This is a genomic window from Pseudomonas sp. AOB-7 (assembly GCF_003696305.1).
Taxonomy (GTDB): Bacteria; Pseudomonadota; Gammaproteobacteria; order Pseudomonadales; family Pseudomonadaceae; genus Aquipseudomonas.
The window spans coordinates 112,745-168,734 of sequence record NZ_RFFK01000008.1 but is presented as its reverse complement, the minus strand read 5'-3'; the positions used below and the strand labels follow the sequence as shown (position 1 = coordinate 168,734).

Sequence of the window (55,990 nt, the reverse complement as noted above, 5' to 3'; positions counted from 1 at the left end):
GTGCAGCAGCGGCGGGGTCAGCCCCGGCAGCTCGGTGTAGGGGCTGATGCGCGCGCCGGTGTAGTCGATGCCGAAGGTCGCCAGCGGCCAGCCGTAGTTGCGCCCGGGCTCGATCAGGTTGAGCTCGTCGCCGCCGCGCGGGCCGTGTTCGTGGCTGTACAGGCGGCCGCTCTCGGCATCGAAGACGATGCCCTGCACGTTGCGGTGGCCGAGGCTGTAGATCTCCGCCGCGGCGCCGGCCTGCCCCACCAGCGGGTTGTCCTGCGGCACGCTGCCGTCGCGGTTCAGGCGCACGATCTTGCCCAGGTGGTTGGCCGGGTTCTGCGCCTGTTCGCGCCAGTCGAAACCGTCGCCCAGGGTCAGCACCAGGCTCTGGTCGGCGAGAAAGGCGATGCGCCCGCCGTAGTGGGCGGCACCGGCCTTGAGCGGCGCGGCGGTGAACAGCACCTCGAAGTCGTGCAGCTCGTCGTCCACCAGGCGGGCTCGGGCCAGGCGGGTGTTGTTGGCCTCCAGCGAGCCGTGCGCGTAGCTCAGGTAGAGCCAACGGTTATCGGCGTAGTCCGGGTCGAGCGCCACCTCCATGAGCCCGGCCTGGGCGGCGACGAAGATCTCCGGCAGCCCCGCCACCGGCTGCGGATCAAGGCTGCCGTCGGCCTCGACGATACGCAGGCGGCCGACCCGCTCGGTCACCAGCAGGCGCCCGTCCGGCAGGAAGGCCAGCGACCAGGGATGCTCTAGGCCTTCGCCGAAGGTCTCGATGCGGTAGTCCTGAGCCAGCACCGGGGCGCCGACGAGCAGGGCGCCGAGCAGCAGCGCGCGAAGGGGTCTCAACATGGGCTGGGCCTTGTCACGGGGAATCGGATGGGGTCGGTTGCGTGCGGTAGCGCACGCGCCGACCGAGCAGGCCGAACAGCAGTGCACCGGCGCTGCCGCAGGCCATCAAGCCGAGGGTGCCGAGCGGGTCGCGGTCGGCGGCGATCAGCGTCGGCATCGGCGCCAGGGCATTGGCCAGGGCCAGCGCCAGCCAGATCGCCGCGGCGCCGGCACCGACGAAGATCGCCCAGCGCAGCCGCGGCAGGCGCCGCGCGCTCCACTGCGCCAGCGGCAGGGCGAAGGCAAAGCCCAGGGCGGCGAGCAGGGCGAAGGTCGGGGCGAAGCCGAACAGGTCGAGGCAGGTGGTGCCCAGGCGCACGTCCAATGGCATCGGCGCACCGAGCGCCTGCAGGGCGGCGAGGTTGGACTGGGTCTGGAAGATCGAAGCGAGCAGCGAGGCCAGTGCCACGGCGACAACGAAGGCGAACAACAGGCGCGGCGTGCTGGACATGGGCAGGGGGGTTCCCGGAACTACAGTGCAGGAATTATGGCGCAGCCCGCCGGCCGCCACGGCGCCGGTGTTTTACAGGGTTTTACCTGCGCCGCCCATGCGCCGAGGCATCTCGTCGCGCGTGGAGGTCTGGAGCCGAGGCCGGCTCATGTCGACCATATATTGACGCCAATAATACGACGAGCGGCTCTCAGCTATTCGCCGCGACTGCCGTTACAAAGCGTGCCGCCAGAGCATTCCGCCCTGCGGCACGGGCAGCCCTGCCCTCCTTCTAGTTCGCGTGTGTCACCCGCTGGAACGCCAAGTAAGCCGTTACTGACTCCTGGATGAGATGTGCCCTCGACTGAAGTTTCTGTTTTTTCAGGAGCATCGAGCATGATCGAACTCGCCATGTGGAATCTCAGCGTTCCAGTCGGCGTTCCCGCCACCACCATCGAAACCCCAGTGCTGGCCGGCGGCTATCAGGATCACTATTTCCAATCCAGGGACGGCGCCATCTTCTTCTGGGCCCCGGTCAACGGCACCACGACCGAGAGCGCGAGCTACCCGCGCAGCGAGCTGCGCGAAACCCATGCCGACGGTCGCCTGCGCAACTGGACCTATCCGGAGGCCGACAATTTCCTGCACGCCGGGCTGCGCGTCAGCCAGGTGCCGTCCACCGGCAAGATCGTCATCGGCCAGATCCACGCCTACAAGAGCTCGATGCCGCTGCTCAAGCTGGAGTACCAGTACAAGGCCTACGCCGCCAGCGGCAATATCGTCGCCAAGGTGCGCCTGGCGCCCGAGTCGGCGATCCAGACCGTGACCCTGGCCAGCGGCATCGCCCTAAACCAGCGCTTCACCTATGTCGTGCACCTGACGCCCAAGGGCACGCTGGGCATCAACGTCAACGGGGTCAAATGGAGTACCCGCCTCGACTCGAGCTGGGCGCCCAAGCCGCTGTACTTCAAGGCCGGGGTCTACACCCAGGACAACACCGGCTACGAAACCGAAGCCGGCGCGGCGCGCTTCGACAAGCTTGGCATCGAGCACCGCCCGCTAATCGGCGCCGTGCAATAAGGCTCGCCGGGGGCAGCAGGCGATAAAAAACGCCGCGACTCCGTGAGGAGCCGCGGCGTTTGCTTGGGCGAGCCGCGCAGGCGGTCGCGACGGGGTCAGTTGACCTTGGCGGCCAGCTCGCCACTGGCGTAACGCTGGTACATGCCTTCCAGGGAGATCGGCTTGATCTTGGAGGCGTTGCCGGCAGTGCCGAAGGCTTCGTAGCGGGCGATGCAGATGTCGCGCATGGCGACTATGGTCTTGGCGAAGAACTTGCGCGGGTCGAACTCGCTCGGGTGCTCGGCCATCATGCGGCGAATGGCACCGGTGGAAGCCAGGCGCAGGTCGGTGTCGATGTTGACCTTGCGCACGCCGTGCTTGATGCCTTCGACGATTTCCTCGACCGGCACGCCGTAGGTTTCCTTGATGTCGCCGCCGAACTCGTTGATCACCTTCAGCCACTCCTGCGGTACCGAGGAGGAGCCGTGCATCACCAGGTGGGTATTGGGGATGCGCTTGTGGATTTCCTTGATGCGCTCGATCGACAGCACGTCGCCGGTCGGCGGCTTGGTGAACTTGTAGGCGCCGTGGCTGGTGCCGATGGCGATGGCCAGGGCATCGACCTGGGTGCGCTTGACGAAGTCGGCGGCCTCTTCCGGGTCGGTGAGCAGCTGGCTGTGATCGAGCACGCCTTCGGCGCCGACGCCGTCTTCCTCACCGGCCATGCCGGTTTCCAGGCTGCCCAGGCAGCCCAGCTCGCCTTCCACGGACACGCCGCAGGCGTGGGCGAAGGCCACGGTCTGCTGGGTCACGCGCACGTTGTAGTCGTAGTCGGCCGGGGTCTTGCCGTCTTCCTTCAGCGAGCCGTCCATCATCACCGAGGAAAAACCCAGCTGGATCGAGCGCTGGCACACGTCCGGGCTGGTGCCGTGGTCCTGGTGCATGCACACCGGGATGTGCGGGAATTCTTCGATGGCGGCGAGGATCAGGTGACGCAGGAAGGGCGCACCGGCGTACTTGCGGGCACCAGCGGAGGCCTGGACGATGACCGGCGAATCGGTCTTGTCGGCGGCTTCCATGATGGCGCGCATCTGCTCGAGGTTGTTGACGTTGAAGGCCGGCACGCCGTAGCCGAATTCGGCGGCGTGGTCGAGCATCTGGCGCATGCTGATAAGTGCCATGGTGTTCCTGTCTCCCGGTTTGGAGGTCGTTAATCGTGCAAGCCTGCCGCAGGGGCCGGCGTTGTTCAAGTTTCGCGGGACAGGGGGTCGTCCCCGGCTCCGCCCCCGGCTCTGCCGGGGCTAGTCATTTCCATGCCCCGGATTGTATCCGGGCTATACCTCAGGGCGCCTTGCAGCCGCGGCCGATCAGGTCGTCGGTCGCGGTCCAGTAGACCAGGCCTTCCTCGCCCTTGGTGTGGAAGGACAGCCGCCCGTCGCTGTACAAGGCGCCCGAGGCCGCCGGTTCCTGAGTCAGGCGGTAGACGATATCGTCGCCGCCCAGGCGCAGGTCGATCTGATCGTAGCCGCCATCGGCGAAGCGCCACTGCAGCTCGGCCTGGCTGTCGCAGACCCAGCGGGTCCACTGATCCGGCGCCTGCGACTGGCTGCTGCACCCCGCCAGTGCCACGGCCGCCAGCGCGGCAAGAATCCTCGTATCCATTTATCGCTCCCTGTCAGCAGCGCTGCTCCGGCACCGTGCCGGTAGGGTCGCCACTGCTTTGCCCTTCGATGCGCCGATCGTCCTGGGTGGTCGGCAGGTCGATCGGCGCCGGGCTGAACACCTCGCAGGCCTGCTCCCGTCCACCGGCACAGCCGGCCAGGAAAATCCCGATGATGCCCAACGCGGCTAGCTTGACCATGGCGTGACTCCTTGTGCGCTTGTTCCAGTTGTAACAGACCGCCCGATCACGCCAGGGTTTAATTCGGTTTACTCCGCGCGCTGCTCCAGCACTTCCACGGCCGGCAGCACCTTGCCCTCGACGAATTCGAGGAAGGCACCGCCGCCGGTGGAGATGTAGGAGATCTGCTCGGCCACGCCGTACTTGTCGATGGCCGCCAGGGTGTCGCCGCCGCCGGCGATGGAGAACGCCGGGCTCTCGGCGATGGCCAGGGCCAGGGCCTTGGTACCGTTGCCGAACTGGTCGAACTCGAACACGCCGACCGGGCCGTTCCACAGGATGGTCTGCGAGGCCTTGAGCATCTCGGCGAACATCGCCGCGGTCTGCGGGCCGATGTCGAGGATCATGTCGTCCTCCGCCACGTCCTTGACCGCCTTGACGGTGGCGGAGGCCGATTCGGCGAATTCCTTGGCCACCACCACGTCCACCGGCAGCGGCACGCTGACCTTGGCGGCGATGGCGCGGGCGGTGTCGACCAGGTCGGCCTCGTACAGCGACTTGCCCACCGGCAGGCCGGCCGCGGCGAGGAAGGTGTTGGCGATGCCGCCGCCGACGATCAGCGAGTCGCAGATGTCGGCCAGGGAGTTGAGCACGTCCAGCTTGGTCGACACCTTGGAGCCGGCGACGATGGCCAGCATTGGGCGGGCCGGCTTGTCCAGGGCCTTGCCCAGGGCGTCCAGCTCGGCGGCCAGCAGGGGGCCGGCGCAGGCGACCTTGGCGAACTTGGCCACGCCGTGGGTCGAGCCCTGGGCGCGGTGGGCGGTGCCGAAGGCGTCCATCACGAACACGTCGCACAGCGCCGCGTACTGCTGCGCCAGCTCGTCGCTGCTCTTCTTCTCGCCCTTGTTGAAGCGCACGTTCTCCAGCAGCACCAGCTCACCGGCCTTGACCTCGACACCGCCGAGGTAGTCCTTGACCAGCGGCACTTCGCGGCCGAGCGCCTGGCTCAGGTAGGCGGCGACCGGCGCCAGGCTGTCTTGCTCGCTGTACACGCCCTCTTCCGGCCGGCCCAGGTGCGAGCAGACCAGCACCGCCGCGCCCTTTTCCAGCGCCAGCTTGATGGTCGGCAGGGCGGCGAGGATGCGCGCATCGCTCTTGACCACGCCGTCCTTCACCGGGACGTTGAGGTCTTCGCGGATCAGCACGCGCTTACCGGCGAGGTCGAGGTCGGTCATCTTCAGAACGGTCATGGCATCAGTCCTTCACGGGGGCTGGTTGTACGGAGGAAGTGGATACAGCGAGAAAATGTTCGGCGACATCGAGCATGCGGTTGGCGAAGCCCCACTCGTTGTCGAACCAGGCCAGCAGGTTGACCAGGCGCGGGCCGGACACACGGGTCTGGCTGCCGTCGACTATGGCCGAGTGCGGGTCGTGGTTGAAATCGCAGCTGGCGTGCGGCAGCTCGGTGTAGGCCAGCAGCCCCTTGAGCGGGCCACTTTCCGCCGCCTGACGCAGCACCCGGTTGATCTCGGCGGCACTGGTATCGCGGGCGGTCTGCAGGGTGATGTCGAGGCAGGAGACGTTGACCGTCGGCACCCGGATGGCCTTGGCCTGGATACGCCCGCTCAGCTCCGGCAGCAGACGCTCGATGCCTCGCGCCAGCCCGGTGGACACCGGGATCACCGACTGGAAGGCCGAGCGCGTGCGGCGCAGGTCTTCGTGGTGGTAGGCGTCGATCACCGGTTGGTCGTTCATCGCCGAGTGGATGGTGGTGATGGAGACGTACTCCAGCCCCACCGCCTCGTTCAACAACTTGAGCAGCGGCACGCCGCAGTTGGTGGTGCAGGAGGCGTTGGACACCAGTCGCTCGGCGCCCGTCAGGCAGGCCTGGTTGACCCCGTAGACCACGGTGGCGTCGATATCGGCCTCGCCGGCCATGGGCTGGGAGAACAGCACCCGCGGCGCGCCGGCGTCGAGGAAGCGCTGGCCGTCGGCGCGGCTGTGGTAGGCGCCGGAGCACTCCAGCAGCAGGTCGATATCCAGCGCCGCCCAGTCGACGGCCTCGGGCTCGCTCTGGCGCAGCACCTTCACGCAGTCGCCGTTGATATGCAGGCAGTCACCGTCGACCCTGACCTCGCCGGGAAAACGCCCGTGGGTGGAGTCGAAGCGGGTCAGGTATTCGATGCTGGCCTGATCGGCCAGGTCGTTCAGCGCGACTATCTCCAGGCCCGCCCCGGCGCCGCGCTCGTGCAAGGCGCGCAGCACGCAGCGGCCGATGCGGCCATAGCCATTGAGGGCGACGCGGTAGGGGCGATGGGACATGGCGATCTCGAATGGATGGCGACCGCAGGAAGGGTTGAGCCTGCGATACCCATCACGGCAGATCGATGGGTATCGCGTCGCTCAAGCCATCCTACGCGTCCAGCAGCTCGTCGGCGGTGGCGAGGATGTTCTCGACGGTGAAGCCGAAGTGCTCGAACAGCGCCGGCGCCGGCGCCGACTCGCCGAAGCTGGCCATGCCGATGATGCGACCTTCCAGGCCGACGTACTTGTACCAGTAGTCGGCGTGCGAGGCCTCGATGGCGATGCGCGCGCCGACCTGCAGCGGCAGCACGGCCTGCTTGTAGGCGGCGTCCTGCTGGTCGAACACGCTGGTCGACGGCATCGACACCACGCGCACCTGGCGGCCCTGCTCCTGCAGCTTGGCCGCGGCCTGCATGGCCAGGCCAACCTCGGAGCCGGTGGCGATCAGGATCAGTTCCGGCTCGCCGCTGCAGTCTTTCAGCACGTAGCCACCACGGGCGATATCGCCCAGCTGCTGGGCATCGCGCGCCTGGTGCGGCAGGTTCTGGCGGCTGAAGATCAGCGCGGACGGGCCGTCATTACGCTCGATGGCGTGCTTCCAGGCCACGGCGGATTCCACCGCGTCGCAGGGGCGCCAGGTGTCCAGGTTCGGCGTGCCACGCAGGCTGGCCAGCTGCTCGATCGGCTGGTGAGTCGGGCCGTCTTCGCCCAGGCCGATGGAGTCGTGGGTAAAGACATAGAGCACGCGCTGCTTCATCAGCGCCGACATGCGCACGGCGTTACGGGCGTATTCCATGAAGATCAGGAAGGTCGCGCCGTAGGGCACGAAGCCGCCGTGCAGGGCGATGCCGTTCATGATCGCGCTCATGCCGAACTCGCGCACGCCGTAGAACAGGTAGTTGCCCGAAGCGTCCTCGGCGGTGACGCCCTTGCAGCCCTTCCACAGGGTCAGGTTGGAGCCGGCCAGGTCGGCCGAGCCGCCGAGAAATTCCGGCAGCAGCGGGCCGAAGGCGTTCAGCGCGTTCTGACTGGCCTTGCGGCTGGCGATGGTCTCGCCCTTCTCGGCGACGTCCTTGATATAGGCGGCGGCTTTGGCGGCGAAATCGGCCGGCAGCTCGCCAGCGATGCGGCGCTTGAACTCGGCAGCCAGCTCAGGATGGGCGGCGGCGTAGGCCGCGAACTTCTCGTTCCAGGCGGCCTCGGCGGCGGCGCCGGCTTCCTTGGCGTCCCACTCGGCATAGATCTCCGCCGGGATTTCGAAGGGGCCATGGTTCCAGCCCAGGGCGGCGCGGGTCAGGGCGATCTCGTCATTGCCCAGCGGCGCGCCGTGGCACTCCTCCTTGCCCTGCTTGTTCGGCGAGCCGAAGCCGATGGTGGTCTTGCAGCAGATCAGGGTCGGCTGGTCCGCGCTCTTGCGCGCGGTGTCGATGGCCATCTTGATCTCTTCGGCGTCGTGGCCGTCGACGTTGCGGATCACCTGCCAGCCGTAGGCCTCGAAGCGCTTGGGCGTGTCGTCGGTGAACCAGCCCTCGACCTCGCCGTCGATGGAGATGCCGTTGTCGTCGTAGAAGGCGATCAGCTTGCCCAGGCCCAGGGTGCCGGCCAGCGAGCAGACTTCATGGCTGATGCCTTCCATCATGCAGCCGTCGCCGAGGAAGGCGTAGGTGAAGTGGTCGACGATCTGGTGGCCGTCGCGGTTGAACTGCGCGCCCAGCACCTTCTCGGCGATGGCGAAGCCGACGGCGTTGGCGATGCCCTGGCCGAGCGGGCCGGTGGTGGTTTCCACGCCCGGGGTGTAGCCGTATTCCGGGTGGCCCGGGGTGCGGCTGTGCAGCTGGCGGAACTGCTTGAGGTCCTCGATGCCGAGGTCGTAGCCGGTCAGGTGCAGCAGCGAGTAGATCAGCATCGAACCATGGCCGTTGGACAGCACGAAGCGGTCGCGGTCGGCGAAATTCGGGTTGCTCGGGTTGTGCTTGAGGTAGTCGCGCCACAGCACTTCGGCGATGTCCGCCATGCCCATGGGGGCACCGGGGTGGCCGCTGTTGGCTTTCTGCACGGCATCCATGCTCAGGGCACGGATGGCATTGGCTCGCTCACGACGGCTGGGCATCGCTCAAATCTCCTACGGGGGGGCTGCTTCTTGATGAAGGGGCGAAAAAGGCGGCCATTTTCGCCCAGCCGGCCCCCGCGGGGCAATGACAGATGGTCGCAGATCGCGCCGAATCAGCCCGCCTGCTCGCTCAATACGCTCACCGCCGGGCTGCCCGGACCACTCAGACAGGGCGCCTGGAACAGTTCGCCGTGCCAGACGCCGGCCAGGGTGCGACTCAACACCAGCGACCAGACCGCGCTCAGTTGCACCGTCAGCACCAGGCCGATCAGGGCGAAAAAGGCCAGGCCGGTCAGCGCCTGCAGCTCGAAGGTGGCCAGGGTGAACACCCCCAACGGGAAGGTGAAGCCCCACCAGCCGAGGTTGAACGGCATGTTGTCGCGGATGTAGTGACGGGTGAACAGGCTGGCGATCACCAGCCACCAGAGCCCGGCGCCCCACAGCGCCAGGCCGCCGAGCAGGCCGAGGTCGCGCGCCAGCTCGGCGGCGCCGGCCAGCGGCGTGCCGGCGAAGGCCGCCGGCGCCGCCTGGCCCATGCTCAGCAGACCGAGGCAGCCGGTGGCCAGCGGCCCCAGCGGCAGCCAGCTGGTGGCGGCGAAATCGGTGTCCGGCAGCTTGTGCAGGGCCAGGCGCAGCAGCACCAGGGTGATCAGCGAGAAGGCCAGCGACAGCGACAGCCCCCAGAGCACGAAGCCGGCCACCAGCAGTTGCTGCGCGTCCGCGGCAGAGAGGTGCGGCGCCAGCGAGCCGGTGGTGCTGGCGGCCACCTCCGGCGCGACTATGGGCAGCAGCCAGACGGCGGTGAGTTTCTCCAGCGCGTGGTTCTGCCGGGTGAACATCAGGTAGGGCACCAGCAGCGCGCCGAGCAGCGCCAACGCGGCGTCCAGCCACCACAGGGCATGCGCCAGCGCATAGACGGCCTCGCCCCAGCGCGGCACGCCGAACAGCAGCAGGCCCTTGAGCAGCACCGCCAGGCCCATGGGAATGGCGCCGAGGAACATCGACTGCACCGGGTGCAGCAGCATCGGCCAGAGCGTCTCGCGAAACAGCGCCAGGCGCAGCACAAACAGCAGGCTAAACAGCGCGAACAGCGCCACGCCGAATAGCCACAACCCTTCGGCCAGCGCATACAGGCCCGGCAGCTGCCACGGCAGATGGGCCAGCACCAGCGCCAGCACGCCGGTGCCCATGGTCATGGCGAACCAGTTGGGGGTGAAGTGGCGGATAAAGGCGAGCGGTTCGGGCAGACGACTGAAGGGGCGCGGCATGAATCGGGTGATCCCGTGGCATGGCTGAAGGGGTGGTCAGCCTAGGGCCGCAGCTGCCATATTAAAAATACATATTCAGCATCTTTTGCATGCCTTCCATTTATAGGTAGACCGCGTGAACCTGCATCACCTCAAGGTCTTTCTCGTCGTGGCCGAGGCCGGCAGCATCAGCGCCGGCGCCGCGCGCCTGCATATCAGCCAGCCGGCGGTGACCCGCGAGATCCGCGACCTGGAGGCCAGCCTCGAGCTGCGCCTGTTCGACCGCCAGGCCCGCGGCGTGCGCCTGACCGAAGGCGGCCGGCGCCTGCACGACTACGCGCGGCGCATCTTCGCCCTGGAGCAGGCGGCCGAGCGCGACCTGCGCGACTTCGCCCAGCTGGAACAGGGCGAGCTGCACCTGGGCGCCAGCGCCACCCTCGGCGCCTACCTGCTACCGCCGTTGATCAACCGCTTCCGCGCGCTGCACCCGCAGATCTTCGTCGGCCTGGAGGTGAGCAACACCGAGGCGGTGACCCGCCAGCTCGACGAGGGCCGGATCAGCCTGGGCTTCGTCGAAGGCCCCTTCGCCCGAGCCGATTACGATCACCGCCTGCTGGCGCGCGACGCGCTGTTGCCGGTGGTGGCACCGCGGCATCCACTGGCCGGGGTCGAGCGGCTGCAGGCGGCGGACCTGCAGGCCTACCCGCTGTATATGCGCGAACCCGGCTCGGGCGCGCGCGCCAGCGTCGAGCAGGCCTACCGGGCCCACGGTCTGGAACCGCGCGCCGGCATGGCCATCGGCAGCACCGAGGCGCTCAAGCGCCTGCTCGCCGACGGTCAGGGCATCGCCTGGCTGTCGCAACGGGTGGTCGAACGCGAGCTGGCCAGCGGCGAGCTGCGCCGCCTGGCGGTAGCCGACCTGCAGATCGAGCGCGAGCTGCATGTGCTGTGGCGTCCCGGCGCCAGCCTGAGCCCGGCGCCGGCGGCCTTCCTGGCGCTGAGCGAAGCGCCGGAATGAGCCCTCGAGCAATATCAAAACTTTTTGATATTGCTGTTGCTGGATGAAAAATGACCGACTAGACTGCGCCACCATGACCCTGCGTGCCTCCCAGCTGGACTTCGACCCCTGCGACGAGCTCGCCGCCCTGTGCAAGGCCGGCGGCGATGCGCTGCGCCTGAACGTGCTGCGCGCGCTGAGCAACGACTCGTTCGGCGTGCTGGAGCTGGCGCAGATCTTCGCCATCGGCCAGTCGGGCATGAGCCACCACCTCAAGGTGCTGGCCCAGGCCGGCCTGGTGGCCACGCGCCGCGAAGGCAACGCGATCTTCTACCGCCGTGCGCTGCCGGGCGGCCGCCTGCATGCAGCGCTGCTGGAAGACATCGACGAGCTGCCGCTGCCAGGCGAAGTGCAGGCACGCATCGCCACCGTGCACCAGCAGCGCGCCACCGTCAGCCGCGACTTCTTCGCGCGCATGGCGGCGAGCTTCCAGGCCCAGCAGGACCTGATCGCGAGCCTTGCGCAGTACCGCGACAGCCTGCTGGCGCTGCTCGATGCGCTGCACTTCGCGCCGACCGCCAGCGCGCTGGAAATCGGCCCCGGCGACGGCGCCTTCCTGCCCGAGCTGGCGCGCCGCTTCGCCCGTGTCACGGCGCTGGACAACAGCCCGGCGATGCTCGAACTGGCGCGTCAGCGCTGCGTCGGCGAAGGCCTGGACAACGTCGAGCTGCGCCTGGCCGACGCCCTGCAGGACGAGCAAGCGGCCGCCGATTGCGTGGTGCTGAACATGGTGCTGCACCACTTCGCCACCCCGGCCGAGGCCTTCCGCCAGCTGGCGCGGCTGGTCGCGCCCGGCGGCAGCCTGCTGCTCAGCGAGCTGTGCAGCCACGACCAGAGCTGGGCCAGGGAGGCCTGCGGCGATCTCTGGCTCGGCTTCGAACAGGACGACCTGGCCCGCTGGGCCAGCGCTGCCGGCCTGGTTGCCGGCGAGAGCCTCTACATTGGCCTGAAGAACGGCTTTCAAATTCAGTTACGGCACTTCGCCAAACCCGATGCGCGCAGCGCCCTCAGCCTCCGGCAAGAAAGGAACCGATAGATGAGCGAATATTCCCTGTTTACCTCCGAGTCCGTGTCCGAGGGGCATCCGGACAAGATCGCCGACCAGATTTCCGATGCTGTGCTCGACGCCATCATCGCCCAGGACAAGCACGCCCGCGTGGCCGTGGAAACCCTGGTCAAGACCGGCGTGGCCATCGTCGCCGGCGAAGTCACCACCAGCGCCTGGGTCGATCTGGAGCAGATCGTCCGCGACGTGATCTGCAACATCGGCTACACCAGCAGCGACGTCGGCTTCGACGGCGCCACCTGCGGCGTGCTCAACATCATCGGCAAGCAATCCCCGGACATCAACCAGGGTGTCGACCGCGCCAAGCCGGAAGACCAGGGCGCGGGCGATCAGGGCCTGATGTTCGGCTACGCCAGCAACGAGACCGACGTGCTGATGCCGGCGCCGATCCGCCTGTCCCACGCCCTGGTCGAGCGCCAGGCCGAGGCGCGCAAGTCCGGCCTGCTGCCCTGGCTGCGCCCGGACGCGAAATCCCAGGTCACCTGCCGCTACGAGAACGGCAAGGTGGTCGGCATCGACGCCGTGGTGCTGTCCACCCAGCACAACCCGGAAATCAGCCAGAACGACCTGCAGGAAGCGGTGATGGAGCTGATCGTCAAGCACAGCCTGCCGGCCGAACTGCTGCATAAAGACACCCAGTACCACATCAACCCGACCGGCAAGTTCGTCATCGGCGGCCCGGTGGGCGACTGCGGCCTGACCGGGCGCAAGATCATCGTCGACAGCTACGGCGGCATGGCCCGTCACGGCGGCGGCGCCTTCTCCGGCAAGGACCCGTCCAAGGTCGACCGCAGCGCCGCCTACGCCGGCCGCTACGTGGCCAAGAACATCGTCGCCGCCGGCCTGGCCGAGCGCTGCGAGATCCAGGTGTCCTACGCCATCGGCGTGGCCCAGCCGACCTCGATTTCGGTCAACACCTTCGGCACCCACAAGATCGCCGAAGACAAGATCATCCAGCTGGTGCGCGAAGTGTTCGACCTGCGGCCCTACGCCATCACCCGCATGCTCGACCTGCTCCACCCGATGTACCAGGACACTGCCGCCTACGGCCACTTCGGCCGCACCCCGCAGCAGAAGACGGTGGGCGACGACAGCTTCACCACCTTCACCTGGGAACGCACCGACAAGGCCGCCGACCTGCGCGCCGCCGCCGGTCTGTAAGCCCCCAGCGCAACAGCCGAAGCCCCGCCATCGTGCGGGGCTTTTTGTTGGCCGCTCGTAGCCCGGATGCCACCCGGGAAACGCTGGCTGCACCCGAGCTACGCGCCGCAGCAGCGGCGTCATTCGCGCACCGGCATGCGCTCGACTAGGCTCAAGCCTTCCCCCCAAGCACGGACGCTTGCCATGAAGGCCTGGATCGCCCTGCTCCTCTTGCCCCTGGCCGCCCAGGCCGAGCCCTGCCCGCACTGGCCCGCCGGGCGCGCCAGCGCCGAACTCGATGCCCTCGCCGAGCAGATCGCCCGCTGGGACGACGCCTACCACAACCAGGGCCGCTCACTGGTCGCCGACGAGCTCTACGACCAGGCGCGCGAGCGTCTGCAGCACTGGCGCGCCTGCTTCCCCGACGCCGCCCCGGCGCTGGCCGAGCCGCTGGCCGGCGCCGCCACCCGGCTCGACCATCCGATACCACAGACCGGTCTGCGCAAGCTCGGCGATGCGGCGATAGGCGAATGGATGGCCAGCCGCGAGGAGCTGTGGATTCAACCCAAGGTCGACGGTGTGGCGGTCACCCTGGTCTACCGCGGCGGCACGCTGCAGCAGGCGATCAGCCGCGGCGACGGCCGCCAGGGCCAGGACTGGACGGCGCGGGCGCGGCAGTTGCCGGCCATTCCCAGGCGCCTGCGCGAGCCGCTCGATGCGGTGCTGCAGGGCGAGCTGTACTGGCGCCTGGACGGCCATGTGCAGGCGCTCGCCGGCGGCGCCGGGGCACGCGGCAAGGTAGCCGGACTGATGGCGCGGCAGACCCTGGACGAGCGCGAGGCGGCCGCTGTCGGCCTGTTCGTCTGGGACTGGCCGGACGGCCCGGCGGATATGCGCGCACGCCTGGAGGGCCTGCAGGCGCTGGGTTTCGTCGACAGCGCGGATTACACCCAGCCGCTGCACACGCCGGAGCAAGCCCGCCATTGGCGCCAGCACTGGTATCGCCAGGCCCTGCCCTTCGCCAGCGACGGCGTGGTGCTGCGCCAGGGCGCGCGGCCGCCCGGCCGGCGCTGGCAGGCCGAGGCGCCGCACTGGGCGGTGGCCTGGAAATACCCGCCGAGCCAGGCGCTGGCGGTGGTGCAGGCGGTGGACTTCAGCATCGGCCGCAGCGGGCGCATCACCCCTATCCTGCGCCTGCAGCCGGTCGACCTCGACGAGCGGCGCATCAGCCGCGTCGCCCTGGGTTCGCTGCAGGGCTGGCGCACGCTGGACGTGCGGCCCGGCGACCAGGTGGCCATCCGCCTGGCCGGGCTGACCATCCCGCGCCTGGACGGGGTGATCTGGCGAAGCCCGCAGCGCGCCCCGGTGCAGGCCCCCAATCCGGCCGACTACCACGCGCTGAGCTGCTGGCGCCTCAGCGCGAACTGCCGCCAGCAGTTCCAGGCGCGCCTGGGCTGGCTCGGCGGCAAAGGGGGCCTGGCCCTGCCCGGCGTCGGCCCGGGCACCTGGCACAGCCTGGTGGCGAACGCCCAGCTGGAGGGCCTGCTCGACTGGCTGGAACTGGACGCCGCCCAGCTGCAGGCCCTGCCGGGCATCGGTGCGCGCCGCGCGGCGCAGTTGCAGCAGGCCTTCGCCCTGGCCCACCAGCGCCCGCTCGAGCAATGGCTGCGCGCCCTCGGCGCCCCACCCGGTTTCGCCGCCGAGCCGACGCCGGACTGGCCCAGCCTGCTCGCCCGCGGCCGCGCCGACTGGCAACGCCAGCGCGGCGTCGGCGTGCAGGGCGCCGAGCGGCTGCTGGCGTTCTTCCAGCACCCGGAGGTGCGGCGCCTCGGCGCGCAGTTGCAGCAGGCCGGCATTGCCGCCTTTCAACCGCGCCTGCAGGCCGCCGCGCAGTAGCGCGCGCAACCTTGACCCAGATCATGGTCAGCGCCTTCCTGGCTCGGCCGCAGCGAACCCCGGCGCCGCGACGCGGTCTTCCTCCAAACCCCAGCCATAAGGACAAGCCCATGATTCGTCAGCTCAGCCTGCTCGCCCTGCTGGTCGCCAGCACCGCCTTCAGCTTCGCCGACAGCGGCGTCAGCGGCTGCGCGGCCAAGCGCCAAACCCTGCAGGAGAAGATCGAGATCGCCCGTCAGCACCACAACCCTGACCAGGTGGCCGGCCTGCAACAGGCCCTGGCGCAGGTCGAAGCGCATTGCCACGACGGCGCCCTGCAGGCCGAGCGCCAGGCCGAGATCGACGAGGCGCGGCAGGAGATCGAGCAGCGCGAGATGGACCTGCGCGATGCGCTGAGCAAGGGCGATCCGGACAAGATCGCCAAGCGCCAGGCCAAGCTGGCCGAGGCGCGCGCCGAACTGGAACAGGCCGAGGCCGAACTCGCGCGCTGATCAGTAGGCGCGAAACGCCTGGTGACAGGCCTCGCAACTGTCCTCGACCTGCTGCACCGCCGGCTCCAGCGCGGCGCGGCGCAGCGGCGGCGCAGCGGTGGCCTGCACCAGGGCGGCGGTGGCCTGCTCCAGCTCGCGCGCCAGCTGCTGGAACTGCGCCTGCCGCTGCCAGACCTCGTCTGTGGCCTTGCTGCGCTCGTCGTCGCGGACCTGCGGAAAGTGCTGCCAGGGCTGGCGCGACAGGCGCTCCAGCTCGGCGGCGCCAGCGATAAAGCCGGCCTCGTCGTAGGCAATGCGCCCGCGCAGCATGCCGCCGAGGTCCTCGCTGACCTTGAGCATCTGCTTGAACAGCGCCTGGCGCTGGCCCAGCGGCGAATCGGGATCGACGCCGCCGCAGGCGACCAGGGTCAGGCAGGCGCAGGCCAGCAGCAGGGCTTTGAGCTTCATCGCGATGCCTTCCGGAAAAAAACGGGCGGCCAGTATCGCCACTCGGCCCGATCAGGCCAAGCGCGGTGTTTTACCGCAGTTGTCGCGCCGCCCGCCGTCCGACGGCGGCAGGCGGCGCCGTGCGCACCAGCTACTCAGGTACGGAAACGATCCAGCTGCTGGTTGAGCTGGCGCACCTCGCCGTGAATCTGCGCGCTGACCTGCACCACGCTTGCGGTCTCCCCCTGGCTGCGTTCGGCCAGGCTGGAGATATGGGTCACGCGCTGGTCGATCTCCTGCGCCACCTGGCTCTGTTGCTCGGCGGCGGTGGCGATCTGCGCGTTCAGCGCGTTGATGCCGTCCACCGCGCCGACTATGGCGTCGAGCACCTCGCTGGCCTGGCGGATATGACTGAGGTTGTCCTCGGCCAGCTGCGCGCTCTGCTGCATCGCCGTCACCGCATCGCGGGCGCCGCTCTGCAGGCGCTGGATCATCGCCTGGATCTCGCCGGTGGACTGCTGGGTGCGACTGGCCAGGGTGCGCACCTCGTCGGCGACCACGGCGAAACCACGCCCGGCCTCGCCGGCGCGCGCCGCCTCGATGGCGGCGTTGAGCGCCAGCAGGTTGGTCTGTTCGGCGATCGACCTGATCACCTCGAGCACCTTGCCCACCCCGGTGGTTTCCGCCTCCAGGCGCTGCACCTGGGCGCCGCTGCGTTGCAGCTGGGCGCTCAGCTCGGCGATCTGCGCGGCGCTGCGCTGCACCACCTGCTGGCCGCTCTGCGCGCAGTCGTCGGCGCTGCGCGCCGATTCGGCGGCGTGCGCGGCATGCCGGGCCACCTCGGCCACGGTGGCGCTCATCTCGTTCATCGCCGTGGCCACCTGGTCGAGGTCCTCGTACTGGCGGCGCACGCCGTCGCCGGCCGCCTGCGCCGCGCCGACCACGCTGCCGACGTGTTCGCCGGTGCGCTCGCCGCTGCGCTTGACCTCCGCCAGCAGGCCGCGCACCTGCTCCTGCATGCGGTTGTAGCCGGCGAAGATGCGGCCGATCTCGTTGTCACCCTGGCGCCCGTCCAGGCCGCGGGTGAAGTCGCCGGAGCCGACCCGGGTCAGCGCGCCCTCCACCGCATTGAGGTTGTGCATCAGCGGGCGCAGGCCGAACTGGCGGCCAAGCACCACCAGGGCGAGGATGCCCAGCACGCAGCCGAAGGCCAGCCACATCTGCCGCCGCTGGCTACCCTCGGCGTGCGCCGCCATCAGCCCGACGGCCTGGTTCATCTCGCGCAGCAGCTGCACCGACTGCTGCTCCAGGGCCGCGAGGTCGACCGCCGTGTCGCCGCCGACCAGGCGCTGCAGCTCGCCGCGAAAGCCCTGCCAGAGAACGCCGACCTTGTTCATCTGCGCCTGCACGTTGGGCTCGGCGATGGCGCTGATATTGCGCGCCGGGTTGCCGGCCAGCAGGTCGCGGTGAGCGCCGTCGAACTGCGCCATGGTCGCTTCCAAGGCGGTCGCCGGCAGCACGCCTTCGCGCAGCAGCAGCGCCTCCTTGGTCATCTTCTGGCTGAGCATGCGCTGCGCACCGGCGACGTTGATGGTCTCCGGCGACACCGACATGCTCAGGTACAGCGCCACCGAGGCGATCACCGCCAGGAGGAACATCAGCGCGTAGGAAAACAGGAACTGCTGATTCAGCGTGCGCAGGCCGATGGCGCAGAGCAGGCGGTCGAACAAGGCGGTGGCGGACATGAGAGTCTCCCTGGCAGACGGCGGGAACCCCCGCCAAATAATCGGGAGCAAGCAAGAAAGTGGCCAGCCGCCAGCAGCCTGGCGTCCTGTTTAACGCGGCAAAATGCACCAGAACGGCGCGCCGACCGAGCGGTCACGCGCCGTTTCGGCTCAGGCCGAGACCACGAACAGGGCGACGATCAGGCCCATGCCGGCGAACCACACCAGCGTACGGATCGGTCCCCAGTCGGCCAGGTAGCAAAGCAAGTACAGCACCCGGCTGAGCACGAAGGCGATCGCCAGTTGATCCAGCAGCCCCTGCGCGGCACCGCCGGCCTGGTGGGCGATGATCACCGCCGCGGCGAACGCCGGGGTCACCTCGAAGCCGTTGAGCTGGGCGTTGTGGGCACGCCTGCGCCAGCCCTGCAGAGCGGCGAGGAAGGCGCGCGGGTCGCTGTTGGCGCGCGGCCCGTAGCCGGCGCCGAGGAACTTGGCGCTGGCGGTGGCCAGGTAGGGCAGGACGATGGCGATCAGGACGCACCAGTAGGCGAGGGTCATGCAGGCTCCGCAGTTCGCTGAGGGAGTGCGCAGCTTGAGCCGCCCGCGGGCCGGGCGTCCATGACCCGGCCGGGACAAGTCGACGGCGATCCGGCCAATGCGTCGGCGGCAACGGCCAGCGGCGCCGCGCAAAGACCGACGGAAAGCCTTGGGCTGCACGCCGCACGCGGCTATAATCCGCCAGCTTCACGCAGCCGGCACCGCTCCGGCCGCTCCCGCCACCCGTCCGAGGGGCGCTGCAGCAAATCCGCCAGGTGCGGACTTTGTCAGGCTCGGATGGGGCGTTAACCATACGCATCAACGGCGCCCATTCGCAGACAACGAATGGAGAACTCATCATGAGCGCTGTACTGACGCCTGCCGGTTTTACCGACTACAAGGTCGCCGACATTTCCCTGGCCGACTGGGGCCGCAAAGAGCTGATCATCGCCGAATCCGAGATGCCGGCGCTGATGGGCCTGCGCCGCAAGTACGCCGCCAGCCAGCCGCTCAAGGGCGCGAAGATCATCGGCTGCATCCACATGACCATCCAGACCGGCGTGCTGATCGAGACCCTGATCGCCCTCGGTGCCGAGGTGCGCTGGTCGAGCTGCAACATCTTCTCCACCCAGGACCAGGCCGCTGCCGCCATCGCCGCCGCCGGCATCCCGGTGTTCGCCTGGAAGGGCGAGACCGAGCAGGAGTACGAGTGGTGCATCGAGCAGACCATCCTCAAGGACGGTAAGCCGTGGGACGCCAACATGGTGCTGGACGACGGCGGCGACCTGACCGAGATCCTGCACAAGAAGTACCCGCAGATGCTCGAGCGCATCCACGGCGTCACCGAGGAAACCACCACCGGCGTGCACCGCCTGCTCGACATGCTCAAGGCCGGCACCCTGAAAGTCCCGGCGATCAACGTCAACGACGCGGTGACCAAGAGCAAGAACGACAACAAGTACGGCTGCCGCCACAGCCTCAACGACGCCATCAAGCGCGGCACCGACCATCTGCTGTCGGGCAAGCAGGCGCTGGTGATCGGCTACGGCGACGTGGGCAAGGGCTCGGCGCAGTCGCTGCGTCAGGAAGGCATGATCGTCAAGGTCTCCGAGATCGATCCGATCTGCGCCATGCAGGCCTGCATGGACGGCTTCGAGCTGGTCTCGCCGTACAAGAACGGCCTCAACGACGGCACCGAGGCCAGCGTCGACGCCGCGCTGCTGGGCAAGATCGATCTGATCGTCACCACCACCGGCAACGTCAACGTGTGCGACGCGGGCATGCTCAAGGCGCTGAAGAAGCGCGCCGTGGTGTGCAACATCGGCCACTTCGATAATGAAATTGATACGGCCTTCATGCGCAAGAATTGGGCGTGGGAAGAGGTCAAACCGCAGGTGCACAAGATCCACCGCACCGGCGCCGGCACTTTCGATCCGGCCAACGACGACTACCTGATCCTGCTGGCCGAAGGCCGCCTGGTGAACCTGGGCAATGCCACCGGCCACCCGAGCCGGATCATGGACGGCTCCTTCGCCAACCAGGTGCTGGCGCAGATCTTCCTGTTCGAGCAGAAGTTCGCCGACCTGCCGGCCGAGAAGAAGGCCGAGCGCCTGACCGTGGAAGTGCTGCCGAAGAAGCTCGACGAAGAAGTGGCGCTGGAGATGGTCAAGGGCTTCGGCGGCGTGGTCACCCGCCTGACCCCGCAGCAGGCCGAGTACATCGGCGTCACCGTGGAAGGCCCGTTCAAGCCGGACGCCTACCGCTACTAAGCAGCACCAGGCGTAGGGTGGGCAGGCCGGCGAGCGGCCTGCCCACCTGCTCGAGCATGTCGGTGGACAAGCTGCGCCTGTCCACCCTACACACGTGGAAACTCCGTATGAGCCAAGAACGCCGCTACAGCTTCGAGTTCTTCCCCACCAAGACCGAAGCCGGGCACGAAAAACTGATGAACGTGGCGCGCCAGCTGGCCAGCTACAACCCCGACTTCTTCTCCTGCACCTACGGCGCCGGCGGCTCCACCCGCGACCGCACGCTGAACACCGTGCTGCAGCTCGACGGCGAGGTGAAGGTGCCCACCGCACCGCACCTGTCCTGCGTCGGCGACAGCAAGGCCGAGCTGCGCGAGCTGCTGACCCTGTACAAGAACGCCGGGATCAAGCGCATCGTCGCCCTGCGCGGCGATCTGCCGTCGGGCATGGGCATGGCCAGCGGCGAGCTGCGCTACGCCAACGAGCTGGTCGGCTTCATCCGCGAGGAAACCGGCGAGCACTTCCATATCGAGATCGCCGCCTACCCGGAGATGCACCCGCAGGCGCGCAATTTCGAGGACGATATCGCCAACTTCGTGCGCAAGGCCAAGGCCGGCGCCGACAGCGCGATCACCCAGTACTTCTTCAACGCCGACAGCTACTTCTACTTCGTCGAGCGCGTGCAGAAACTGGGCGTGGATATCCCGGTGGTGCCGGGCATCATGCCGATCACCAACTACAGCAAGCTGGCGCGCTTCTCCGACGCCTGCGGCGCGGAGATCCCACGCTGGGTGCGCAAGCAGCTGGAAGCCTACGGCGACGACATCGAGAGCATCCAGGCCTTCGGCGAACAGGTGATCAGCGAGATGTGCGAACGCCTGCTGCAAGGCGGCGCACCGGGGCTGCACTTCTACACCCTGAACCAGGCCGACCCCAGCCTGGCGATCTGGAACAACCTCAAGCTACCACGCTGAGGCCCGCCGCCCGAGCCGGCGCCGTTGCTGGGCGCCGGCTTGCCGGCGATACGCCGTTCGCCGGCGCCTCCACGACGCTCTTTGCGCGCCACACCCCGCTTTCCGAAGGACCGCCCCGCCATGCAGAAACGCCCGAGAATCAACGCCTCCGTCAGCCCCAAGGGCAGCCTGGAAACCCTGTCGCAGCGCGAAGTGCAGCAGCTGCGCGAGACCGGCTCCGGCAGTGTCTACCGCCTGTTCCGCCAGTGCGCGCTGGCGATCCTCAACACCGGCTCGCACAGCGACAACGCCAAGACCATCCTCGAGGCCTACCCGGACTTCGAGGTGCATATCCACCAGCAGGATCGCGGCATCCGCCTGGAACTGGTCAACGCCCCGGCGGACGCCTTCGTCGACGGCGAGATGATCGCCAGCACCCGCGAGATGCTGTTCAGCGCCCTGCGCGACATCGTCTACACGCAGAGCGAGCTGGAGAACAAGCGCATCGACCTGGACAGCTCCGAAGGCATCACCGACTACGTCTTCCACCTGCTGCGCAATGCGCGCACCCTGCGCAGCGGCGTCGGGCCGAAGATGGTGGTGTGCTGGGGCGGCCACTCGATCAGCACCGACGAGTACAAGTACACCAAGAAGGTCGGCCACGAGCTGGGCCTGCGCGGCCTGGACATCTGCACCGGCTGCGGCCCGGGGGTGATGAAGGGGCCGATGAAGGGCGCCACCATCAGCCACGCCAAGCAGCGCAACCTGGGCGGGCGCTATCTGGGCCTGACCGAGCCGGGGATCATCGCCGCCGAGGCACCCAACCCCATCGTCAACGAACTGGTGATCCTGCCGGACATCGAGAAGCGCCTGGAGGCCTTCGTCCGCGTCGGCCACGGCATCATCATCTTCCCCGGCGGCGCCGGCACCGCCGAAGAGCTTCTCTATCTGCTCGGCATCCTCACTCATCCGGACAACCGCGACCTGCCCTTCCCGGTGATCATCACCGGGCCGAAGACCGCCGCCACCTATCTGCAGCAGCTGCACGAGTTCATCGGCGAGACCCTCGGCGAAGCCGCCCAGCAGCGCTACCGGATGATCTTCAACGACCCCGCCGAGGTGGCCCGCGAGATGGCTGCCGGGATCAAGGCGGTGCGCCAGTTCCGCCGCGAGCGCAACGACGCCTTCCACTTCAACTGGCTGCTGAAGATCGACGAAAGCTTCCAGCGCCCGTTCGAACCGACTCACGCCAACATGGCCGGACTCAAGCTGACCCGCCAGCAGCCACTGCACGAACTGGCGGCCAACCTGCGCCGCGCCTTCTCCGGCATAGTCGCCGGCAACGTCAAAGAGAACGGCATCCGCCTGATCGAACAGCACGGCCCCTACGAGATCCGTGGCGAGACCAGCATCATGCGCCCGCTGGATCGCCTGCTGCAGGCCTTCGTCGAGCAGCACCGGATGAAGCTGCCGGGCGGCAGCGCCTATGAGCCCTGCTACCGGGTGGTCGACTGACCCGCGCCGCCGGCGCTTTCGCGGCGCCGGCAAAATCGTTAATCTGGCGCAATGCCATTATTCCAGCGCCAGATTATCGCCATTCTCCTGCTGTGCGGCCTCGCCTTCGAGGCTCGCGGCGAGACGCTGCGCCTGGTCACCGAGGCCTGGGCGCCCTACGTCTACCAGGAGGACGACCAACCCGCCGGCCTCGACTACGAGATCAGCCGCGAGGTGCTGCGCCGCCTGGGCGTCGAGCTGGAGCTGCAGTTCATGCCCTGGAAGCGCTGCCTGCTGGCGCTGGAGCAGGGCCAGGCCGACGGCATCCTCGACATCTTCCATCTGCCCGAGCGCGAGGCGCAGATGCTGTTCGTCGACGAGACGCTGAGCGAGGTCGAGCTGGTGCTGTTCTTCGCCCGCAAACGCCCCTACCCCTACCGGCGTCTGGAGGATCTGCAGGACCTGGTGATCGGCATCTCGCCGGGCTACTGGTACAACGACGAGGCCTTTCGCAGCTCGCCGCTGTTCAGCCGCGAAGAGGCGCCGACCCACGAGGCCAACCTCGGCAAGCTGGTGCGCCAGCGCGTCGATCTGGTGGTCAACGACCGCCGCGCCGGCCTCTACCTGACCGCCCAGCTGGGCCTGCAGGCGCAGGTCGACTACCACCGCAAGCCCATCGGCCACGACCGCCTGTACCTGGCCCTGCGCCGCGACCCGGCGCTGCAGCGCCTGGCCGCCGAGTTCGCCGGCGAACTGCGCCGCTTCAAGCGCGAGCCCGCCTACGCCCGCCTGCAGGCACGCTACGCCACCCCCACACCGTCCAGGCCGTGAACCAACCGACAGGCTGGTGACTACGCAAACCGCTCGCTCTGTTATACTCGGGCCTTCCCGCCAGGCTTGCGCCCGGATGCTAGCCACCTAGAGGCCAGCAGTACCGGACGGGATCATGCTTCCCACGCGTGATTCAAGCCAGGCTCTACACCCCCAGGGCCACGCCCTCACTTAGTACAGGATTGCTCATGTCCTTTGCCTCCCTCGGTCTCTCCGAGGCTCTAGTCCGTGCGGTCGAGTCCGCCGGCTACACCCAGCCCACTCCGGTGCAACAGCGGGCCATTCCCGCCGTGTTGCAAGGTCGCGATCTCATGGTGGCGGCCCAGACGGGTACAGGTAAGACGGGCGGTTTCGCCCTGCCGATCCTCGAACGCCTGTTTCCGGGCGGTCATCCGGATCGCGAACAACGTCACGGCCCGAAACAGCCGCGCGTGCTGGTGCTGACCCCCACCCGCGAACTGGCCGCCCAGGTGCATGACAGCTTCAAGGTCTATGCCCGCGATTTGAAATTCGTCAGCGCCTGCATCTTCGGCGGCGTTGGCATGAACCCGCAGGTCCAGGCCCTGGCCAAGGGGGTCGACGTGCTGGTGGCCTGCCCCGGTCGCCTGCTCGACCTGGCCAATCAGAAAGCCATCGACCTGTCTCATGTCGAAATCCTCGTGCTCGATGAAGCCGACCGCATGCTCGACATGGGTTTCATCCACGACGTGAAGAAGGTGCTGGCCAAGCTGCCGGCGCAGCGCCAGAACCTGCTGTTCTCGGCGACCTTCTCCAAGGACATCACCGACCTGGCCGGCAAGCTGCTGCACAACCCCGAGCGCATCGAGGTGACGCCGCCGAACACCACGGTCGAGCGCATCGAACAGCGCGTGTTCCATCTGCCCTCCAGCCACAAGCGCGCCCTGCTCGCCCACCTGATCACCCAGGGCGCCTGGGAACAGGTGCTGGTGTTCACCCGCACCAAGCACGGCGCCAACCGCCTGGCCGAGTACCTCGACAAGCACGGCCTGCCGGCCGCCGCGATCCACGGCAACAAGAGCCAGAACGCGCGCACCAAGGCCCTGGCCGACTTCAAGGCCAACCAGGTACGCATCCTGGTGGCCACCGATATCGCCGCCCGCGGCCTGGATATCGACCAACTGCCGCACGTGGTCAACTTCGAGCTGCCCAACGTCGAGGAAGATTACGTGCACCGCATCGGCCGCACCGGCCGCGCCGGGCGTAGCGGCGAGGCGATCTCGCTGGTGGCGCCGGACGAGGAGAAGCTGCTCAAGAGCATCGAGCGGATGACCAAGCAGAAGATCCCCGACGGCGACCTGATGGGCTTCGATGCCAGCACCGTCGAGGCCGAGCGCCCGGAAACCCGCGAACCGCGCCAGCCGCGCGGGCAGAAGCAGCCCAAGGCGCAGAACGCCCAGGGCGGCGACAAGCCCAAGGGCGAGCGCCATGGCGTCGGCCGCAAGGACAAGGGCAAGGACAGCGGCAAGGAGCACAAGAGCAAGCCGCAGCAGCAAGGCCAGAACCGTCGCGGCCAGGCGCCGCGGGGCAGCAGCCAGGCGGCCGCCGCCCCGGCCATTCCGCCGTTGCCTCCGGACCGCGCGCCGGACGAGTTCCGCGACGACGAGATCGACAACTTCGGCAACCGCGTCGACTACGTCAGCCCGATCCAGAACAAACCCCAGGGCCGCGGCCGTCGCTCCGGCGGCGGCGCTCCCGGCAACGGCGCGCCCCAGGGCCAGCGTCCGGCCAACAAGGGCCCGCGTAGCAACGCCAATGGCGCCGGCGGCGCCGGCAAGGGCCGTCGCCAGGGCGGCGGTCAGGCGGCACAGGGCCGCAATGGTGCGGGCCGTGGTCGCCCGGCGCACGACGGCCGCATCACCTCGCTCGATCGCGACGAACTGCCGCGTTCGGAAGCCCTGGTGCGCAACCCGCGCGAGAAGCAACCGGTGATCGTGCACAAGGGCTCGCGCCTGGATCGCTTCCCGACCCCGGAGCAACTCGACGAGCTGGCCAACAGCAGCCGCCCGCGTGGCGAGAAGCCGGCCCTGCTGACGCGCAACCGCGAAGAGTAGGCCAAGGCCGCCAACAAAAACGCCGCCCCATGGGGCGGCGTTTTTGTTTCTGCCAGAACGTACCCCGGATGCAATCCGGGGTACACCCTGCGGTTACTGGCGGATACCTTCGATGGAGAGGATCAGCTCGACGGTCTCGGACGCCGGGCCGAGGTCCATGGCGATATCGAAGTCCTTCAGCTTCAGCGTGGTGCTGCCCTCGAAACCGGCGCGGTAGCCGCCCCAGGGGTCGGAGCCTTCGCCGATGAACTTGGCGGCGATCACCACCGGCTTGGTCACGCCGTTGAGGGTCAGGTTGCCGCTGATGTCGGCGGTGCCTTCGCCGGTGGACTTCACCGAGGTGGACTCGAACGTCGCGGTCGGGTGCTTGCCGACACTGAGGAAGTCGTCGCTGCGGATATGCTTGTCGCGCTCGGCATGGTTGGTGTCGACGCTGGCGGTATTGAGGGTGACGCTGACGGTGCTCGCCTCGGGATTGGCGGCGTCGAAGCTGAACTTGCCGTCGAAATCCTTGAAGGTGCCGTACAGCCAGCTGTAGCCCAGGTGGCTGATCTTGAAGTTGACGAAGGCGTGCTGGCCTTTCTTGTCGATGGCGTAGTCGGCGGCCAGGGCCTGGCCACCGATCAGGGCGCTGCCCAGGGCCAGGGCGACGAGGGTTTTCTTCAACATGGGTGAATCTCCTGCTGAGGTTGAGCGAAGGGCGCGGCTCGAGGCCCACGCCGGAAGGAACGACGAATCAACGGCCGAACATGCGCAGCAAGGTGCTGTCACGGTCGATGAAATGGTGTTTCAGCGCGGCCAGGGCATGCACCCCGGCGAACAGCACCAGGCCCCAGGCCAGGTACTCGTGCACCAGGCCGGCGACGTCCTCCTGCTGCGGCAGGCCGGTAAGCGTCGCCGGCACCGCGAACAGGCCGAACACCTCGATGGCGCGACCGTCGGCGGTGGAAATCAGGTAGCCGGAAAGCATCAGCACGAACAAGCCGAGGTAGAGCAGGCGGTGACCCAGCTTGGAGGCCAGGCGGGTAGCCCGGCCGTGGCTGGCCAGGGCCGCCGGCGGCGGGCTCAGCCAACGCCACAGCATGCGCAGCAGCATCAGCGCGAACAGCGTGATGCCGATGCTCTTGTGCAGCTCGGGGGCGCGCTGGCGCCAGGGGTCGTAGTAACCCAGCTCCATCATCCACAGGCCCAGGCCGAACAGGCCGAAGACGGCCAGGGCCACCAGCCAGTGCAGCAGCACGCTGACCAGGCCGTAACGGGAGGGGGTGTTGCGCCACTGCATGGGAAGGCTTCCGTAGACGAGAGGTTGAGCAAGACTAGCGACAAAACTATCGATTTAAAGCGGAAAATTTCGCTATGAAATATCGAGAAATACGATATCTGCACGGTGGATTTCCGACCAGCCAGCTTAGTCCAACGCCGCCACCGCGAAGTTCGTCGGCTGGCGCCAAGCGGCAGCTGGGGGCGGATCGACGGCTGCGCCTTCTGGTAGGCTGTGCCGCTGAAGATTGGGAGATGCGCCATGAGCTTGAACGACCAGTGGATGCAGCGCGACCTTAACGTGCTGTGGCACCCCTGCACCCAGATGAAGGACCACGAGCGCCTGCCGCTGATTCCGATCCGCTCTGGCTCCGGGGTCTGGCTGGAGGATTTCGACGGCAAACGCTACCTGGACGCGGTCAGCTCCTGGTGGGTCAACGTGTTCGGCCACCGCAACCCGCGGATCAACGCGCGCATCCGCGAGCAGCTGGACAGCCTCGAACACGTGATGCTCGCCGGTTTCACCCACCAGCCTGTGGTCGAGCTGTCCGAGCGTCTGGTGCAGATCACCCCACCCGGCCTGGCCAAGGTGTTCTACGCCGACAACGGCTCCTCGGGCATCGAGGTGGCGCTGAAGATGAGCCACCACTACTGGATCAACAACGGCCAGCCCGGCAAGAAACGCTTCGTCACCCTGACCAACAGCTACCACGGCGAGACGGTGGCGGCGATGTCGGTGGGCGACGTGGCGCTGTTCACCGACACCTACAAGGCGCTGCTGCTCGACACCCTCAAGGTGCCCAGCCCGGACTGCTACCTGCGCCCCGAGGGCATGGGCTGGGAAGAACATTCGCGGACTATGTTCGCGGCCATGGAGCAGACCCTGGCCGAGCATGCCCACGAGGTCGCCGCGGTGATAGTCGAGCCGCTGATCCAGGGCGCCGGCGGCATGCGCATGTACCACCCGGTCTACCTCAAGCTGCTGCGCGAGGCCTGCGACCGTTACGGCGTGCACCTGATCCACGACGAGATCGCCGTCGGCTTCGGCCGCACCGGCACGATGTTCGCCTGCGAACAGGCCGGCATCACCCCGGACTTCCTGGTGCTGTCCAAGGCGCTGACCGGCGGCTACCTGCCGATGGCCGCGGTGCTCACCAGCAACGAGGTCTACGCCGCCTTCTACGACGACTACGCCACCCTGCGCGCCTTCCTTCACTCGCACACCTACACCGGCAACCCGCTGGCCTGTGCCGCGGCCCTGGCGACCCTGGATATCTTCCGCGATGACGATGTCATCGAGAAGAACAAGGCCCTGGCCGCGCGCATGGCCAGTGCCACCGAGCATCTCAAGGATCATCCGCATGTCGCCGAGGTGCGCCAGACCGGCATGGCCCTGGCCATCGAGATGGTCGCCGACAAGGCGAGCAAGACCGCCTACCCCTGGCAGCAGCGCCGCGGCCTGGCGGTGTACCAGCACGCCCTGAGTCGCGGTGCCCTGCTGCGCCCGCTGGGCAGCGTGGTGTACTTCCTCCCGCCCTACGTGATCAGCCCGGAGCAGATCGACTTTCTCGCCGAGGTGGCCAGCGAGGGCATCGATATCGCCACCCGCGAAACCGTCAGCGTGGCGGTGGACAACCGCTATCCCGGGCATCGCGATCCGGGCTGAAAGCGGCGGCAAGCTGCACGCGACGAGCCACAACTAAAAGCTGCGAGGGCAAGGACCGGTGCTTTAAGCTTGCAGCTTTCCACTTGTCGCCTGCAGCTGCCCCTATGCGCCTATCCCGCTTCTTTATCGATGCCCCTCTGTCCCTCGGCCAGCACGAGCTGCCCGAGGCCCAGGCCCACTATATCGCCCGCGTGCTGCGGCATACCGCGGGCGACGCGGTGCAACTGTTCGACGGCAGCGGCCGCGAGTACCAGGGCGAACTGATCGAGGTGGGCAAGAAGGTGGTGCGCGTGGAGCTGCGCGAGGCGTTCGACGGCCTGGCCGAATCGCCGCTGCGCATCCACCTGGGCCAAGGGCTGTCGCGCGGCGAACGCATGGACTGGGCGATCCAGAAGGCCACCGAACTGGGCGCGACGGAGATCACCCCGATCGTCTCGGAGCGCTGCGAGGTGCGCCTGAAGGACGAACGCGCCGACAAGCGCCTGGCCCACTGGCGCCAGGTGGCGATCAGCGCCTGCGAGCAGTGCGGCCGCTCGGTGCTGCCGGTGATTCATGCGCCGCAGGAGCTGGGCGCCTGGCTCGGCGCGGTCGAAGCCGAACTCAAGCTGGTGCTGCACCCGGTGGCCGAGCCCTGGGCCGGCCACGCGCCGCCGCGCTCGCTGGCGTTTCTGATCGGTCCGGAAGGCGGCCTCGGCGAGGCGGAGGTGGCCCAGGCCAAGGCGGCCGACTTCCACGCCGCGCGTCTCGGTCCACGGGTACTGCGCACCGAGACCGCGCCCGTGGTGGCGCTGGCCGTGGCGCAGCAGCTGTGGGGGGATCTGTAGGGCGGATGCAGTGCGGGGCATCCTGGCACGCCTGCACTGCTACAGGCGTGGCCGCAGCTAGGTAGGTTGGCGCTGAGCGCAGCGAAGCCCAACAGGAAACCCGAAAGGCTGCGCTCGGCAATCCCTGGCGTTCCCCAATCCGCCGTCGGGGCTCAGGCGCAAGCGTCTCAACCCAACCTACAGCAGCCCGGCGTCTTCCAGCAGTTGCTCCAGGCCGACCAGATCGGGGATGCGCACCACGTCCTCGCCGACCCGCGCCGCGCCCAGTTCAAGCGGCGCCAGCACGACATCGGCGGCCGCCAGGTCGCTGGCGACCTTCAGCGAGCGCGGGATGCCCTGCACCAGCAGGGCGATGAACTTGACCTTGGGCCGGCCGCCCAGGGCGTTGAGCACCGCCACCCGCGCGCCGCCGGCAATCTGCGCCTGGCCGCCGCTGGCGGCCTCGAAGGACAGCAGCGGCAGGCGCAGGTCGCGCCAGGCGATCTGGCCGAGGAACCAGGCCGGCATGCCTTCGCTGACCTGCGGCGCGCGATAGGGAATCAACTCGGCCACCGCCACGTTGGGCAGCAGCAGGGTGCGGTCGGCCAGGGGCACCAGCAGACCGGTCAGGTTGGCGGCGCTGTTCTGGGCGGCGACGGCTTGGCTCATTGAAAGGTCCTCAACTGCAGTGTTCGGCGAGGTGGTTGACCAGCGCCACGGCCAGCTCGCGCGGGTCGGCGCTGAAGCTGCTATAGCCGCCCTCGCGCAGGCTGTCGGGCATGCTCGGGCTGGCGCAGCTGTCGCCGCGCTGGGTCCAGATCAGGCCGCCCTGGCGCTTGACGTAGGCCGCCGCGGCGCTGCCGTCGCTGCCCATGCCGCTGAAGGCGATCACCCCGCACTGGGCGCCGAACTGCTGCGCCAGGTTGAGCATCATCTGGTCGATGGACGGGCTGTAGGGCTCGGGCCAGCCGCGTTCGGCGATCTGCATCGCGCCGTCCTCGGCGAAACCCAGCTCGTGCTGGATCGGCGCCACCACCACCTCGCCGCAGCGCACCGGGTCGCCCTGGCGCGCCGGGTTGACGTGCCACTGGCTGTGCCGGCCGACCGCCTGCGGCAACGCGGTTTCGAAGCTGGCATCGATATGCTGGGCATAGACGAAGCCGATCGGCAGGCCGCCGGGCAACGCATCGAGGAACGCCTTGACCGCCGCCGGGCCGCCCAGCGAGGCCGCCAGCAGCCAGACCTGGCGCGCCGGCTCGCCAGCCTTGAACGGCGTGTCGGCCAAGGCCTGCGGCAATTCCAGGCGCGCTGGACGCTGCGTTTCGTCGAGCAGCGCCTGCAGGCTCGGGCCCACCGCCTGGGTCGGATCACCGACCAGGCGCTTGAGCTTGCCGAACAGGCTGCGCTCCCAACGCGGGTAGTTCTCCGAATGGCGTTCGGGGGCGTGCCCCTCGCCGAACAGCACCGGCGCGCTGGCGCGCTCCAGCAGGCTGTCGACCAGCGGCGAGTCTTCCGACTGGGCCAGGTCCACCAGCCACAGGTCGGTGTCGCAGGCGGCCAGCGCCGCCTCGTCGAGGCGTGCCGGGTCGCTGTTGAGCACCACCTGGTAGCCGCCACCGGCCAGCGCCTGCTGCAGCACGTGGCGCTGCAAGGAGGTGTCGGCGATCACTGCAATACGTGCCGCGGATTTGTCTGTCATGTCCGTTTGATCCGGTGGCTATCCACCAACTGAGCGATGGTGTCGAGCAGCAAGGACTCCTGATAGGGCTTGCCGAGGTACTGGTTGACGCCGATGGCCATGGCCCGCTCGCGGTGCTTCTCGCCGGTACGCGAGGTGATCATGATGATCGGCAGGTCCTTCAGGCGCTCGTCGTGGCGCACCAGGGTGGCCACCTCGAAGCCGTCCATGCGCGGCATCTCGATGTCCAGCAGCATGATGTCGGGCTTGTGCTCCTGCAGCTGGGCGATCGCGTCCACGCCGTCCTTGGCGGTCATCACGTTCATGCCGTTGCGTTCGAGCAGGCGGCTGGTGACCTTGCGCACGGTGACCGAATCGTCCACCACCATCACCAGCGGCGGCCGGTCGACTTCCACTTCCTCGCTGATCACCACCTGGCGCGAGGCCAGGCGCGGGGTCAGCTGGCTCTGCAGGTGCGCATGCAGCACGCGGATGGTCGCCAGCAGGTCGAGAATCACCACCACCCGGCCGTCGCCGAGGATGGTCGCGCCGGAGATGCCGTGTACGCCGGCGAACTGTGGGCCGAGGCTCTTCACCACGATTTCGCGCGAGCCGGCCAGGCTGTCCACCTGCACCGCAACCGCGTGCTCGCTGGAGCGCACCAGGATCACCGGCAACGGCAGGCTCTGGCCCACCAGTTTGGGCTGCTGACCGTTGTTCAGCAGGTCGCCCAGGTACTTCAGTTCGTAGGCCTGCCCGGCGTACTCGAAGCGCGGCGCATCCGGCGCGTAGTAGGCCTCCAGCTCGTAGGGCGAAACCCGCACGATGCCTTCGATGGTGTTCAGCGGGATGGCGTACAGGTCCTCGCCGGAGAGCACCATCAGCGCGCGGTTGACCGACACGGTGAACGGCAGGCGGATGGTGAAACGGGTGCCCTGGCCGACGACCGAGTCGATGCTCATCGAGCCGCCGAGCTGCTTGACCTCCGAATGCACCACGTCCATGCCGACGCCGCGGCCGGAAATCTGGGTGACCTTCTCGGCGGTGGAGAAACCGGCCTCGAGGATGAACTGGAGGATCTCGTGGTCGGTCAGGTCGCTGTCGGCATCCATCATGCCGCGTTCGATGGCCTTGCGCCGCACCGCGTCGAGGCGGATGCCGCCGCCGTCGTCGTCGAGGGTGAGGACGATGTCGCCGCCCTCGCGGCCGAGGTTGAGGCGGATGGTGCCGGTTTCCGGCTTGCCGACGTCGCGGCGCACGGCAGTGGGCTCGATGCCATGGTCGACGGCGTTGCGCAGCATGTGCTCCAGCGGCGCGACGATGCGTTCGAGCACGGTGCGGTCCATTTCCCCTTCGGCGTTGCCGACGACGAACTCGACCTGCTTGCCCAGCTCGCCGGCCACCTGGCGGACGATGCGGCGCAGTCGCGGCACCAGGCGGTCGAACGGCACCATGCGGGTGCGCATCAGGCCTTCCTGGAGCTCGGTATTGACCCGCGCCTGCTGGAGCAGCAGGGTCTCGGCGTCTCGGTTCTTCGCCGCCAGGGTTTCCTTCAGGTCGAGCAGGTCGGAGGCCGACTCGAACAGCGCCCGCGACAGCTGCTGCAGCTGCGAGTGGCGATCCATCTCCAGCGGATCGAAGTCCTCGTAACCGGCACGCTCGGCCTCGGCCTGGTAGCGGCTGAGGATCTGCGCCTGGGTCTCGGTATCGAGGCGGCGCAGCTGGTCGCGCACGCGGTCGATGGTGGCTTCCATCTCGCTCAGGGTGAAACTGACGTCGCTGACCTGCTGTTCGACCCGACCGCGGAAGATCGAGGTCTCGCCGGCCAGGTTGACCAGGCCTTCGAGCAGGTCGGCCGGCACCTTGACCAGCTCCTGCGGGGCGCGACGGGAGGCGGCCTCGGCCGCCGCCTCGGCGGCGCGGCGCACGAACGGCAGCACCTTGGGCGCCTGCACCTGGCTCGGTAACTCGCTGGCGGCGACTATCGGGACGACCAGTTGGGCGCCCAGCTTAGGGACGACCAGTTGGCCGGCCGGTTGCGGCGCGCGCGGGCTCGGCGCTGCCGGCTCGGGCTGGGCGACCAGCGGCGGCTCGGCCAGGCTGGCGCTTAGGCGCTGGCGCAACAGATCGAGTTCCTTCTGCAGCCCCTCGAAACCGGACTGCAGGTCGATCAGCAGGCTCTCGGGCCAGGGTGCGCCCTGCTGCAGCGCCTCGCTCAGGTGCTGCTCGAGATCGTGGCTCATGTCGCCCAGGCGCTTCTGTCCGGCCAGCCGCGCACCGCCCTTGAGGGTGTGCAGGATGCGCAGCATCTCGTCGATGGCGGCGCCGTCGTCGCGCTGTTCTTCCCAGCGGCCGATGGCCGCCTCCATCGCCTCGAGCAGGTCGTCGCCCTCTTCGAGGAAGATGTCGAGGATGTCGCTGTCGGCCTCCTCGCCGTCGTCGCTCTCGACGAAGGCCTTGAGCTGGACCGCAGACGGCATGCTCAGTTGCTCGTCGGGGTTGGCGCGAAAGCGCTTGATGGTCTCGATCAGGGCGTCGCCCGGCGGCACCGCACGCTGGCCGCGCACCGCCTCGAGCATCTCGGCCAGGCGGTCATGACAGGCCTGCAGCAGGCCGAACAGCTCGGGGCTGGCACGCAGACGACCGCCGCCCAAGCCTTCGTAGAGAAATTCCAGTTCGTGGGCCAGGTCGCCGATCTCGCGGATTTCGGCCATGCGCGCACCGCCCTTGAGGGTGTGCAGGTCGCGCTGCAGGGCTTCCAGCTCCAGGCTGTTGTCGACGTCGGCCATCCAGCGCTGCAGGGCGGCGCCGGCGCTGTCGATGATGTCGAAGCCTTCCTCGAGGAAGATTTCCACCAGCTCCGGGTCGCGCTCCTCGTGCCAGCTGGTCGGCGCCGCAGCCTGCGGCTCGGGGTCGGCCGCCACCGGCAGCTCCGGCGTGGGCTCGTCGACTGCCGGCGACGCCTGATCGAGCGACGCCTCGGCGGGATCGTCGAGCACCAGCAAGTCTTCGTCCTCGACCAGGGCCAGCGGCGGCAGCTCGCCGACATCCAGATCCAGTTCGAGCGGTTCGGCGGCCTGAGCCGCCTCCTCGTCCAGGGCCGGATCGGCCAGGGTCGCCGCGGCCGACAGGCTCTGCGCGCCGCCCTGGCGGAACTGGCGGATGGCCTGGATCAGGTCTTCGCCGGCCGCCAGCGGCTGGCGCGCCTGCAGCTGATCGAGCATCAGCGCCAGGCGGTCGTGGCTCTGCTGCAGCAGGCCGCCCAGGGCCGCGCCGTAGTTGTAGCGGCGGTCGACCAGGCCTTCGTAGAGCGATTCCAGCTCGTGGCCGAGGTCGCCGATCGGGCGGATCGCGGCCATCCGCGCGCCGCCCTTGAGGGTGTGCAGGTCGCGCTGCAGGGACGACAGCGGCAGGGTGTTGTCCGGCTCGCCCAGCCAGCGCTCCAGGGCCTGGCCGGCGCTTTCGAGGATATCCACCGCCTCTTCGAGGAAGATTTCCACCATCTCCTCGTCGAGGTCGGCATCGGCCGGGCTGAAGCTGGCTTCGGCTTCGGGCTCGGGCTCGGGCTCGGGCTCGGGCTCGGCAATGCTGTCCTCGGGCACCTCGAACGCGGCGAACTCCGCGCCCGACGCCTGCGGCTCCGGCTCCGGCTCCGGCTCCGGCTGTTCCTCAGCCTGCAGCAGTTCGGCCGTGGCCTGGTCCAGCTCGATGACTTCGAAACCCTCGGCGCCGGGGGCGAGCAGGGCCAGGGTGGCTGGGTCGATGGCTTCGCCGAGCAGGTCGCGCAGCGCCTGCACACGCTCGGGCTGGGCGCTGACCTGCAGCGCCGCGGCAACCTGATCCATCATGCCGATCAGCGCTTCGTGGGCCTTTTCCGCCTCGTCGAAGAAGCGTTCGCTGACCGCCAGGCTGCCCTCCTCGACCGCGCCATAGAGGTCCAGCAGGGCCTCGCACAGCTCGTCGATCTGCGGCAGCTCGGCCATCTCGGCGCCTCGGCCGAGAGTGGTCAGCTCTTCCAGCAGGGCGGACAGCTCCTGGCGCTCGGAGGGATGCTCGCGCCACTTGCGCAGCAGGTCCTCGGCGTCCAGCAGGATATCCATGCCTTCGGCCAGGAAGATGCCGATCAGCTGCGGGTCGCGACTTTCGCCACTCTGCCCGAGGCGTTCGCCTTCGGCAGCGTCGAGGCGCTCCTGATGCAGCTTGTGGACCCGGGCGAGGAAGTCCTCGGCACCGGCAATCGGCGCCAGCGGCTGGCTTTCCAGCTGCTCCAGGGCGGCGCGGAACAGCTTCTCGGCGCGGCTGAGCAGCTCGGCCTCGGCCATGTCGACGCGGATCAGGTTGGTCTTGAATTCCTTGACCAACTTCTCCAGCGGCGCGGCGATCTCCGCCACCGGCAGGATGCCGGCCATATAGGCGCTGCCCTTGAGGGTGTGCAGGGCGCGCTGCAGGTCGTCGGTCACCGGCTGCGGCAGCTCCTGCGCGCAGTCGGCGAGAAAGCCGACCAGGGTGTCCAGATGGGTTTCTGCCTCGTTGCGGAAGATTTCCAGCAACTGCGGGTCGAGGGGCTCGCCATCGAGCGGCTCGCTCTCCTCCACGGCGGCGGTAGCCTCGACAGCGCCCGCGGGCTCGGCTACCTGCTCGGCGGCCGGGGCGTCAGATTTTGGGAGGCTGTGGCCCTTGGCCAGGGCATGCGCGGTGGCGGCCAGCCGGTCGACGTCGTCGCGCTGGCGCTGCGCCTTGGCGGCGAACTCCTCGACCAGCGCCGGCATCAGCGCCACTACGTCGAGCACCACCTGCTGCACCGGCTCGCTCGGCGCAATGCTGCGATCCAGCACACGGTTGAGCAGGTTCTCGATGGACCAGCCCAGCTCGCCGATGATCAGCGCGCGGACCATGCGCCCGCTGCCCTTGAGGGTGTGGAAGGCACGCCGCACTTCGATCAGGGCGTCCTTGTTCTCGGTATCGGCCTGCCACTGCGGCAGGTATTCGGCGATGGTTTCCAGCACCTCGCCGACTTCTTCGATAAAGACTTCCAGCAGCTCTTCGTCCACCGGCTCCTCGTCGGCCGGCGGCGGCAGCAGGCTCGGCGGCACCTCGGCGGCCGGCGGGTTGATCGCCTGCACCGGCGCGGCCATCACGTCGGCCATCGACAGCGGCTTGGCAAGGTCCTCCACCTCGATCAGCGGCGCCGGCGCGGGGGCGCTGGGCAGCTCGACCTCGGGCAGTTCCAGTTCGGCCAGTTCCAGCTCGTCCCACTGCTGCGGGGCGGACAGCTGCTCCAGGCTCAGCTCTTCCAGTTCCAGCTCGTGCTCGGGCTCGGGCTCGGGCTCGGGCTCGGCGGCGAGGCCCTGCGGGCCGTCGTCCAGTTCGAAGGCGAAATCGTTGAGCGGCTGCAGCTCCTCCAGTTGCGCCTCGGCCGCGGCCTCGAAGGGCTGCTGGTCGGCGTCGGCCTGCTCGGCCAGGTCGACCCCCGGCGCGAAGGACGACTCCTGCGCGGCGGCGACCGGCTCGCTATCGGCCAGGGGTTGCTCCAGCTGGCTGTCCTCGGCGCCGAGCAGCTCGATTTCCTGCAACGGGTCGGCCAGCGGCGCCAGCGACTCCCCCAGCGGCTCGACACGATCGAGGATCGACGGCTTTTCCTTGAGCGGATAGCCCAGCGCTTCCAGGCTCTCCTCGGCCACGTCGAGAATCAGGTCGCCCTGGCTGCCGTGGTCCTCGGACAGGCGCTCGAGGTAGTACTCGACGCTGGTGATGGCGTCGGCCAGGGTGTCCAGGCTCTGCCAGTTGGGCACGGCCTTGCGCGCCAGCAGCTGTTCCTGGATATAGCGGTTGCAGGCGTTGAGCAGGTCGGCGGCGCGCTGCAGCGGGATCATCGCCAGGCCGCCACGGACCTGGGTGAGCAGCTCGGGCACGCGCGCCAGGTGCTCGTGGTTCCACTGCGAGGCGATGAACTCGATGATCGCGTCCTTGGCCTGTTCCAGGCCGTTGCGCGCCTCTTTAATGACAAGCTGATGGATCTGCGCCACGTCGGTGGTGGGCAGGTGGCTCTGTTCGCTCTGCCCGTCGTCGCTCGGGCCGACCATGCCGGCCAGGGTCGCCTCGACGTACAGCAGGGCGCCGGCGACGTCCATCAGCACCGCGTCGCTGGGCTCGCGCTGGCCGAGGGAGAGGCCGTGGATCACGTCGATCTGATCGAGGATGACCTTGCGCGGCTGGCCGAAGCCGAGCACCGCCAGGGTGTCGGCGATCTGCTTGAGCGGCGCCAGCAGGCCGTCCAGCTCGCCGGCCTGGCTGCGGTCGCTGCGCACGAACAGGTCGAGGCTGTCCTTGACCCGCACCAGCTCCTCGCACAGGGCGGCGACCACCGAGCGCATGGCGTCGCGGTCGGGGCCGGCCAGGCGGGCGCGTTCCTCGTCCACCACCTCGTTGTCGGGCAGGGCTTCGTCGAGGCGGTACTGTTCCTTGAGCGCGCGGATGCGCGGCGACTGCGCCGGTGCCTTGGCCACGTAGAACAGCAGGTTCTTGGTCAGCTCGTCCGGCGCGGCCTGGTTGATGCCGTCGGCGCCCTGCTCGACCAGGCGCTTGAGCTCCTTGTCGACCTGGCGCAGCAGGGTGCGCACCGAGGTGCCGTTGACCACGCTGCCGTTGGCCAGGCCCTCGACCATGCCGGAGGCGATCTGCCACAGGCCGCCCAGCGGGGCGTCCTTGCACAGGGTTTCCAGGCGGGCGAACACGCGCGCCATGTAGCCGAGGTTGGTGGCCAGGTCCTGGCCGCGGATCACCCCGACCAGGGCCATCTGCAGCATCTGCCGCAGCTTGCGCAGCAGCACCGGCAGCTCGGCGGTGCGCAGCCGCGCCAGACTGTCGGATGGCAGCGCCGGCTGACGCACCGACATGTCCGGGGCGAACAGGCTGGTTTCCGACAGCAGCTTCTCGCCGCGCGCGGCGCGCAGGTCGTTGAGCAGCGGCAACACCACCATCGGCAGGTCGCGGCGGGCGGTCTGGATGCGGTCGAGGTACACCGGCAGCTGCAGGATGGCCTGCATCAGCACTTCCAGGGCTTCGCCCTGGTTGGCCACGCGGCCTTCCATCAGCGCCTTGGCCAGCTGCTCCATTTCCTCGGCGAGCAGCGCGGCGCCGTAGAACTCGACCATCTGCAAGGTGCCGTGGACCTGGTGCACATAGGTCAGGCAGAAACGCATGCGCGTGGGGTCCTGCGGGTTCTCGACGAACGCCTCCAGGGCCTGCCGCGCCTGCTTCAGGGTTTCCGCGATCTCGCCTTTGACCCACTCCAGGGCGACATAGTCATGCCGATCACCCATAGCCACTCCACTCATAAACTTGGCCTTATCCCTTGCGGGTAAACGCCAGGACTCGCTCGTCGGCCACCGGCACCAGCGCCGGATGCTGCCAACCGGCTACTTCGCCCACGCCCACCACCAGCAGCCCCCCGGGCGCCAGGCTCTCGGCCAGGCGGTTGAGGATGTCGCGGCGACGCCAGCGGCGGAAATAGATCAGCAAGTTCTGACAGAAAATCACGTCCATGCCGGACATCGGCGCCTTGGCCAGTTCCAGCACATTGAGCTTGGCGCAGCACACGCGCGCCGCCAGACTCGGCACCACCTTGAAACGTCCGTCGGCCTGGGCGAGGAAATAACGCTCGCGCAGGTCGCCGTTCACCTGTTCCAGACGCCGCGCCGAGTAACTGCCCTCGCGGGCCTTGCTCAGCGCGCCCTGGCTGATATCCGTGCCGGTCACGGCGAAGTGCTCGGGCGACTCGCTGCCCTGCAGCGCTTCGGCCGCCAGGATCGCCAGCGAATAAGGCTCCTCGCCGCTGGAACAACCCACGCTCCACAGCTCCCAGGGCCGCGTCAGGCCGGCGGCCAGTCGCTCCTGCAGGTATTGCGCCAGCACCTCGAAGGACGGCGGGTGGCGGAAGAAGCGGGTTTCCTGCACGGTCAAACGATCCAGCAGGGTCGACCACTCCACCGCGCCACGCGGGCCATCGGTGACCTGGCGGTAATAGCTGGCGTAGTCCGTGACGCCCAGTTCGCGCATGCGCGCACTCAGGTTGGTTTGCAGGAAGGCGCGCCGCTGCTCGCTGATCACCACGCCGGTGCGCGCTTCGAGCAGCGCCTGCCAGTCGTGGAAGTCGGCTTGCGACATATCGGCCACCGGGCGCAAGGCCCACACGCCGCTTGACTGCATACCTTCGCCCTGAGTCATGGCTGTCGTGCGGCGACTGCAAGCAGCCGCCGCCCTCCCTTATCAGGCGTCCGGGAGGGTGAAGCCGGACACCGACTTGCGCATCTCACTGGCCATCTTGGCCAGGTTACCGATGCTCTTGGCGGTGGCGGTGGTACCCGAGGACGTCTGCGAGGTGATTTCCTGGATCACGTTCATGGTGTTGGAAATATGGCCGGCCGAAGAGGCCTGCTGACGAGCGGCGTTGGAGATGTTCTGGATCAGCGCCGCGAGGGTCTTGGATACCTTCTCGATCTCTTCCAGGGCCACTCCGGCGTCCTGCGCCAGGCGGGCACCGCGCACCACTTCGGAGGTCGTCTGCTCCATGGAGATAACGGCCTCGTTGGTGTCGGTCTGAATGGTCTTGACCAGCGCCTCGATCTGCTTGGTCGCCGCCGAGGAACGTTCTGCGAGGCGTTGTACCTCGTCCGCTACCACGGCGAAGCCGCGGCCCGCATCACCGGCCATGGACGCCTGGATCGCGGCGTTCAGGGCGAGGATGTTGGTCTGGTCGGCAATGTCGTTGATCAGGCTGACGATGTCACCGATCTCCTGGGACGATTCACCGAGGCGCTTGATCCGCTTCGAGGTGTCCTGGATCTGCTCACGGATGTTATCCATGCCGGTGATGGTGTTGTGTACGACTTCGTTGCCCTTGTTGGCGATGGCTACGGAACGTTCCGCTACCGCGGAGGATTCCGAGGCGTTCGCCGATACCTGGTCGATCGACACGGCCATTTCGTTGATCGCCGCGGAAGCGCCGGCGATTTCCTGGGCCTGGTGCTCGGACGCCTCGGCCAGGTGCATCGCCGTGGCCTGGGTTTCCTGGGCCGCACCGGCGACCTGAACGGCGGTCAGGTTGATGGTGGCCACCAGGTCGCGCAGCTGGTCGATGGAGTAGTTGATGGAGTCGGCGATGGCACCGGTGAAGTCCTCGGTTACCGTCGCGGCCACGGTCAGGTCACCGTCGGCGAGGTCGGCGATTTCGTCGAGCAGACGCAGAATCGCCGCCTGGTTACGTTCGTTCTTCTCCGCGGTCTCGGCCAGTCGGCGGTTGGTCTCGCGCACCATCACCAGGCCGATGAGGATGATCGAACCCAGCGCCAGGGCGCCCAGCACATAGCCGAACAGGGTGTTGATGGCACGGCCCGAGGCCAGGTCTTCGAAGCCGCCGGCCAGCTCGGACGCCTTGTCCAGCAGGGTCTGCGACACGCTGAAGATGGCGTTCGCCGACTCACGCACCTGGAACAGTTCCGGCGAGGTCTCGAGAATCTCGTCCACCGAACCGGAAACGAATTCGAACAGCTCGGAAATCTCGGCCAGACGCTCGAGGGCTTCCTCGTCGGTCACCTGGCTGATTTCCATCGCCGCGTTGCCTTCGAGCATGGCGGCCAGTACCCGGCCGAACAGGCTGGCGTCGCGACCGAACATGTCGGCGGCCTGCACCGAGTCTTCGTCACCGGCCAGCACCTTGTTCACCGAGCCGAGGATACGTTCGGCCAGCAGCGACTGGCGCTGAGCCACCGAGACCTGGGCCGCCGGCGCGCCGCTTTCCAGCAGGATGTCGACCACTTCCTCGTACTCGACCTGCAGCTGCGGAATGGTTTCCGCCAGGGTGGCGGCTACCTGGTGCAGCGACAGTACGGTCTGCTCGCTGGCGAGAATGGCGTCGGTATTCTGCCGCAGGCTGTCCCAGTCCTGCTGCACCGCGGCCATCTGCGCCTGCACCGCTTCCGGTGCCGGCGGCAGGCCGGTGCTGGCGTCGCCGTCGGTCAGATAACCCCAACGCTGCTGGAAGTCGTTGCGCGCGTCGCGCAGCAGGCCGAAGGCCTCGGCGGTACCCGCCGCCGCTTCCGTGGCGTTCTTGGCGATACGCTGGGACAGTACGCGCAGCTCACCGGAGTGGCTGATGTACTCGGTATCGTAGTTGGACTGGGTGTTGATGTAGGCGAAGTTCGCGAACAACAGCACGATGGAGACGATCAGCACGACGAACAGCGCCGCGATCAGCGTGCTGCTGCGTGCCCCGACCAACAAATTGCCTGCATTGAGTTTTTTCATTATCTGGCCCCCGCCTGGACCGACCGCACTACGGTTCCCATGTAACGCCAAAGGGTCGGCAGAACCGACCCAACCGATTTTTTTCTAATAAGCGACATCGAGAAAGCCCGGATCGGTGGCCAGCGCGTGAGGGCTGAACACCAACCAGGGCTGTTCCCGTTGAAAGACACCGTGGATAAAGGGCGCGATGCTCGCCTCGAGGGGCGGCAACTGCTCGGAGAAGGCATCCACGGGAAAATGTTGCATGCCGAACACCTCGTCGACCGTGAGGCCGGCGAAGATTTCCTGGTGATCGACCACCAGCACCCGCCGCAGCTTGCGCAGCGGCGACAGTTCGTTGCCGAAGAAGCCGCACAGGTCCATCACCGGCAGCAGGCGACCGCGCACGTTGGCGACGCCCTTGACCCAGCTCTTCACACCCGGCAGCAGGGTGTGACGCGGCTCGTGCAACACCTCGCCGACTTCCCCCATCGGCGCGACGAACAGCCGTTCGCCCATGCGAAAGCCGATACCGCTCCAGGTCTGCACGGCCGCCTGCTGCGACGGCAGGCCGGCCGCCAGGGCGCGGCAACGCTGGTCGATGTCGAGGAGAATCTGGAAAGGGGTCTGCACGTCCGACATGCCAGCCTTGGCCTTCTTCTTATTTAATACGCGGACGACACGGCATCAGCCGGCCAGCACCGCATTGAGGGTTTTCAGCAAGGTGTCTTCGTCGACCGGCTTGGTCAGGTAGTCCTTGGCGCCCTGGCGCTTGCCCCAGACCTTGTCGGTCTCCTGGTCCTTGGTGGTGACGATGATCACCGGAATATGGCTGGTCTCGGCGTCCTTGGTCAGCTGACGGGTGGCCTGGAAGCCGTTGAGGCCCGGCATGACGATGTCCATCAGTACGGCGTCGGGCTTCTCCTGGCGCGCCAGGGCGACGCCGTCGGCGCCGTTTTCCGCCTTGAGCACCTGATGGCCGTGCTTTTCCAGCATGGCGGTCAGCTTGTACATCTCGGTCGGGGAGTCATCAACAATCAGAATTCGAGCCATGGTGTTTCCCAATACAGAAGAGGCGTACGGCCCTGCAGGCCGCGGCGTCAGGAGGCTTGTTCCACCGGGATGAAGTCCGGCACGTGGGCCTTGATCGCCCCGAGCAGCTCTTCCTTGCTGAAGGGCTTGGTCAGGTACTGATCGGAGCCGACGATGCGCCCCTTGGCCTTGTCGAACAGGCCGTCCTTGGAGGACAGCATGATCACCGGGGTGGATTTGAAAGCACTGTTGTTCTTGATCAGGGCACAGGTCTGATACCCATCGAGACGCGGCATCATGATGTCGACAAAGATGATGCTGGGATGGGTGTCGGCAATCTTGGCCAGGGCATCGAAGCCATCGACCGCGGTGATGACCTCGCAACCCACCTTTTTCAGCAGAGTTTCCGCGGTGCGACGAATCGTTTTCGAATCGTCGATCACCATTACTTTCAAACCCTCGGAATGCTGTTCCATTTTCGCCCTACCATCGCCTCGGTGAGTCGTTATATTCGCGTTATCAGTGTGCCTGAGGCCCTGTCACCGATGGGGCTTGACCCAATCGTCGGGCCTTTTTAGCACACTCTCCCCATGCAAGCTATAAGCCCGCCGGGGCGGTTCCTGCCCTTGACCAGGGACCCGGCCGACGCCACCCTGACAGCCTGTGCTCGGCGCGGCCAACCCGGCCGCCGCCCCATTTCTCGCGGAGAGTTACCCCCATGAGCCTTCGTCTCGGGATCGTCATGGATCCGATTGCCAGCATTTCCTTCAAGAAGGACAGCTCGCTGGCCATGCTGCTGGCCGCTCAGGCGCGCGGCTGGTCGCTGTTCTATATGGAACAGCAGGATCTCTACCAGGCCCGCGGCCAGGCCCGTGCCCGCCTGCGCCCCCTGGAAGTGTTCAACGACGCCCAGCGCTGGTTCGCCCTGGGCGCCGAACAGGATGCCGCCCTCGCCGAGCTGGACGTGATCCTGATGCGCAAGGACCCGCCCTTCGATAACGAATTCCTCTATTCCACCCACCTGCTGGAGCAGGCGGAACGCGACGGCGTACTGGTGGTCAATCGGCCGCAGAGCCTGCGCGACTGCAATGAAAAGCTGTTCGCCACCCAGTTCTCCCAATACACGCCGCCGACCCTGGTCAGTCGGCGTCCTGACATTCTGCGCCAGTTTGCCGATGAGCACCGTGACATCATTCTCAAACCCCTGGACGGCATGGGCGGTTCGCAGATATTCCGCCACCGCGAAGGCGACCCCAACCTCTCGGTGATCCTCGAGGCGCTGACCCGGCATGGCCAGCAGCAGATCATGGCGCAAGGCTACCTGTCGGCGATCAAGGACGGCGACAAGCGCATCCTGATGATCGATGGCGAAGCGGTGCCCTACTGCCTGGCGCGCATCCCGGCCGCCGGCGAGACCCGCGGCAACCTGGCCGCCGGCGGCCGCGGCGAGGCCCGCCCACTGACCGCGCGCGACCACGAGATCGCCGCCGCGGTCGGCCCGACCCTGCGCGAGAAGGGGCTGCTGTTCGTCGGCCTGGACGTGATCGGCGAGCACCTCACCGAGATCAACGTCACCAGCCCCACCTGCATCCGCGAGATCGACGCCGCCTTCGACACCCGCATCGGCGAGCGCCTGATGGACTGCATCGCGGCCAAGCACGCGGCAAAAGCTTGACGCAGGTGGCAGCCTGGCGCTTCAGGCTTGCAGCCTGAAGCGTCGCGCCGCAGACTGCGCGACATCCGCCAGCAGACCCGATATGCGATGAACGCAGCAGCCACCCCACCCGCCGTTTCCACCGCCGCCGTCCGTCCGGCGGATCGCCTGGGGTTCACCCTGTTCCTCGCCGCGGCCCTGCACGTGGCGCTGATCCTCGGCGTCGGCTTCGGCCTGGAGCCACCGAGCCAGATCAGCAAGACCCTGGAAATCACCCTGTCCACCTTCAAGAGCGAGGAGAAGCCCAAGCAGGCCGACTTCCTCGCCCAGGACAACCAGCAGGGCAGCGGCACCCTGGAACACGCCGCCGCACCGAAGACCACCGAACAGGCGCCGTTCCAGGACAGCGAGGTGCGCAAGGTCACCCCGCCGGCCACCCCGCAGCAGCCGGCTACCCGCCAGGAAGCGCCCAAGGCCGCGGTCGCCACCCGCGCCCCGCAGCAGCAGAAGACCCCGGTCAAACGCGAGGAAGCCAAGCCGGTGCCGCAGACCCGCCCGGCGCCGGTATTCGATGCCGCCCAGCTGTCGGCGGAAATCGCCAGCCTGGAGGCCGAGCTGGCCCAGGAAGTCCAGGCCTATGCCAAACGGCCGAAGATCCACCGCCTCAACGCCGCCTCGACCATGCGCGACAAGGGCGCCTGGTACAAGGACGAATGGCGCAAGAAGGTCGAGCGCATCGGCAACCTCAACTACCCCGACGACGCCCGCCGCCAGCGCATCTACGGCAGCCTGCGCCTGCTGGTCTCGATCAACCGCGACGGCTCGCTGTACGAGGTGCAGGTGCTGGAATCCTCCGGCCAGGCCGTGCTCGACCAGGCGGCCCAGCGCATCGTGCGCCTGGCCGCGCCCTACGCCCCCTTCACCGGCGACCTGGCCGATATCGACCGCCTGGAAATCATCCGCACCTGGCGCTTCGAGCGCGGCGACCGGCTGTCGAGCAACTGACAGATCGGCGTACACGCGGTAAGCGCAGTCGCAGGTAGGACGCACTCGCGGAGCAGTAAGCCGGGCGATCTTGTAGTCAACGCCGATGGCGGACAGCTAGCCTCACTACGAGCGGCCGGCGATCCGGTCCGCCCTACAGCTTGAAGCCTGCCCGCTTAAGGCCGAAACTAGCGCCATGAAGATTTCAGCCCCCACCTCACTCAAGCACCACTTCCTGATCGCCATGCCGCACATGGCCGATCCGCATTTCGCGCACACCGTCACCTACCTGGTCGAACACAACGAACAGGGCGCCATGGGCCTGGTGATCAACAAGCCCAACGGCCTCAACCTGGCCGACGTGCTGGAACAGCTGCGCCCCGAGGAGGAGCCGGCGGCGCTGTGCCACAGCCTGCCGATCTTCGCCGGCGGCCCGGTGCAGACCGACCGCGGCTTCGTCCTGCACCCGGCCGGCCCGCAGTTCCAGGCCACCCTGGAGCTAGGCGAGCTGGGCCTGTCCACCTCGCAGGACGTGCTATTCGCCATCGCCGACGGCACGGGCCCGGACAAGTACCTGATCACCCTCGGCTACGCCGGCTGGGAGGCCGGGCAACTGGAAGCGGAGCTGGCCGACAACGCCTGGCTGACCTGCCCGGCCGACAGCAGCATTCTCTTCGACCTGCCCTTCGACCAGCGCCTCAATGCCGCCGCCGCACGCCTGGGGGTCAACCTCAGCCTGCTCACCTCGCAAGCCGGGCACGCCTGATGGCCGAGGGCAAGCCGCTGCGCCTGCTGCTGGGCTTCGACTACGGCACCAAGCAGATCGGCGTCGCCGTCGGCCAGGTGATCACCGGCCAGGCCCGCGAGCTGTGCGTGCTCAAGGCGCAGAACGGCGTGCCGGACTGGAGCCGGGTCGAAGCCTTGATCAAGGAATGGCAGCCGGACGCCGTGGTGGTCGGCCTGCCACTGAACATGGACGGCACGCCCAGCGAGATGAGCGCCCGCGCGGAGAAATTCGCCCGCCGCCTCAATGGCCGCTTCAACCTGCCCGCCTACACCCACGACGAACGCCTGACCACCTTCGAGGCCAAGGGCCAGCGCCTGCGCGAAGGCCAGAGCGGCGGCTACCGCGAGCGCCCGGTGGATGCCATTGCCGCCGCCCTGCTGCTGCAGGGCTGGCTCGAGGAAAACTGTCCGGGCTGAGCGACTCGGCCCGCCACATGGAGTTTCGCCATGCTACCGAACCCCAACGACCTGCTGCCGGCCATGGCCAGCGCCCTGACCCAGCACCTGAACCAGCGGCAGATCGCCGAGCCGCGCTTTATCGGCATCCGCACCGGCGGCGTCTGGGTCGCCCAGGCCCTGCTCGCCGCCTTGGGGCGCGACGACGCGCTGGGCGTGCTCGACGTGTCCTTCTACCGCGACGACTTCACCCAGAACGGCCTGCACCCGCAGGTGCAACCGTCCGAACTGCCGTTCGAGATCGAAGGCCAGCACCTGGTGCTGATCGACGACGTGCTGATGAGCGGGCGCACCATCCGCGCCGCGCTGAACGAGCTGTTCGACTACGGCCGTCCGGCCAGCGTGACCCTGGTCAGCCTGCTCGACCTGGGCGCCCGCGAGCTGCCGATCCGCCCCGACGTGGTCGGCGCCAGCCTGTCGCTGGCGGCCAACGAGCGGGTAAAATTGTCCGGCCCCACGCCGCTGACCCTCGAACTCCAGACGCTCGCCAACTGAGACTCCCGCGATGACGCCACTCGCCGCCAAGCGCCCGCTGCAGCTGAACGACCAAGGCCAGCTGCGCCATTTCCTCTCCCTCGACGGCCTGCCCCGCGAGCTGTTGACCGAAATCCTCGACACCGCCGACTCCTTCCTCGAGGTCGGTGCGCGCGCGGTGAAGAAGGTGCCGCTGCTGCGCGGCAAGACCGTGTGCAACGTGTTCTTCGAGAACTCCACGCGCACCCGCACCACCTTCGAACTGGCCGCCCAGCGGCTGTCGGCCGACGTCATCAGCCTCAACGTGTCGACCAGCTCCACCAGCAAGGGCGAGACCCTGTTCGACACCCTGCGCAACCTCGAGGCCATGGCCGCCGACATCTTCGTCGTGCGCCATGCCGACTCCGGCGCCGCGCACTTCATCGCCGAGCACGTCTGCCCGAACCTGGCGATCATCAACGGCGGCGACGGCCGCCACGCCCACCCGACCCAGGGCATGCTCGACATGCTCACCATCCGCCGGCACAAGGGCGACTTCGAGAATCTCTCGGTGGCCATAGTCGGCGACATCCTGCACTCGCGGGTGGCGCGCTCCAACATGCTGGCGTTGAAGACCCTGGGCTGCCCGGACATCCGCGTGATCGCGCCGAAGACCCTGCTACCCATAGGCCTCGAACAAAGCTACGGCGTGCGCGTGTTCAGCGACGCCAACGAGGGCCTCAAGGACGTCGACGTGGTGATCATGCTGCGCCTGCAGCGCGAGCGCATGCAGGGTGGCCTGCTGCCCAGCGAAGGCGAGTTCTACCGCCTGTTCGGCCTCAGCGAGCAGCGCCTGGCGCTGGCCAAGCCCGATGCCCTGGTGATGCACCCGGGGCCGATCAACCGCGGCGTGGAGATCGAGTCGGCGGTGGCCGACGGCCCGCAATCGGTGATCCTCAACCAGGTCACCTACGGCATCGCCATCCGCATGGCGGTGCTGTCGATGGCCATGAGCGGGCAGAACGCCCAACGTCAACTCAATGCCGAGGAGGCCAACTGATGCGTACCGCAATCCTCGGCGCCCGCGTGATCGATCCCAGCAGCGGCCTGGATCGGGTCGGCGATATCTATATCGACGGCGGCAAGCTGGTCGCCATCGGCCAGGCGCCGGCCGGCTTCGTCGCCGAGCAGACGCTCGCCGCCCAGGGCCTGATCGCCGCCCCCGGCCTGGTCGACCTTTCGGTGGCCCTGCGCGAACCGGGCTACAGCCGCAAGGGCAGCATCGCCAGCGAAACCCTGGCCGCCGCGGCCGGCGGCGTCACCAGCCTGTGCTGCCCGCCAATTACCAAGCCAGTGCTGGACACCCCGGCGGTGGCCGAGCTGATCCTCGACCGCGCCCGCGAGGCCGGGCACACCAAGGTCTTCCCCATCGGCGCACTGAGCAAGGGCCTGGCCGGCGAACAACTGGCCGAGCTGGTCGCCCTGCGCGATGCCGGTTGCGTCGCCTTCGGCAACGGCCTGGACAACTTCCGCAGCAGCCGCACCCTGCGCCGCGCGCTGGAATACGCGGCCACCTTCGACCTGCAGGTGATCTTCCACTCGCAGGACGCCGATCTGGCCGAAGGCGGCCTGGCCCATGAAGGCCCGACCGCCAGCTTCCTCGGCCTGGCCGGCATCCCGGAAACCGCCGAGACCGTGGCCCTGGCCCGTGACCTGCTACTGGTGGAACAGAGTGGCGTGCGCGCGCACTTCAGCCAGATCACCAGCGCCCGCGGCGCCGAGCTGATCGCCGCCGCCCAGGCACGCGGTTTGCCGGTGACGGCGGACGTGGCGCTGTACCAGCTGATCCTCACCGACGAGGCGCTGATCGACTTCTCCAGCCTCTACCATGTGCAGCCGCCGCTGCGCTCGCGGGCCGACCGCGACGGCCTGCGCGAGGCGGTGAAGGCCGGGGTGATCTCCGCCATCGCCAGCCACCACCAGCCGCACGAGCGCGACGCCAAGCTGGCGCCCTTCGCCGCCACCGAGCCGGGCATCAGCAGCGTGCAGCTGCTGCTGCCGCTGGCCCTGAGCCTGGTGCAGGACGGCCTGCTGGACCTGCCGACGCTGCTGGCGCGTCTGTCCAGCGGCCCGGCCGACGCGCTGCGCCTGCCGGCCGGTCGTCTGGCCGTCGGCGCCGCAGCCGACCTGGTGCTGTTCGATCCGCAGGCCTCCACCCTGGCCGGCGAACGCTGGTACTCCAAGGGCGGCAACTGCCCCTTTATCGACCATTGCCTGCCCGGCGCGGTGCGCTACACCCTGGTGGATGGTCATATCAGCTACCAGGCCTGATGCGACCAGCAGTGCACGAGCCCGCCATCCGGCGGGCTTGTTGTTAGTGCGCATCCACCTGGAAAACCCTTGCTGCGCGCGGCGCCCCCCCGGATCCGCCCCTGGGATTAACGACGCCCACGACGAGCTGTCCTGCCCGCGGCATGCTTTTCGCTCGCCACGACATTGGTCGGATGAGTGACTCGACAGTCATGATCCACGTCAGGATAGGCAGCCGAATCTTTGCATACGCCACCGCTTTGGGATCCGCGCCCGCGCCGCAAGGCGTCGGCTCGGCGTCGCGCTGGCCCAGTTCAGGAGCTTTTGAGTTATGTCGCGCTTACCTGTGATCGTGGGTTTTGGGGGGTACAACGCAGCCGGGCGCAGCTCCTTCCACCATGGCTTTCGCCGCACCGTGATCGAGACCCTGGACGCCCGCGCGCGCCAGGAGATGCTGGCCGGGCTGGCGCAGATGATGAAACTGGTGCGCGTGGTCGACGGCCAGTACCGCGATCAGGACGGCCAGCCGCTAAGCCTGGGGGAAATCGAGAGCCGCTACGCCGAGCAGATTCTCGCCGGCACCCTGGTGCGCCGCATCGAGAAGCAGCATCTCGACCCGGACGCCGCCCACTGGCAGAAGAGCATCGGCCTGGCCCCCGGCCATAGCGGCAGCCTCAGCTTCCTCACCCTGCGCAAGCAGCTGCCCGAACCGCTGCCGGCCAACTGGTCGGTGCAGGAGCTCAACGCCAGCGAGGTGCAGGTCACCCTGCACGACAGCTGCGAGTTCAAGGTCGACAGCTACCGCCCGCTGGCGGTGAAGTCCGCCGGCCAGCTGCCCACCGGCTTCGAGCCGAGCGAGCTGTACAACTCGCGCTTCCACCCGCGCGGCCTGGCCATGACCGTGGTCGGCGTCACCGACGCGCTGCGCTCGGTGGGCATCGACTGGCAGCGCATCGTTCAACATGTCGCCCCGGACGAGATCGCCGTGTTCGCCAGCTGCATCATGAGCCAGCTCGACGAGAACGGCTTCGGCGGCATGATGCAGTCGCGCCTGAAAGGCGGCCGGGTCACCGCCAAGCAGCTGGCCCTGGGCCTGAACACCATGCCGGCCGACTTCATCAACGCCTACGTGCTCGGCAGCGTCGGCACCACCGGCAGCATCACCGGCGCCTGCGCCACCTTCCTCTACAACCTGCAGAAGGGCATCGAGCAGATCGCCTCGGGCAAGGCGCGCGTGGTCATCGTCGGCAGCAGCGAGGCGCCGATCAACCAGGAGTGCATCGAGGGCTACGGCGCCATGGGCGCGCTGGCCACCGAGGAAGGCCTGCGTCAGATCGAGGGCAAGCAGGACGTGGATTTCCGCCGCGCCAGCCGCCCGTTCGGCGACAACTGCGGCTTCACCCTGGCCGAAGCCTGCCAGTTCGTGGTGCTGATGGACGACGAGCTGGCCCTGGAGCTGGGTGCCGACGTCCACGGCGCGGTGCCAGACGTGTTCATCAACGCCGACGGCTTCAAGAAATCCATCTCCGCCCCCGGTCCGGGCAACTACCTGACCGTGGCCAAGGCCGTGGCCAGCGCCGTGCAGCTGCTCGGCCTGGACGCCGTACGCAGCCGCAGTTTCGTCCACGCCCACGGCTCCAGCACCCCGGCCAACCGGGTGACCGAGTCAGAGATTCTCGACCGCGTCGCGGCCGCCTTCGGCATCGAGCAGTGGCCGATCACCGCGGTCAAGGCGTTCGTCGGTCACTCCCTGGCCACCGCCAGCGGCGACCAGGTGATCGCCGCCCTCGGCGCCTTCAAGTACGGCATCCTGCCCGGCCTGAAGACCATCGACGCGGTGGCCGGCGACGTGCACCAGCAGCACCTGAGCCTGTCCACCGTCGATCGCAAGCTGGGTGAGCAGGCGCTGGACGTGGCCTTCATCAACTCCAAGGGCTTCGGCGGCAACAACGCCAGCGCCCTGGTGCTGGCCCCGCATGTGGTCGAGCGCATGCTGCGCAAGCGCCACGGCCAGGCCGCCTTCGACGCCTACCTGGCCCGCCGCGAAGCCACCCGCACCGCCGCGGCGGCCTACGACAGCCAGGCGCTGCTGGGCCAGCTGGACATCATCTACAACTTCGGCAACGACATGATCGACGACCAGGCGATCTCCATCACCACCGAAGAAGTGAAGGTGCCCGGCTTCGACCAGCCGCTGGTGTTCAAGAAGGACGAGCGCTACCGCGATATGCTCGATTGAGCGTGTTGTGCTGTGGGAGGGGCTTCAGCCGCGACAATCGCCGCTGAAGCCCCTCCCACCTCGCCTATGCCAACCCGCGCGCCAGCTCGATCAGCTCGCCACGCCATTCGGCGGCGGCCGGCAAGGCCAGGAACGACGGATTGAGAAAGGATTCGCGCGCCTGGTAAGCCAGCGGCGCGCCGGCAAGATCCAGCACTTCGCCGCCCGCCCCTTCCAGCACGCCCTGCGCCGCCGCGGTGTCCCACTGCGACGTAGGCGCCAGGCGCGGGTAGCAGTCGGCATTGCCCTCGGCCAGAAGGCAAAATTTCAGCGAACTGCCGATATTGGCCAGCGCCGGCTCGCCGAAGCGCGCGGCCAGGCCGCCGAGCAGGCGCTCCTGGGCCGGGCTCGAATGGCGCTTGCTGGCCACCAGGGTAAAGCCCTGCGCCGGCGCCAGACGCACGCCGATCGGCTGCTCGTCACCCGGCACTTCGCTGCGCCAGGCACCCAGACCAGCGCCACCGTAATAGCAGCGCCCATTGGCCGGAATGCCGACCACGCCGAACACCACGCGGCCGTGCTCGATCAGCGCGACATTGACGGTGAACTCCTCGGAGCCGGCGATAAATTCCTTGGTGCCATCGAGCGGGTCGACCAGCCACCAGCGCGTCCAGGCGGCGCGCTCGGCCAGGGGAATGTCGGCGGCCTCCTCGGACAGCACCGGCACCGCCGGTGCCAGCGCGCGCAGGCCATCGAGCAGGATATGGTGGGCGGCCAGGTCGGCGGCGGTGACCGGCGAGGCATCGGCCTTCTCCGTCACCGCCAGGTCGCTGCGCCAGTACGGCAGGGTCGCCGCACCGGCGGCGCGTACCAATTCGATCACCTGGGGAATATAGGGATGACTCACTGCACGAACTCCCCACGCTGACTCAGCAGGTCGCGCACCAGGTACAGCGCGGCCAGGGCGCGGCCCTCGCTGAACTGGGCGTGCTGGGCCAGGCTGGACAGCTCGCGCAGGTTGATCCGGTCGACCCGCATCGGCTCCGGCTCGTCGCCCGGCAGGCGCTCCTCGTACAGGTCGCGCGCCAGCACCACCTGGATCTTCTGGCTCATATAGCCCGGCGACAGGCTCAGCTCGGTGATGTATTCCAGCTCGTGCGCCCCAAAACCCGCCTCCTCCTTGAGCTCGCGGTTGGCCGCCACCAGCACGTCCTCGCCCGGCTCGATCAGGCCCTTGGGCAGCGACAGCTGGTAGTCGTCGGTGCCGCCGCAGTATTCCTCGACCAGCACCGCATGCTCGGCATCGAGCATCGCCACCACCATCACCGCGCCGTAGCCGACGCCCTTGCCCACCAGACGCTCGTAGGTCCGCTCGACGCCATTGGAAAAGCGCAGCTGCAGCTCCTCGACGCGGAACAGGCGGCTGCTGGCGACTATTTCACGGGCGAGTACCGTGGGCTTCTGACGCATGGGACGACTCCTTGGCGTGACCTGGCGGGTTATCATACCGCGGCTTTTCCGATTATCCCCGGCGCAGATTGCACGTTCGCGACGCAGGCCGGCAGATTCACGACCTTCGAGCGCAAGACGTCCCCATGCTTCCACTGCCCTGGCACCAGATCGACACCGTCCTGCTGGATATGGACGGCACCCTGCTCGACCTGCACTTCGACAACCACTTCTGGCTCAAGCACCTGCCGCAGCGCTACGCCGAGCACCACGGCCTCAGCCTGGCGCTGGCCGAGGCCGAGCTACTGCCACTGTTTCGCCAGCACGCCGGCACGCTGAACTGGTACTGCACGGATTTCTGGAGCCGCGAGCTGAACCTCTCGATCCGCGATCTCAAGCGCGAGGTGGCCGATCTGATCGCTCTGCGTGCGGATGCCGAGCTGTTCCTGCGCGCCCTGCGCGAGGCCGGCAAGCGCGTGGTGCTGATCACCAACGCGCACCGCGATTCGCTGTCGCTGAAGCTCGAACGCGTGGAGCTGGCGCCCTGGTTCGAGCGGCTGATCAGCTCCCACGACTACGGCTTTCCCAAGGAGGACCAGCAGTTCTGGTTCGCCCTGCGCCAGGACGTCGAGTTCGATCCGGCGCGCAGCCTGTTCATCGACGACAGCCTGCCGATCCTGCGCAGTGCCGGGCGCTTTGGCGTCGCCCAGCTGCTCGCCGTACGCCAGCCGGACAGCCAGGCCGGTCCCAAGGACACCGAGGAGTTCGCCGCGGTGGAGGATTATCGGGCGCTGTTGCAGGGGCTAGCCGGGATGCGCTTGTCGTAGGCGCCGGCAGACCGCCCCCTGCAGGGGAGGCGTGTTTATTCGGGAATGCGCAATACCTGCCCCGGGTAGATCTTGTCCGGGTGGCCGAGCATCGGTTTGTTGGCCTCGAAGATCTTCATATAGGCATTGGCGTTGCCGTATTCGATCTTGGCGATGGCGCTCAGGGTGTCGCCCTTCTTCACCGTGACGAAGCGCGCCGCCAGCGCCGGCGTGACGACGCCGATCTGGTCGTCCACCTCGCCGACCCCGGCGACGTTGCCCAAGACCAGGAGGATCTTCTCCTTCTCTTCCTGGCTGGCCACCTCGCCGCGGGCGGTTACCTTGTCGCCCTCGACACTGACCTCGATATTCGGGTTGCCCAGGCCGACCTTGGCCACGTGCTCCTTGAGCGATTCGGCGGCCTGCGCCTCCTGCCCCACCAGCGACTCCCACAGCTTGACCCCGGCTTCTTTGACAAAGGCGAAGATACTCATGGCGATTCCTCTCGTGCCTTGTGGATGGCCGGGCAGGCAGCGCCCGGAAGCGCAAGTCTAGATGCTGCAGGGCGGGTGGGCGCGCCGCTGGTCTCAGAGCCTGTTCAAAGGCTCGCGAGCTAGAGCAATGCAATACCGATGGCGGCCCCGCAAAAACAGGCGAGGAACGGTCGGAGTCGCGGGCGACTTTACGAGTTGTAAATGAGCATTCCGACCGGGCTGGCGCTCCAGCCTGTTTTTAACGCAGCAGTGCCGACGCGCAGCAGCCTTTGAACAGGCTCTCAGGACGGCGCCGGACTGTAGACCCTCGGCGCGCTATGGTGCGGCAGGTGGATCAGGTTGAGGCGGTGCTGGCGCGCCCAGCGCACGCACAGGTCGGTGGGCGCGGAGAGGCTGACCAGGCTGGCGAAGCCGGCGCGCACCGCCTTGTGGATCAGCTCCAGGCTGCAGCGGCTGGTGACCACGGCGAAACCGCGGCGGCCGTCGCGGCCCTCGCGGCGCAGCGCGCCGATCAGCTTGTCCAGGGCGTTGTGGCGGCCGATATCCTCGCGGCACAGGACGATCTCGCCCTGTTCGTCGACGAACAGCGCGGCGTGCAGCGCGCCGCTGTGGCGCGCCAGGCGCTGCACCGCGGCGATGCGTGCGCGCAGCTCATGCAGGTGCGCGGCCGGCGGCAGGGGGCTGTCGGCCAGCTCGATCAGTTGCGGCAGCGCCTGCTCCAGCGCCGCCACCCCGCACAGGCCGCAGCCGCTGGTGCCGGCCAGATTGCGCCGCTGCTGCTTGAGCGCCCAGAAGGCGCGGTTGGCGATCTGCACCTCGGCGTGGAAGGCCTCGCCCTGACGGCCGATCTGGATGTCGTAGATTTCCTCGACGCCCTCGACCAGCGCGCCGCTCAGGCTGAAGCCGACCACGAAATCCTCCAACGCGCTGGGCGAGACCATCATCACCGCATGACTGATGCCGTTGTAGGCGATCACCAGGGCGCACTCCTCGGCCAACACCGCATGGCCGCTGCGCGCCGCCTGGTCCAGCTCGACATAGGCGTAGCCGTCCCGCGCCGGGTGGGCGGTGCGATCATCGGCGAGCGGGTCGACGGTACGGCGTGACATGGGATGCTGGCTCCTCGCGAGGATCGTAGGATGGATCACGCTTTACCGATCCACCGTGGTGCTGCAATGGTGGATGAAAAGAGCGTCATCCACCCTACGCCGAACCGAGACTTTAGGTTATCCGACACTTGCGGCTGTCTGCTGCGCACAGCCTGGGCGGCCCCGCGACACCCTACAGGGCTCGCGCGGCCTGCGGCTCGATCTGCCCGCGCAAATCACGCAGCACCTGCAGCACGAACTCGCTCAAGCCCTCACCGCCGCTGGCGTCCAGGTGAGCGTAGAGCGCCGTGCGCATCTGCGGGTCCCACTGCCGCTTGAGGTGCTGGGCGTACTCCGTGCGCGCCTGGCCGGGATCGGGCTGGGAGGCGAAGAAGGCGCCGATCTGGTTAGCCATCTTGATCAGTTGCGTGGCGTTCATGCCCATCGAAAAGTTCCCCTGGGTAGGATGGGTCGGGCCGCATAGGTCGAGCGCAGCGATACCCGGGCCGCCGGGCAGGTGCCCCGCACGCCGGTCATAGCTGCACCACCTTGATCTGCGGCAGCAGGTTGACCTGCTCGCGGGTGAAGGTATCGAACTCCTGCTGCCAGTCTGACGGTGCCTCGACTTTGCGCACCTGTACCGCGGTGACCTTGTACTCCGGGCAGTTGGTGGCCCAGTCGGAGTTGTCGGTGGTGATCACGTTGGCCCCGGATTCCGGGTGGTGGAAGGTGGTGTACACCACGCCCGGCTGCATGCGCTCGGTGACCCTGGCGCGCAGCACCGTCTCGCCGGCGCGGCTGTCGATGCCGACCCAGTCGCCGTCCTTGATGCCACGGTCCTCGGCGTCCACCGGGTGCAGTTCCAGCACGTCCTCGGGGTGCCAGGCCGTGTTGGCGGTGCGTCGGGTCTGCGCGCCGACGTTGTACTGCGAGAGGATGCGCCCGGTGGTCAGCACCAGCGGCCGCTTGCGCGAGGTGCGCTCGTCGGTGGGGATGTACTCAGTGACCATGAAGCGCCCCTTGCCGCGCACGAAGGCGTCCTCGTGCATGATCGGCGTGCCTTGCGGCGCCTCGTCGTTGCACGGCCACTGGATGCTGCCCAGGCGCTCGAGCTTGGCATAGCTGACGCCGCTGAAGGTCGGCGTCAGCGCGGCGATCTCGTCCATGATCTCGGACGGATGGCGGTAGTGCATCGGGTAGCCGAGGGCGTTGGACAGCGCCACTGTCACTTCCCAGTCTTCCTTGCCGGCCAGCGCCGGCATCACCTTGCG

Annotated in this window: 50 protein-coding genes and 1 riboswitch (2 of these 51 cut by a window edge); of the genes, 22 read left to right on the top strand and 28 right to left on the bottom strand. The window is 68.0% G+C overall.

The genetic code is table 11. The features are described 5' to 3' along the window. Both EA796_RS16340 and EA796_RS16335 read right to left on the bottom strand, forming a co-directional pair. A protein-coding gene (locus EA796_RS16340; RefSeq protein WP_122109365.1) for a PQQ-dependent sugar dehydrogenase crosses the window boundary here: on the bottom strand, positions 1-834 show its 5' portion. It extends 267 nt beyond the left edge of the window; only the first 834 of its 1,101 coding nucleotides appear in the window; the start codon lies at positions 832-834; its stop codon lies beyond the left edge, outside the window. Positions 835-847: 13 nt separating this feature from the next. Continuing rightward, positions 848-1,324: a hypothetical protein gene (locus EA796_RS16335; protein WP_021446168.1), complete on the bottom strand. Its 477-nt coding sequence runs from the start codon at positions 1,322-1,324 to the stop codon at positions 848-850. A 375-nt stretch (positions 1,325-1,699) separates the two neighbouring features. Between EA796_RS16335 and EA796_RS16330 the strand changes: the two genes are divergently transcribed. Beyond that, positions 1,700-2,383 (top strand): polysaccharide lyase family 7 protein, encoded by a 684-nt coding sequence (locus tag EA796_RS16330; protein WP_122109364.1) that lies wholly within the window; start codon positions 1,700-1,702, stop codon positions 2,381-2,383. Positions 2,384-2,478: 95 nt separating this feature from the next. On the opposite strand, the gene fba is transcribed toward EA796_RS16330, so the two are convergent. The 7 genes from fba to EA796_RS16295 all read right to left on the bottom strand — a co-directional run bounded on the left by fba (position 2,479) and on the right by EA796_RS16295 (position 9,884). Next, positions 2,479-3,543 carry a class II fructose-bisphosphate aldolase gene (gene fba / locus EA796_RS16325; protein ID WP_021446166.1) on the bottom strand — a complete coding sequence of 355 codons (1,065 nt, stop codon included), beginning with the start codon at positions 3,541-3,543 and terminating at the stop codon, positions 2,479-2,481. Positions 3,544-3,703: 160 nt separating this feature from the next. After that, positions 3,704-4,024, bottom strand: coding sequence for an MliC family protein (locus EA796_RS16320; protein WP_122109363.1), 321 nt, complete (start codon positions 4,022-4,024; stop codon positions 3,704-3,706). Between the two features lie 13 nt (positions 4,025-4,037). After that, positions 4,038-4,223 (bottom strand): hypothetical protein, encoded by a 186-nt coding sequence (locus tag EA796_RS16315; RefSeq protein ID WP_021446164.1) that lies wholly within the window; start codon positions 4,221-4,223, stop codon positions 4,038-4,040. Between the two features lie 68 nt (positions 4,224-4,291). Next, positions 4,292-5,452 carry a phosphoglycerate kinase gene (locus EA796_RS16310; RefSeq protein WP_122109362.1) on the bottom strand — a complete coding sequence of 387 codons (1,161 nt, stop codon included), beginning with the start codon at positions 5,450-5,452 and terminating at the stop codon, positions 4,292-4,294. A gap of 4 nt (positions 5,453-5,456) precedes the next feature. Beyond that, positions 5,457-6,524 (bottom strand): erythrose-4-phosphate dehydrogenase, encoded by a 1,068-nt coding sequence (epd, locus tag EA796_RS16305; RefSeq protein ID WP_122109361.1) that lies wholly within the window; start codon positions 6,522-6,524, stop codon positions 5,457-5,459. 91 nt (positions 6,525-6,615) lie between these two features. Next, positions 6,616-8,616, bottom strand: coding sequence for a transketolase (gene tkt, locus EA796_RS16300; RefSeq protein WP_122109360.1), 2,001 nt, complete (start codon positions 8,614-8,616; stop codon positions 6,616-6,618). A 113-nt stretch (positions 8,617-8,729) separates the two neighbouring features. Next, entirely contained in the window at positions 8,730-9,884 is a 1,155-nt protein-coding gene (locus tag EA796_RS16295) for a TDT family transporter (RefSeq protein WP_122109359.1), read from the bottom strand. Positions 9,885-9,999: 115 nt separating this feature from the next. On the opposite strand from EA796_RS16295, the gene EA796_RS16290 reads away from it, so the two are divergent. From EA796_RS16290 to EA796_RS16270, 5 genes are all read left to right on the top strand, one after another. Then, complete coding sequence (locus EA796_RS16290; protein ID WP_122109358.1) at positions 10,000-10,881, top strand: LysR family transcriptional regulator; 882 nt, start codon at positions 10,000-10,002, stop codon at positions 10,879-10,881. Positions 10,882-10,954: 73 nt separating this feature from the next. Then, positions 10,955-11,956 (top strand): metalloregulator ArsR/SmtB family transcription factor, encoded by a 1,002-nt coding sequence (locus tag EA796_RS16285; RefSeq protein WP_122109357.1) that lies wholly within the window; start codon positions 10,955-10,957, stop codon positions 11,954-11,956. Next, complete coding sequence (gene metK, locus EA796_RS16280) at positions 11,957-13,147, top strand: methionine adenosyltransferase (protein WP_122109356.1); 1,191 nt, start codon at positions 11,957-11,959, stop codon at positions 13,145-13,147. 183 nt (positions 13,148-13,330) lie between these two features. After that, entirely contained in the window at positions 13,331-15,022 is a 1,692-nt protein-coding gene (ligB, locus tag EA796_RS16275; RefSeq protein WP_122109355.1) for an NAD-dependent DNA ligase LigB, read from the top strand. A gap of 110 nt (positions 15,023-15,132) precedes the next feature. Beyond that, positions 15,133-15,513, top strand: coding sequence for a DUF1090 domain-containing protein (locus EA796_RS16270; RefSeq protein WP_021445999.1), 381 nt, complete (start codon positions 15,133-15,135; stop codon positions 15,511-15,513). Here EA796_RS16270 and EA796_RS16265 read toward each other — a convergent pair whose 3' ends face one another. The 3 genes from EA796_RS16265 to EA796_RS16255 form a co-directional block, all read right to left on the bottom strand. Beyond that, positions 15,514-15,960: a cytochrome c gene (locus EA796_RS16265; RefSeq protein ID WP_122109354.1), complete on the bottom strand. Its 447-nt coding sequence runs from the start codon at positions 15,958-15,960 to the stop codon at positions 15,514-15,516. A gap of 134 nt (positions 15,961-16,094) precedes the next feature. After that, complete coding sequence (locus tag EA796_RS16260; protein WP_122109353.1) at positions 16,095-17,684, bottom strand: methyl-accepting chemotaxis protein; 1,590 nt, start codon at positions 17,682-17,684, stop codon at positions 16,095-16,097. A 150-nt stretch (positions 17,685-17,834) separates the two neighbouring features. Then, complete coding sequence (locus EA796_RS16255; RefSeq protein ID WP_021444299.1) at positions 17,835-18,221, bottom strand: MAPEG family protein; 387 nt, start codon at positions 18,219-18,221, stop codon at positions 17,835-17,837. Between the two features lie 222 nt (positions 18,222-18,443). Further along, positions 18,444-18,537: riboswitch (S-adenosyl-L-homocysteine riboswitch) on the top strand. A gap of 22 nt (positions 18,538-18,559) precedes the next feature. Between EA796_RS16255 and ahcY the strand changes: the two genes are divergently transcribed. The 5 genes from ahcY to EA796_RS16230 all read left to right on the top strand — a co-directional run bounded on the left by ahcY (position 18,560) and on the right by EA796_RS16230 (position 25,298). Next, the gene (ahcY, locus tag EA796_RS16250) at positions 18,560-19,969 is read left to right on the top strand and encodes an adenosylhomocysteinase (protein WP_122109352.1); all 1,410 of its coding nucleotides are present in this window, start codon (positions 18,560-18,562) and stop codon (positions 19,967-19,969) included. 107 nt (positions 19,970-20,076) lie between these two features. Then, positions 20,077-20,922 carry a methylenetetrahydrofolate reductase [NAD(P)H] gene (gene metF / locus EA796_RS16245; protein ID WP_021444301.1) on the top strand — a complete coding sequence of 282 codons (846 nt, stop codon included), beginning with the start codon at positions 20,077-20,079 and terminating at the stop codon, positions 20,920-20,922. 120 nt (positions 20,923-21,042) lie between these two features. Further along, positions 21,043-22,416 carry a nucleotide 5'-monophosphate nucleosidase PpnN gene (ppnN, locus tag EA796_RS16240; protein WP_122109351.1) on the top strand — a complete coding sequence of 458 codons (1,374 nt, stop codon included), beginning with the start codon at positions 21,043-21,045 and terminating at the stop codon, positions 22,414-22,416. A gap of 51 nt (positions 22,417-22,467) precedes the next feature. Beyond that, positions 22,468-23,226 (top strand): ABC transporter substrate-binding protein, encoded by a 759-nt coding sequence (locus EA796_RS16235; protein WP_122109350.1) that lies wholly within the window; start codon positions 22,468-22,470, stop codon positions 23,224-23,226. Between the two features lie 188 nt (positions 23,227-23,414). Continuing rightward, positions 23,415-25,298: a DEAD/DEAH box helicase gene (locus tag EA796_RS16230; RefSeq protein ID WP_122109349.1), complete on the top strand. Its 1,884-nt coding sequence runs from the start codon at positions 23,415-23,417 to the stop codon at positions 25,296-25,298. A gap of 93 nt (positions 25,299-25,391) precedes the next feature. Here EA796_RS16230 and EA796_RS16225 read toward each other — a convergent pair whose 3' ends face one another. Both EA796_RS16225 and EA796_RS16220 read right to left on the bottom strand, forming a co-directional pair. Then, on the bottom strand, positions 25,392-25,967 hold the full coding sequence (locus tag EA796_RS16225; protein ID WP_021443239.1) for a YceI family protein: 576 nt from the start codon (positions 25,965-25,967) through the stop codon (positions 25,392-25,394). Positions 25,968-26,034: 67 nt separating this feature from the next. Further along, the gene (locus EA796_RS16220; protein WP_122109348.1) at positions 26,035-26,580 is read right to left on the bottom strand and encodes a cytochrome b; all 546 of its coding nucleotides are present in this window, start codon (positions 26,578-26,580) and stop codon (positions 26,035-26,037) included. A 240-nt stretch (positions 26,581-26,820) separates the two neighbouring features. On the opposite strand from EA796_RS16220, the gene EA796_RS16215 reads away from it, so the two are divergent. Continuing rightward, on the top strand, positions 26,821-28,224 hold the full coding sequence (locus EA796_RS16215) for an adenosylmethionine--8-amino-7-oxononanoate transaminase (RefSeq protein ID WP_122109347.1): 1,404 nt from the start codon (positions 26,821-26,823) through the stop codon (positions 28,222-28,224). 104 nt (positions 28,225-28,328) lie between these two features. Then, positions 28,329-29,048, top strand: coding sequence for a 16S rRNA (uracil(1498)-N(3))-methyltransferase (locus EA796_RS16210; protein WP_122109346.1), 720 nt, complete (start codon positions 28,329-28,331; stop codon positions 29,046-29,048). A 177-nt stretch (positions 29,049-29,225) separates the two neighbouring features. Here the strand turns inward: EA796_RS16210 and EA796_RS16205 are convergent, their stop codons facing one another. From EA796_RS16205 to pilG, 8 genes are all read right to left on the bottom strand, one after another. Next, positions 29,226-29,696: a chemotaxis protein CheW gene (locus tag EA796_RS16205; RefSeq protein WP_122109345.1), complete on the bottom strand. Its 471-nt coding sequence runs from the start codon at positions 29,694-29,696 to the stop codon at positions 29,226-29,228. Positions 29,697-29,706: 10 nt separating this feature from the next. Next, positions 29,707-30,726 (bottom strand): chemotaxis protein CheB, encoded by a 1,020-nt coding sequence (locus tag EA796_RS16200; protein WP_031302923.1) that lies wholly within the window; start codon positions 30,724-30,726, stop codon positions 29,707-29,709. Continuing rightward, positions 30,723-38,027: an Hpt domain-containing protein gene (locus EA796_RS16195; protein ID WP_122109344.1), complete on the bottom strand. Its 7,305-nt coding sequence runs from the start codon at positions 38,025-38,027 to the stop codon at positions 30,723-30,725. The genes EA796_RS16200 and EA796_RS16195 overlap by 4 nt, the downstream gene beginning before the upstream one ends. Before the next feature lie 25 nt (positions 38,028-38,052). Further along, a complete protein-coding gene (locus tag EA796_RS16190; RefSeq protein WP_031302685.1) occupies positions 38,053-38,913 on the bottom strand; it encodes a protein-glutamate O-methyltransferase in 861 nt (286 codons plus the stop codon). Positions 38,914-38,973: 60 nt separating this feature from the next. Further along, the gene (locus tag EA796_RS16185; protein ID WP_031302686.1) at positions 38,974-41,010 is read right to left on the bottom strand and encodes a methyl-accepting chemotaxis protein; all 2,037 of its coding nucleotides are present in this window, start codon (positions 41,008-41,010) and stop codon (positions 38,974-38,976) included. An 84-nt stretch (positions 41,011-41,094) separates the two neighbouring features. Further along, on the bottom strand, positions 41,095-41,631 hold the full coding sequence (locus tag EA796_RS16180; protein ID WP_021442252.1) for a chemotaxis protein CheW: 537 nt from the start codon (positions 41,629-41,631) through the stop codon (positions 41,095-41,097). 45 nt (positions 41,632-41,676) lie between these two features. Then, entirely contained in the window at positions 41,677-42,042 is a 366-nt protein-coding gene (gene pilH, locus EA796_RS16175; protein ID WP_013713612.1) for a twitching motility response regulator PilH, read from the bottom strand. Between the two features lie 47 nt (positions 42,043-42,089). Next, a complete protein-coding gene (pilG, locus tag EA796_RS16170) occupies positions 42,090-42,497 on the bottom strand; it encodes a twitching motility response regulator PilG (protein ID WP_031302687.1) in 408 nt (135 codons plus the stop codon). Between the two features lie 242 nt (positions 42,498-42,739). Between pilG and gshB the strand changes: the two genes are divergently transcribed. The 8 genes from gshB to EA796_RS16130 all read left to right on the top strand — a co-directional run bounded on the left by gshB (position 42,740) and on the right by EA796_RS16130 (position 50,903). Next, positions 42,740-43,696: a glutathione synthase gene (gshB, locus tag EA796_RS16165; RefSeq protein ID WP_122109343.1), complete on the top strand. Its 957-nt coding sequence runs from the start codon at positions 42,740-42,742 to the stop codon at positions 43,694-43,696. A gap of 87 nt (positions 43,697-43,783) precedes the next feature. Further along, positions 43,784-44,680, top strand: a complete 897-nt coding sequence (locus EA796_RS16160) for an energy transducer TonB (protein WP_122109342.1) — start codon at positions 43,784-43,786, stop codon at positions 44,678-44,680. Between the two features lie 175 nt (positions 44,681-44,855). Next, the gene (locus EA796_RS16155; protein WP_021444024.1) at positions 44,856-45,425 is read left to right on the top strand and encodes a YqgE/AlgH family protein; all 570 of its coding nucleotides are present in this window, start codon (positions 44,856-44,858) and stop codon (positions 45,423-45,425) included. Then, positions 45,425-45,862, top strand: a complete 438-nt coding sequence (ruvX, locus tag EA796_RS16150; RefSeq protein ID WP_021444025.1) for a Holliday junction resolvase RuvX — start codon at positions 45,425-45,427, stop codon at positions 45,860-45,862. The genes EA796_RS16155 and ruvX overlap by 1 nt, the downstream gene beginning before the upstream one ends. A 30-nt stretch (positions 45,863-45,892) precedes the next feature. Further along, on the top strand, positions 45,893-46,396 hold the full coding sequence (pyrR, locus tag EA796_RS16145; protein WP_122109341.1) for a bifunctional pyr operon transcriptional regulator/uracil phosphoribosyltransferase PyrR: 504 nt from the start codon (positions 45,893-45,895) through the stop codon (positions 46,394-46,396). A gap of 10 nt (positions 46,397-46,406) precedes the next feature. After that, positions 46,407-47,414, top strand: coding sequence for an aspartate carbamoyltransferase catalytic subunit (locus EA796_RS16140; protein ID WP_021444027.1), 1,008 nt, complete (start codon positions 46,407-46,409; stop codon positions 47,412-47,414). Beyond that, the gene (locus tag EA796_RS16135; RefSeq protein WP_122109340.1) at positions 47,414-48,685 is read left to right on the top strand and encodes a dihydroorotase; all 1,272 of its coding nucleotides are present in this window, start codon (positions 47,414-47,416) and stop codon (positions 48,683-48,685) included. The genes EA796_RS16140 and EA796_RS16135 overlap by 1 nt, the downstream gene beginning before the upstream one ends. A gap of 310 nt (positions 48,686-48,995) precedes the next feature. Continuing rightward, positions 48,996-50,903: a beta-ketoacyl synthase gene (locus tag EA796_RS16130; protein ID WP_122109339.1), complete on the top strand. Its 1,908-nt coding sequence runs from the start codon at positions 48,996-48,998 to the stop codon at positions 50,901-50,903. Between the two features lie 64 nt (positions 50,904-50,967). Here EA796_RS16130 and cysQ read toward each other — a convergent pair whose 3' ends face one another. Beyond that, a complete protein-coding gene (gene cysQ / locus EA796_RS16125) occupies positions 50,968-51,789 on the bottom strand; it encodes a 3'(2'),5'-bisphosphate nucleotidase CysQ (RefSeq protein WP_122109338.1) in 822 nt (273 codons plus the stop codon). Next, complete coding sequence (gene nudE, locus EA796_RS16120) at positions 51,786-52,352, bottom strand: ADP compounds hydrolase NudE (RefSeq protein ID WP_021443835.1); 567 nt, start codon at positions 52,350-52,352, stop codon at positions 51,786-51,788. Before nudE ends, cysQ begins: the two co-directional genes overlap by 4 nt. 125 nt (positions 52,353-52,477) lie before the next feature. Between nudE and yrfG the strand changes: the two genes are divergently transcribed. Next, on the top strand, positions 52,478-53,158 hold the full coding sequence (gene yrfG / locus EA796_RS16115; RefSeq protein WP_122109337.1) for a GMP/IMP nucleotidase: 681 nt from the start codon (positions 52,478-52,480) through the stop codon (positions 53,156-53,158). A gap of 35 nt (positions 53,159-53,193) precedes the next feature. On the opposite strand, the gene lysM is transcribed toward yrfG, so the two are convergent. The 4 genes from lysM to fdhF form a co-directional block, all read right to left on the bottom strand. Continuing rightward, positions 53,194-53,631, bottom strand: coding sequence for a peptidoglycan-binding protein LysM (gene lysM, locus EA796_RS16110; protein WP_021443837.1), 438 nt, complete (start codon positions 53,629-53,631; stop codon positions 53,194-53,196). Positions 53,632-53,912: 281 nt separating this feature from the next. After that, complete coding sequence (fdhD, locus tag EA796_RS16105; RefSeq protein WP_122109336.1) at positions 53,913-54,740, bottom strand: formate dehydrogenase accessory sulfurtransferase FdhD; 828 nt, start codon at positions 54,738-54,740, stop codon at positions 53,913-53,915. 172 nt (positions 54,741-54,912) lie between these two features. Continuing rightward, positions 54,913-55,158 carry a formate dehydrogenase subunit delta gene (locus EA796_RS16100; RefSeq protein ID WP_256679218.1) on the bottom strand — a complete coding sequence of 82 codons (246 nt, stop codon included), beginning with the start codon at positions 55,156-55,158 and terminating at the stop codon, positions 54,913-54,915. 94 nt (positions 55,159-55,252) lie between these two features. Further along, positions 55,253-55,990 carry the end of a formate dehydrogenase subunit alpha gene (gene fdhF / locus EA796_RS16095; RefSeq protein WP_122109334.1) on the bottom strand. It continues 2,106 nt past the right edge of the window, so 738 of the gene's 2,844 nt are visible here — the last part of the coding sequence; its start codon lies off the right edge, out of view; it ends in the stop codon at positions 55,253-55,255.

Excerpts from the sequence above, each read along its gene's own strand:
- EA796_RS16335 (WP_021446168.1), bottom strand. The coding sequence starts at position 1,324 with ATGTCCAGCACGCCGCGCCTGTTGTTCGCCTTCGTTGTCGCCGTGGCA.
- EA796_RS16330 (WP_122109364.1), top strand. The coding sequence starts at position 1,700 with ATGATCGAACTCGCCATGTGGAATCTCAGCGTTCCAGTCGGCGTTCCC.
- fba (WP_021446166.1), bottom strand. The coding sequence starts at position 3,543 with ATGGCACTTATCAGCATGCGCCAGATGCTCGACCACGCCGCCGAATTC.
- EA796_RS16320 (WP_122109363.1), bottom strand. The coding sequence starts at position 4,024 with ATGGATACGAGGATTCTTGCCGCGCTGGCGGCCGTGGCACTGGCGGGG.
- EA796_RS16315 (WP_021446164.1), bottom strand. The coding sequence starts at position 4,223 with ATGGTCAAGCTAGCCGCGTTGGGCATCATCGGGATTTTCCTGGCCGGC.
- EA796_RS16310 (WP_122109362.1), bottom strand. The coding sequence starts at position 5,452 with ATGACCGTTCTGAAGATGACCGACCTCGACCTCGCCGGTAAGCGCGTG.
- epd (WP_122109361.1), bottom strand. The coding sequence starts at position 6,524 with ATGTCCCATCGCCCCTACCGCGTCGCCCTCAATGGCTATGGCCGCATC.
- tkt (WP_122109360.1), bottom strand. The coding sequence starts at position 8,616 with ATGCCCAGCCGTCGTGAGCGAGCCAATGCCATCCGTGCCCTGAGCATG.
- EA796_RS16295 (WP_122109359.1), bottom strand. The coding sequence starts at position 9,884 with ATGCCGCGCCCCTTCAGTCGTCTGCCCGAACCGCTCGCCTTTATCCGC.
- EA796_RS16285 (WP_122109357.1), top strand. The coding sequence starts at position 10,955 with ATGACCCTGCGTGCCTCCCAGCTGGACTTCGACCCCTGCGACGAGCTC.
- metK (WP_122109356.1), top strand. The coding sequence starts at position 11,957 with ATGAGCGAATATTCCCTGTTTACCTCCGAGTCCGTGTCCGAGGGGCAT.
- ligB (WP_122109355.1), top strand. The coding sequence starts at position 13,331 with ATGAAGGCCTGGATCGCCCTGCTCCTCTTGCCCCTGGCCGCCCAGGCC.
- EA796_RS16270 (WP_021445999.1), top strand. The coding sequence starts at position 15,133 with ATGATTCGTCAGCTCAGCCTGCTCGCCCTGCTGGTCGCCAGCACCGCC.
- EA796_RS16265 (WP_122109354.1), bottom strand. The coding sequence starts at position 15,960 with ATGAAGCTCAAAGCCCTGCTGCTGGCCTGCGCCTGCCTGACCCTGGTC.
- EA796_RS16260 (WP_122109353.1), bottom strand. The coding sequence starts at position 17,684 with ATGTCCGCCACCGCCTTGTTCGACCGCCTGCTCTGCGCCATCGGCCTG.
- EA796_RS16255 (WP_021444299.1), bottom strand. The coding sequence starts at position 18,221 with ATGACCCTCGCCTACTGGTGCGTCCTGATCGCCATCGTCCTGCCCTAC.
- ahcY (WP_122109352.1), top strand. The coding sequence starts at position 18,560 with ATGAGCGCTGTACTGACGCCTGCCGGTTTTACCGACTACAAGGTCGCC.
- metF (WP_021444301.1), top strand. The coding sequence starts at position 20,077 with ATGAGCCAAGAACGCCGCTACAGCTTCGAGTTCTTCCCCACCAAGACC.
- ppnN (WP_122109351.1), top strand. The coding sequence starts at position 21,043 with ATGCAGAAACGCCCGAGAATCAACGCCTCCGTCAGCCCCAAGGGCAGC.
- EA796_RS16235 (WP_122109350.1), top strand. The coding sequence starts at position 22,468 with ATGCCATTATTCCAGCGCCAGATTATCGCCATTCTCCTGCTGTGCGGC.
- EA796_RS16230 (WP_122109349.1), top strand. The coding sequence starts at position 23,415 with ATGTCCTTTGCCTCCCTCGGTCTCTCCGAGGCTCTAGTCCGTGCGGTC.
- EA796_RS16225 (WP_021443239.1), bottom strand. The coding sequence starts at position 25,967 with ATGTTGAAGAAAACCCTCGTCGCCCTGGCCCTGGGCAGCGCCCTGATC.
- EA796_RS16220 (WP_122109348.1), bottom strand. The coding sequence starts at position 26,580 with ATGCAGTGGCGCAACACCCCCTCCCGTTACGGCCTGGTCAGCGTGCTG.
- EA796_RS16215 (WP_122109347.1), top strand. The coding sequence starts at position 26,821 with ATGAGCTTGAACGACCAGTGGATGCAGCGCGACCTTAACGTGCTGTGG.
- EA796_RS16210 (WP_122109346.1), top strand. The coding sequence starts at position 28,329 with ATGCGCCTATCCCGCTTCTTTATCGATGCCCCTCTGTCCCTCGGCCAG.
- EA796_RS16205 (WP_122109345.1), bottom strand. The coding sequence starts at position 29,696 with ATGAGCCAAGCCGTCGCCGCCCAGAACAGCGCCGCCAACCTGACCGGT.
- EA796_RS16200 (WP_031302923.1), bottom strand. The coding sequence starts at position 30,726 with ATGACAGACAAATCCGCGGCACGTATTGCAGTGATCGCCGACACCTCC.
- EA796_RS16195 (WP_122109344.1), bottom strand. The coding sequence starts at position 38,027 with ATGGGTGATCGGCATGACTATGTCGCCCTGGAGTGGGTCAAAGGCGAG.
- EA796_RS16190 (WP_031302685.1), bottom strand. The coding sequence starts at position 38,913 with ATGCAGTCAAGCGGCGTGTGGGCCTTGCGCCCGGTGGCCGATATGTCG.
- EA796_RS16185 (WP_031302686.1), bottom strand. The coding sequence starts at position 41,010 with ATGAAAAAACTCAATGCAGGCAATTTGTTGGTCGGGGCACGCAGCAGC.
- EA796_RS16180 (WP_021442252.1), bottom strand. The coding sequence starts at position 41,631 with ATGTCGGACGTGCAGACCCCTTTCCAGATTCTCCTCGACATCGACCAG.
- pilH (WP_013713612.1), bottom strand. The coding sequence starts at position 42,042 with ATGGCTCGAATTCTGATTGTTGATGACTCCCCGACCGAGATGTACAAG.
- pilG (WP_031302687.1), bottom strand. The coding sequence starts at position 42,497 with ATGGAACAGCATTCCGAGGGTTTGAAAGTAATGGTGATCGACGATTCG.
- gshB (WP_122109343.1), top strand. The coding sequence starts at position 42,740 with ATGAGCCTTCGTCTCGGGATCGTCATGGATCCGATTGCCAGCATTTCC.
- EA796_RS16160 (WP_122109342.1), top strand. The coding sequence starts at position 43,784 with ATGAACGCAGCAGCCACCCCACCCGCCGTTTCCACCGCCGCCGTCCGT.
- EA796_RS16155 (WP_021444024.1), top strand. The coding sequence starts at position 44,856 with ATGAAGATTTCAGCCCCCACCTCACTCAAGCACCACTTCCTGATCGCC.
- ruvX (WP_021444025.1), top strand. The coding sequence starts at position 45,425 with ATGGCCGAGGGCAAGCCGCTGCGCCTGCTGCTGGGCTTCGACTACGGC.
- pyrR (WP_122109341.1), top strand. The coding sequence starts at position 45,893 with ATGCTACCGAACCCCAACGACCTGCTGCCGGCCATGGCCAGCGCCCTG.
- EA796_RS16140 (WP_021444027.1), top strand. The coding sequence starts at position 46,407 with ATGACGCCACTCGCCGCCAAGCGCCCGCTGCAGCTGAACGACCAAGGC.
- EA796_RS16135 (WP_122109340.1), top strand. The coding sequence starts at position 47,414 with ATGCGTACCGCAATCCTCGGCGCCCGCGTGATCGATCCCAGCAGCGGC.
- EA796_RS16130 (WP_122109339.1), top strand. The coding sequence starts at position 48,996 with ATGTCGCGCTTACCTGTGATCGTGGGTTTTGGGGGGTACAACGCAGCC.
- nudE (WP_021443835.1), bottom strand. The coding sequence starts at position 52,352 with ATGCGTCAGAAGCCCACGGTACTCGCCCGTGAAATAGTCGCCAGCAGC.
- yrfG (WP_122109337.1), top strand. The coding sequence starts at position 52,478 with ATGCTTCCACTGCCCTGGCACCAGATCGACACCGTCCTGCTGGATATG.
- lysM (WP_021443837.1), bottom strand. The coding sequence starts at position 53,631 with ATGAGTATCTTCGCCTTTGTCAAAGAAGCCGGGGTCAAGCTGTGGGAG.
- fdhD (WP_122109336.1), bottom strand. The coding sequence starts at position 54,740 with ATGTCACGCCGTACCGTCGACCCGCTCGCCGATGATCGCACCGCCCAC.
- EA796_RS16100 (WP_256679218.1), bottom strand. The coding sequence starts at position 55,158 with ATGAACGCCACGCAACTGATCAAGATGGCTAACCAGATCGGCGCCTTC.